A 55,792-nucleotide genomic window follows, 5' to 3' on the forward strand; every position below is an offset into this window, starting at 1 on the left:
CACATCGACATCCACGAGGACCCGCACATTCGCGGCGCCAAGGGCAGCGCGCCCTTCGACGACGAAGGCGTGGTCACTCGCGTGCGCGACGTGGTGACAGCCGGCGTGGTGCAGGGCTACTTCCTCTCCAGCTACTCGGCTCGCAAGCTCGGCATGCGCACCACGGGCCACGCCGGTGGCTCGCAGAACCTCACCTTCACGAGCCGCCTCACGCAGGCCGGCGACGACCTCGATGCAATGCTGAAGAAGCTTGACCGCGGCCTCTTCGTGATCGAGCTCATGGGCCAGGGCGTGAACTACGTCACCGGCGACTACTCGCGCGGTGCCGCGGGCTTCTGGGTGGAGAAGGGCCGCATCGCCTACCCGGTGCACGAGATCACCATCGCGGGCAACCTGCGCGACATGCTCAAGGGCATCGTGGCCGTGGGCGCCGACACCTACACGATGGGCACCAAGACCATCGGCTCGGTGCTGATCGACCGCATGAAGGTGGCCGGTTCCTGACGCTTTGCTGACGTGGCGCAGGCTCTGCGCTACGCGGTTTTGCTCACGGGTAAATCCGGGTCGGGGGCCTGGGGGCCGCTCCTAGAATTTGCCGCCACCGGCCCTGGGAGGGCCTACTAGGAGACTCTTCATGCAACGTCGTTCGTTCGTTCACGGCGCGGGACTGGCCGGCGTGTTGGCAGCGGGTGCAGCCCCGGCCATCGTTCATGCACAGGCCAGCCTGCGTTGGCGCCTGACCTCGAGCTTCCCCAAGTCGCTGGACACCATCTTCGGTGCCGCTGAAACCTTCGCGAAGAAGGTGCGCGAGATGACGGGCGGCAAGTTCGAGATCTCGGTGCACGCCGCTGGCGAGCTGATGCCTTCGCCGGCGCTGATCGATGGCGTGCAGAACGGCACCGTCGAGATGGGCCACACCGCGCCCTACTACTACTTCGGCAAGGACGAGACCTTCGCCCTCGGCTGCGCGATTCCCTTCGGCCTCAATTCCCGTCAGATGACGGCGTGGATGTACGAAGGCAACGGCTTGAAGCTGATGCGCGAGTTCTACGCCAAGTACAGCATGATCAACTTCCCGATGGGCAACACCGGGGCGCAGATGGGCGGCTGGTTCCGCAAGGAAATCAAGACCGTCGCCGACATGAAGGGCTTGAAGTTCCGCGTCGGCGGCTTCGCCGGCAAGGTCTGCGAGCGCCTCGGCTCGGTGCCGCAGAACATCCCCGGTGGCGAGATCTACCAGGCGCTGGAGAAGGGCACCATCGACGCGGCCGAGTGGGTGGGCCCGTATGACGACCAGAAGCTCGGCTTCAACAAGGTCGCGCAGTTCTATCACTACCCTGGCTGGTGGGAAGGTGGCCCGCAGCTCGACCTGCTGGTCAACCAGAAGGCCTACGACGGCCTCTCCGCCGAATACAAGGCCATCGTCGAAGCTGCCGCTGCGTTTGCGCACACCGAGATGCAGGCCAAGTACGACGTGAAGAACCCGGTGGCCCTGCGCCAGCTCGTGGCCAACAAGACCAAGCTCGTCGCCTTCCCGAAGCCGGTGATGGACGCGGCCTTCAAGGCCTCGATGGACCTCTACAGCGAGATCTCCGCCAAGAACCCGAGTTGGAAGAAGATCTACACCGACTACTCCAACTACCGCAAGGAAGCGAACCTGTGGTTCCGCTTCACCGAGGCCCGCTTCGACAGCTACATGCAGAGCGCCAAGCTCTGAGGTTGCGCGACACTCGTGCAAGCCCCGCCACGGCGGGGCTTTTTTCTTGGGCCACCCCTTTCACACGTTCACGCCACCCGATGCCATGACGCCCACCACCGTCCAACTCGTTGCCGCTGCGCTCTTTGCCGTGGCCCTGGTGCACACCTTCTCGACCAGCGTGTTCGCGCACCTGGCGCACCGTTATCCGCGGCACGAAGGCGTGTTCCACCTGCTGTCCGAAGTGGAGGTCGTGTTCGGCTTCTGGGCGCTGGTGCTGGCGCTCTTCCTCTTCGTGGCGCTCGGGCGTGACGGTGCGGTGGCCTACATCGACGGCCGCAACTTCACCGAGCCGCTCTTCGTCTTCGCCATCATGGTCGTGGCGGGCAGCAAGCCCATCCTGAAGCTCGCCGAGGTGCTGGTGAACGCGCTGGCGCGGGTGACGCCGCTGCCGCAGTCGATGGCGGTGTACTTCCTCGCGCTGTCGGTGCTGCCGCTGATGGGCTCGGCGCTCACCGAGCCGGCGGCCATGACGCTCGCCGCGCTGACCCTGCGCGACCGGGTGTTCAACGTCGAGTTGCCCGAGCGCGTGAAGTACGCGACGCTCGGCGTGCTCTTCGTCAACGTGTCGATCGGCGGCACGCTCACCTCGTTTGCAGCCCCGCCGGTGCTGATGGTGGCTGCGAAGTGGGGCTGGGATTCCACGTTCATGCTGAGCCACTTCGGCTGGAAGGCGGCGCTGGCGGTGGTGATCAACGCGTCGGTCGTGACGCTGATCTTCGCGCGCCACCTGCTGCGCCCCACGCCGGAAGCGGCGGGCATCCGCGACCGCAGCGGCCCGCCGCCCACGGCGATGATCGTGAGCGGGCTGTTCCTGCTGGGCGTGGTGATGTTCGCCCACCACCCGGCCGTCTTCATGGGGCTGCTGCTCTTCTTCATCGGCTACGCGCGGGCCTATCCGCGGCACCACGATGCGCTCATCCTGCGCGAAGCGCTGCTGGTGGCCTTCTTCCTCGCGGGGCTCGTGGTGCTGGGCGGGCAGCAGCAGTGGTGGCTGCAGGAGCTGCTGACGCGCCTAAGCGCGCAGCAGGTCTACTACGCCGCCACCGCTCTCACGGCGGTGACCGACAACGCCGCGCTCACCTACCTCGGCTCTCTGGTCGAAGGCTTGAGCGACGAGTTCAAGTACTCGCTGGTGGCCGGTGCCGTGACCGGAGGCGGCCTCACGGTGATCGCCAATGCGCCCAACCCGGCTGGCTATTCGATCTTGCGCGCCAGCTTCCGCGACGGTGCCATCAGCGCGGTGTGGCTCTTCGTCGCTGCCGCCGGCCCCACGCTGGTGGCGATTGCCGCGTTCCAGCTGTTGTGAGGCCGGGGTCAGCGGAGCTTCGCGCTCCGCTGGGGTGAGAACAACGGCTACTTCTTCTTTTCGTCGTCCTTGATCGCGTCTTCGATGGCCTTCATCGGGTCGTCGGCCTCGGTGCTGCTGTCGGCCTGAGGCTCGGACGCGGCAGGGTCGCCCGGCTGAGCTTCCGACGCGCCGGGATCGGCCGGCTCGGCGGTTAGGCCGGCTTCCTTGTCTTCCTGCATGCGCAGTTCCTGGAAGGCCTTGTCCGCGTCGATGGTCTCTTCCTTCGTGAGGCCGCTGGAGACGAGCCCCGGGAACGCGATGATCAGGCCGACCATGATGATCTGGATCACCACGAACGGCACTGCGCCCCAGTAGATCTGCCCGGTGGTCACCTTGGCCACGGGCTGGCCGGTGACCTTGTCGGTGTAGTCGTTGTGCGGTGCCACGCTGCGCAGGTAGAAGAGTGCGAAGCCGAACGGTGGGTGCATGAACGAGGTCTGCATGTTCACCGCCAGCAGCACGCCGAACCACACGAGGTCGATGCCCAACTTGTCGGCCACCGGGGCCAGCAGCGGCACCACGATGAACGACAGCTCGAAGAAGTCGAGGAAGAACGCGAGCACGAAGATCAGGATGTTGACCACGATCAGGAAGCCGAGCTGGCCCCCCGGCAGGCTGGTCAACAGGTGCTCGACCCACTTCGGCCCGTCCACTCCCTGGAACGACAGGCTGAACACCGTGGAGCCCACCAGGATGAAGAGCACGAAGCACGAGAGCTTCATGGTCGAGTCCATCGCCTGGCGAAGGAGCTTCATGTCGATGCGCTTGCGCGCCAGCGCCATGATGAGCGCGCCGGTGGCACCCATCGCGCCGCCTTCGGTGGGCGTGGCGATGCCGAGGAAGATGGTGCCGAGCACGAGGAAGATCAGCCCGAGCGGCGGGATCAGCACGAAGGTGACCCGCTCGGCCATGTTCGACAGCAGCTTCAGGCGCGCCACCTTGTTGATGACGGCGAGCAGGAAGGCCACGCCCACGCCCACGCACATCGAGACGACGATCATCTCGTCGGTCGGGGTGCCGGCCGGGCGCGTCTTGGCGAAGGCGATGGCACAGCCCGTCGACAGGATCGTCAGCACGAGCAGCGAGCGCAGGCCGGGCGAGCCGTCGGGCTCGCGGATCGTGCGGGCCTCGGGCGGCAGGGCGGGCACCCATTTCGGACGCGTGATCGCCACGCCGACGACGTAGAGCAGGTAGAGCGCGGTCAGCACGAAGCCGGGGATGAAGGCGCCCTTGTAGAGATCGCCCACGCTCTTGCCGAGCTGGTCGGCCATCACGATGAGCACGAGCGACGGCGGGATGATCTGCGCGAGCGTGCCCGAGGCGGCGATCACGCCACCGGCCAGGCGCCGGTCATAGCCGTAGCGCAGCATGATGGGCAGCGAGATCAGGCCCATCGAGATGACCGAGGCCGCCACCACGCCGGTGGTGGCCGCAAGCATCGCGCCCACCAGGATCACCGCGATGGCCAAGCCGCCGCGGATCGGGCCGAAGAGCTGGCCGACGGTATCGAGCAGGTCTTCGGCCATGCCCGACCGTTCGAGCACCAGCCCCATGAAGGTGAAGAACGGGATCGCCAGCAGCGTGTCGTTCTGCATGATCCCGAAGATGCGCAAGGGCAGCGCCTGCATCAGCGAGGCCATGCCGGGCACGCCCAGCTCAATGGCCACGAAGCCGAAGAAGAGGCCGCAGGCGGCGAGCGAGAACGCCACCGAATAGCCCATCAGCAGGAAGACGATCAGGCTGGCGAACATGATCGGAGCCATGTTCGCGGTGATGAACTCGATCATTTGTCGCCTCCCTTGACGAGGGCCTGCTCACGGGCGGCCACTTCTTTCTGCAGCAGGAACTCGGCGAGTTCTTCCTCGGCGCTCTTGGCGCCGGCCTTGAGCGTCGGGTCGGGGATCATCCCCTTGAGGAACGCCACACGCTTGATGAGCTCGGAGATCGCCTGGATGCCCAGCAGCAAGAGGCCCAGCGGCAAGAGCGCATAGACCGGCCAGCGGATCAGCCCGCCGGCATTGGGCGACACCTCGCCGCTGTGATAGGCGCTCAGCACCAGCGGCATCACCATGCTGAACACGACCACCACGAAGGGCAGCAAGAAGAACGCCAGGCCGACGATGTCGACCCAGATCTGCACGCGCTTGGAAAAGCGGCCCACGATCACGTCGATCTTCACGTGCTCCTGGCGCAGCAACGTGTACCCCGCTGCCAGCAGGAAGACCCCGGCGAAGAGGTACCACTGGATTTCGAGGAAGGCGTTGGAGCTGGTGTTGAACGCCTTGCGCACGACCGCGTTGGCCGCGCTGATCAGCACCGCGGCCAGCACGAGCCATGCGACCCAGCGGCCGATGAACTCGCTGAAGCGGTCGATCCACCTGGACAGTGAAAGTAGGGGGGACACGGGAGTCTCCGGAGGTTTTGAGAGATCGGATGCGGGGGCGCCTCGTGGGCGAACCGGCGGCAGGCTGGATCAGAACCGATTCGGCCCTGGTGCGCCACGGGTCTTTCCGCTAAGTGGTTTTACGTGCCTGGCGCGTGGTCGCGGCAGTGCTCGACCGCGTATTTGATGAGTTCGGCCTGGCCCTCCAGCCCGAGCTTGCGCTTGATGTTCTGGCGGTGGGTCTCGACGGTGCGCACGCTCAGGCCCAGTGCTTCTGCGATCTGGCGGCTGGCATGTCCGCGGGCCAGGCCGGCCAGGATCTCGCTCTCGCGCGGCGACAGCACCGGGCGCGGGGCCTGCGAACGTGACATCCGACCGGAGATGGCGGCGCTGAGATACGTGCGGCCGGCGTTGATGGCGGCGATGGCGTCGATGATCTCGTCCGACGGGGCGTCTTTCAGCACGTAGCCTCGGGCGCCGGCCCTCATCGCCCGGTTCACGTATTCAGGGTTGTCGTACATGCTCAGCATGAGCACGCGCAGGTGCGGGTGCTGGCGCAGCAACTGGGCGGTGAGGTCGATGCCGTTGGTGCCTTTCATGCCCACGTCCATCAGCACGAGTTCGGGGGCCTGGCGCTCGACCATGTCGAAGGCCTCGGCGGCATCGCCTGCTTCGCCGACGAGGGCGAGCGCGGGGTGGGCCGACAGGCGCAGCTTCAAGCCGTCTCGCACCAGGGGGTGGTCGTCGACGATGGCGATGCGGGTGGGGTTCATGCGGCCAGGCGCTCTGAAGGGGAAAGGCGCCGGAGCGAGGCCGCCGGCACATCGACCACGACTTCGGTGCGGCCCGGTCGCGAGCGCATCTGGAAGCGCCCGCCGATCGATTCCACCCGTTCGCGCATGTTGCGCAAGCCGATGCCGCGGCGCGGGTCGAGCGCCACCGCTTGTGCGTCGAAGCCGACGCCGTCGTCGGTGATGCGCAGGCGCACGCCGGTGACGCCGAAGACGAGGCGCACCTGCACCTCGCCGGCTTCGGCATGTTTTTCGATGTTGGTCAGGGCCTCTTGCGTGACGCGGAAGAGCACGGTGCTCACCGCGTCGGGCAAGGGCGAAGCCGCGCCGCCCACGCGCATGTCGAACGCCATCTCGCTGTGCTCGCTGAACTCGCGCCCCATCTGCTCGAGCGCGGCAGGCAGGCCCAGCACGTCGAGCTCGGCGGGGCGCAGGCGGTGCGAGATGTTGCGCACCTCGTGCAGCGCGTCGTTGAGGCGGGCCAGCGCCTTGGCGAGCGGCGCGCTGCCGTCGCGGTCGAGCTGGGCCTGCGCCGATTCGAGCAGCAGCTTGATCGAGACGAGCGTCTGGCTGGTGCCGTCGTGCAGCTCGCGCGAGAGGTGGGCGCGTTCGTCCTCCTGCGACTTCACCACCTGGCGTGCGAGCAGGCGCAGCTTGTGGTCGGCTTCACGCGATTCGCTGAGGTTGAAGGCGAGGCCGCAGGCGCCGAGCACTGCGATGCCGGCCAGCGCAATGCCGGCGATCCACCACATGGTGGTGCGCACGTTGTCGCTGACCTGCTGGTCGAGCTCGGCAAGCGTGGCGTGGATGTCGTCGAGGTACAGGCCGGTGCCGAGCATCCAGTTCCAGCGCGGCAGCGAGACCACGTAGCCGAGCTTCGGGGTGATCTGCTGGGTCGATGGTTTCTGCCAGACGTATTGCACGTAGCCGCCGCCCTCGCGGGCCTTGCCGATGAGCTGCTGGATGATGGGCTGGCCCTGGGCGTCGCGCATCTCCCAGAGGTTGCGGCCCATGAGTTCGGGCTGGCGCGGGTGCATGAGGTTGCGCCCGCTCATGTCGTAGAGGAAGAAGTAGCCGTCGGCGCCGTAGTCGAGGGCGGCCAGAAGGCGCATGGCCTCGGCCTTGGTGGCCTCGTCATCGCGGCCCGACTGGTACAGCGGTGCGATGACGCTCTGCGCCAGGTCCACGTAGTGGCGAAGCTCGGCTTCCTTGTTGGCCATGTAGGCCGACTCGACCAGCGCACGCTCGCGCTGAGAGAGGCTCTTCTCCTGCTGGCCGACGGCCCACGCGATGAGCGCGGCCGACGCCAGCAGCGGGATCACCGCCAGCAGGAAAACCTTGAGCTTCAGGCGCATGGCGGGCGCCACGGGGTCAGAGTGCGCTTGCGGCCTGGTAGAGCTTGCCCGAGCGGGCGCCCGAACGGCAGAACGCGAGCAGGGGCCGCGGCATCGTGCGAAGTAGCTCGGCGAAGCGTTCGATCTCTTCCGGCGACTGGTAGCCGCCGTTCACCGGCAGGAAGGCGTATTCGAGGCCGGCCGCGCGGGCCGCGGCTTCGATGGCGGCATTGGTGGGCTGGTCGGGGCCGCCTTCGAAATCGGGGCGGTTGTTGACCACGCTCTTGAAGCCGTTCTGCGCTGCCCAGGCCATCGCCGACGGGTCGAGCTGGGGGGCGACGCACACATCGGGCGCCACGGGCATCACATGGGGAGTCGTCATGGCGGAGACCTCAGCGTGCAAGCGCTTGTTTGACGGCGGCGGAGACCAGGCCCATGTCGGCCTTGCCGGCGAGTTGCGCCTTCACGGCGCCCATCACCTTGCCCATGTCGCCCGGGCCGCTGGCGCCGAGGCTCGCTACGATCTTGGCCACTTCGGTGGCGATCTCGTCGGCGCTCATGCGTTGCGGCAGGTAGGCCTCGAGCACCTTCAGCTCAGCCGTTTCCTTGTCGACCAGATCGGTGCGTCCGGCGGCGGCAAACTGGCTGATGGAGTCCTTGCGCTGCTTGATGAGCTTGTCGACGATGCCGATGATGGCCGCATCGTCGAGCGTCACGCGCTCGTCGACTTCCTTCTGCTTCATGGCCGCCATCAGCCCGCGGATGGTCAGCAGGCGATCGGCTTCCTTGGCCCGCATTGCGGTCTTCATGTCTTCGGTGATCTGGTCTTTCAGGCTCATCGCAGCTTCTCCGGGGGTAGAAACAACAAAGCCCGCCGAGAAATGACAAAGCCCGCTGTTAGCGGGCTTCGGGGGCTTTGCCGCGGATCCGTGTGGATCAGTACAGGCGCTTGGGCAGCTGCATGCTGCGGATGCGCTTGAAGTGACGCTTCACGGCGGCCGCCTTCTTGCGCTTGCGCTCGGCGGTGGGCTTTTCGTAGAACTCGCGGGCGCGCAGGTCGGTCAGCAGGCCCAGCTTTTCAATCGTGCGCTTGAAGCGGCGCAGGGCCACGTCGAACGGTTCGTTTTCTTTGACGCGAATAGAAGTCATGGATTCAGAAGTTGTGCGCTCGGTGTTCGCTCGGGGTGCCAGGTAGGAGGTTCCGGAATCCAGCCTGGTGTGCTGGGCGAATCGACACGCGGGTTTTGCCAGCAAAGACGGCGATTATAGCCAGGGAATTCCGGCTTGCAAGCGCAGGTTAGTGGCTGCTCTGAGAGGGATCTGCGAGGGCTTGGGCACAGGCCGCGGCGCTGGCCCAGGCCCACTGGAAGTTGTAACCCCCGAGCCAGCCGGTCACGTCGACCACCTCGCCGATGAAGAAGAGGCCCGGCGCAAGGCGGCTTTCCATCGTCTGGGAACTCAGTTCCCGGGTGTCGACCCCGCCGACCGTGACTTCGGCCTTGCGGTAGCCCTCGGTGCCGGAGGGCGTGATCTCCCACGCCTGCAGGCTCTGGGCAAGGGTCTGCAGGTCGCGGTCGCGCAGGTCGGCGAGCGGGCGGTCGGTGAGCGTCGGGTGGCGTGCGAGCCAGCCTTCGGCCAGGCGCTGGGGAAGGAGGGCGGCGAGTTCGGTCTGCAGCTTGCGCTTCGAGCCCGACTTGGCCTGGACGAGGTGGGTGGCAAGGTTGAGCTGGGGTGCAAGGTCGAGGCGCAGCGGCGTGCCGGGCTGCCAATAGCTCGAGATCTGCAACACGGCCGGCCCGCTCAAGCCGCGGTGGGTGAAGAGCAGGTCTTCGAGAAAGGCCATGCTGCCCTTGGCAGGGCCGGTACGGATCTCGACCGGCAGCGACAGCCCCGACAGCGCGGAAAAGGGCGCCCAGGTGGCCGCGTCAAAGGTCAGCGGGACGAGTGCCGGCCGTGTTTCGACGATGCGGTGGCCAAACTGCTTTGCGAGCCGATAGCCGAAGTCGCTGGCGCCGATCTTGGGAATGGAAAGCCCGCCGGTGGCCACGACAACCTTGCTGGCGCGCACGGGGCCTTCCGCGGTGTCGAGTTCGAAGCCGGCGGCGGTCGACCGCACGGCCTGCACCGCGCAGCCCTGCCAGCGTGTGACCCGGCCCTGCTCGCACTCGCGCAGGAGCATGCCGATGATGTCTTCCGACGATTCATCGCAGAAGAGCTGCCCCTTGTGCTTCTCGTGCCAGGGAATGCGGTGGCGCTGCACGAGTGCGATGAAGTCCTGCGGCGTGTAGCGGGCGAGTGCCGAGCGGCAGAAGTGCGGGTTGGCCGAGAGGAAGTTGGCCGGGCCTGCATCGCGGTTAGTGAAATTGCAGCGGCCTCCGCCCGAGATGCGGATCTTCTCGGCCACCTTCTCGCTGTGGTCGATCAGCAGCACCTTGGCGCCGAGCTGGCCCGCCATGCCGGCGCAGAACAGGCCTGCTGCGCCCCCACCGATCACGACTGCATCGAATCTCCCCATCGCACGATTATCCCGGCCGATTCCTAGAATCGCCGCCCCATGAACCTCGCCGTGCCCTTTCCTGACCTGACCCTGCTTCGCGCGACGATCGCTGTGCGCGCACAGTTCTTCATCGCCGGAGCGCTCTTTGCCACGTGGGGCATTCATGTGCCCACGGTCAAGCTGCACTACGGCCTTGGCGAACAGGCGCTCGCGATGGCGATGCTGGCGTCTGGTGTTGGCGCCGTGCTGACCTTGACCCAAGCCGGGCGGATCGTCGGCCGCCAGGGCGCGCGCCGCATGGCGATGCTGTCGGGCGCCTTGTGCGCAGGAAGCCTCGTCGCGCTGCTCGTGAGCCAGAGCTATGCCGTGCTGCTCGCGCTGATGGTGGTGTTCGGCATCGGCATGAGCCTGCTCGACGTGTCGATCAATGCGGCGGCGAGCGAGCTGGAAAGCCTGCGCAAGCGCAACCTCATGAGCGGCTTCCACGCCATGTTCAGCCTGGGCGGCATGGTGGGCGCGGGGTTTGGGAGTGCGCTGCTGTCGCGGGGTGTGGATGCAGAAACCCATCTCGTGGTGACGTCGATCACCTCTGGCGTCTTCGTCCTGCTGGCGGGCCTGGTGATGCTGCAGACCGTGGCCGGCTCGTCGCAGGAGGGCCACGGCTTCTCCTTGCCGCGCGGGGCGCTCGGGCTTCTGGGTGTGCTGGCGGCGCTTGGCCTGATCGCCGAAGGCGCGATGTACGACTGGAGCGTGCTCTACATGGCGCAGGAGCTGAAGAGCGCTCCGGATTTCGCGGCGCTGGCCTATGCGAGCTTCAGCGGTGCAATGGCGGCGGCTCGTTTCGGTGGCGACTGGGTGCGCGACCGTGTCGCGCCTGCGGTGTTGATGAGCAGCAGCGCCGCGCTCGCGGCAGTCTCGATGGCGGCGGTGCTCTTGATCGCGCACCCCGTTGCCACGCTGATCGGATTTGCGCTCGTCGGCCTCGGGTTCGCGAACGTGGTGCCGGTGCTGTTCGGCACTGCCGCGAAGCTCGATGCGAACCCGGCGCACGGCATTGCCGTGGTCGCCTCGGTCGGCTACTTCGGCATGATGGCCGGCCCGCCCCTGATCGGCGTGATCGCCGAGCATTCGTCTCTGTCGGTGGGCCTGGCCTCGGTGGCCGTCTTTGCCGCGATCCTGGCGCTGGCGGCGCCGAAGGCGCTCAGCCCTTCCAGGTGAACGGGAACTTGACCTGCTTCCAGAAGCCGTTGGGCACGTAGTCGCCGACCACGCCGTACTGGGCGGGCCATTCGCGGTCCGACTTCACCGCGGTGCCGAAGAGGTAGTCCAGGAACGCGAAGTGCGCGGCGTAGTTCTTGTCGATCGCCTCGTCGTCCTGCGAGTGGTGCCAGTGGTGGAAGTTGGGCGTGACGATCAGATAGCGCAGCGGCCCGAGCCGCACGCTCACGTTGGCGTGGTTGAACACCGCCTGGAAGCCCACCACGATGATGTAGGCATCGATCACCTGCTTGCTGAAGCCGAGCACGTAGATCGGCGCGAGCACCAGCGTGCGGGTGATCAGCAGCTCGAGGATGTGCTGGCGCGAGCCGGCCAGCCAGTCCATGCTTTTGACGCTGTGGTGCACCGCATGCAGGCGCCACAGCAGCGGCACCTCGTGGTAAGCGCGGTGCGTCCAGTACTGCACCAGGTCGGCCACGAGGATGATGAGGAAGAGCGCCACCCAGAAGTTGAGGCCCGCCACCCAGCCGCGGATGCCATCGTGCGCCGCCCAACCGAAGAGCTTGTGCACCAGCAGGTTGGTGGCCAGCAGGATGAAGCCCACCACCATGTGGTTCACGATGAAGTGGTGCATGTCGGTCTGCCACTCGGCGCGGAAGACGGGCTGATCCTTGCGCAGCGCCCACAGCTTCTCGATGAAGATGAAGATCAGCGTGGAGCCGAGCAGGTCGAGGATGAACCAGTCGAGGCCGATGTAGGGCGTGTGGTCGGGGAAATTCGGGTCGACTTCCACCTTGTGCCCGCCGAGCAGCAGCGTGAGCGCCACGAGGCCGAAGGTCCACAGCGCCAGCCAGCGGTTGCGGCCGCGGATGAGGTTGAACAGCGAGAGCCCGCCCGAGATGCCAATGGCCACCAGCATGATGGTGCGGATCACGTTGACGTCGTAGCTCTTGCGCAGCTCGGGCGTGGTGAGGTACTGCGGGAAGTGGAAGGCCAGCACGCCCAGGAAGCACAGCATGGCCAGCACCAGCGCGATCACGCCGGTCACCATGCCTTTGCCGCGGCGCAGCTCGCCGTGGGATTCGGTGAGCTGGTTGAGCTTGTCGAGTTCGAGCATCGGTCCCCTCCGTCCGTGAAACGCCGGGGATTATCGTGTCGGCGCGCCTCGTCAGGCCACGCGCGTCGCCCCTCTTTCGAGGGGCAGGGAAGCGAGGCCCTGAAGCACGTCGCCCACCACGATGATGGCCGGGCTGCCCAGGCCTTCGCGCTCGATCAGGCCGGCCAGATCGCCCAGCGTGCCGACGGCGTGGCGCTGGTGTGGCAGCGAAGCGTGCTGCACGACCGCGATGGGTGTCGAGCGGCCCAGGCCTTCGAGCAGGCCCTGTTGCAGGTGGCCCGCTTGCGCGACGCCCATGTAGATGACGAGCGTGAGGCCCTGCGCCGCGGCGGCGGCGAGCGTGGCCCAGTCGGGTGAACGGCCATGCTCCTTGGCGTGGCCGGTGACGAAGATGACGCCGTGCGCATGATCGCGATGTGTGAGCGGCACGTTGAGCGACGTGACGGCCGCCAATCCCGAGGTGATGCCGTTGACCACGGTCACCTCGATGCCGAGCTTGCGCAGGTGCTCGACCTCCTCGCCGCCACGGCCGAAGACGAACGGGTCACCGCCCTTCAGGCGCACCACTCGCTCGCCTTTCAACGCCTCGGCCGCCATCAGCTTCTCGATGAAGGCCTGCGGCGTGCTCGCGCATCCACCGCGCTTGCCCACACGCACGATGCGCGTGCTGCGGCGTGCATAGCGCAGCACACCCTCGCCCACCAGGTCGTCGACGAGCAGCACCGTGGCGGCGCGGATCGCGCGCACCGCCTTGACCGTCAGCAGCTCCGGGTCGCCCGGGCCAGCGCCCACCAGAGTGACGACGGGGCGGGTTACTGCTGCGGGGGTCATGCCAGTTTCTCCTGAGGATGGGCGTGGGCGAGGGCTTCGAGCGAGGCCTGCAGGCAGGCGACTTGTTGGGCGAGAGGCGCCGGGGCAGGCTTCTCGCCGCTGATCACCGACTGGATGTACATCGCGGTGGTGGCCGCATCGCAGGTGCGCGGCAGCACCGGCAGCTCGCGCAGCACGCCGTCGTGGGCGGCCACCGACAGATCACTGCGCAGCACGCCGTCGATGAAGACATCGAGCTTCGGCAGGCGGCGCGGGTCGGCCACCGGCTCGCCTTCGGTACCGCGCATCAGCATCGCGTTGGCCAGGGTGTGCTGCAGGAAGCCGGTCAGCATCTGGCCGTACTCGGGGTGGGTGTAGTTGACGACGCGCATCGCGCTGCCGGCGGGGCAGGGGTCGAGCAGCTTGGCCACCGTGTGGCCGGAGTTGCGCAGGCCGATGGTCCAGCGTGCGTCGAGCAGGCGCGCGAGCGGTGGGCACAGCACGTCGGTGCGGATGTAGACCGGCTCGTGCCGCGCCCAGGCGGCGGCCACGTCGCCGGCGTCGCGGGCGATGGGCAGGCCCAGGTCGTGAAAGATCTCGGCGGTGGTCACACGGCCCGGGTCTTCGGGCATGCCATGCACGAGCACCGGGATGTCTTCCTGCGCCAGCAGCAGCGCCAGCAAGGGCGTGAGGTTGGGCAGCTTGCGAGCGCCGTTGTACGAGGGCAGAACGACGGCCGGCCGGGGGGGGGTGATCGGCAGGCAGCGCTCGGTCGTCGCCTGCAGGAAGCCCGCGGTCTCGTCGATCGTCTCGCCTTTGATGCGCATGGCCAGCGCAAAGGCGCCGAGTTCGAGGTCGGTGACCTTGCCGTCGAGCACCTGACTCATCAGGTCGTGCGCCTGTTCACGCTTCAATGCGCGGGCGCCTTCCTTGCCGCGACCGATTTCCTTGATGTGGTGGCTGATGCTCATGTGCTTGTCGTCCCTGGAACTGCATTCGCAAGACCCGGGCCACCTTGGGCCCGGGAATGCGGATTTTCAGGCGGCGCTGAGCTGTGCGCGCACGAGACGCTTCAATTCAGGGATGCATGAGCCGCAATTCGTGCCGCACTTGAGCGAGCCTTGCAGCTGCGCGAGCTGCTGGTCCTGCGAGCCCTCGCAGCCTTGCAGCGTGCTGAGGATCTCGGGTTCGGTCACGTTGAAGCACGTGCAAACCTGCCGCCCGCGCGCCTGCACGGCCACCGGCGCACGGGCGCCGGGCAGGAGCAGCAGTCGGCCGTAGGCCTGTGCGGGCAACTCGTCCTGCAGCAGCGGCTTCACCCAGCTTTCGGCGCTGGTGTCGCCGGCGAGCACGAAGCCTTCGAGACGCGTCTGGTCACCAGCCTGGGCGAGCCGCATCGTGCGGCGCTGCCCACGGCGCTTGTCGGCGTAATGCAGCACCTCGGCGCCGCCCAGCCCCAGCATGCCCTCGATCTGGATCACGAGATCGTCCGGCGGTGCTTCGTACCCCGCGGCCCGGAAGAGCACGCCGCCGCGATTGCGGCCAAACGGGACGCAGCTCGCATAAGCAAAAGCACCCATCAGCGACTTGAGCTGCTCGCGTGCGGAGATGACCTTGTCGTCGGGCAGCCAAGCCATGCCGAGCAGGCGCCAGGGCAACTCGGCCTTCAGCACCTTCACGGCCGCATGCTTGAACTCGGGCTGCTTGGACTTCGGGCAGTACGCGGGCGTGGTGAGCGCGTTGACACCGTGGATGCGCGAGCCGGTGGCGCTGCTGCCGGAGACAAACTCCTCGCCCCAGTGCATGCCGATGAAGGCCTGCGTGCCGGCAACCTGATCGCTCGCGCGCACCGGCAGCACGACGCTGCCGCGACGCGAGGTCACGTGCACGAGGTCGCCCTCGCTAAGCCGCAGTCGGGCCAGATCCTGTGCGTTCATCTCGACCACCGGCTCCGGCACGTGGCCGAACAGGCGGCCGATGGTGCCGGTGCGGCTCATGCCGTGCCACTGGTCGCGCAGGCGGCCGGTGTTGAGCGAGAAGGGGTAGCGTGCATCGCGCGGCTCGGCCACGGGCGCGTAGCTCACGTCGGCAAAGCGTGCGCGGCCGTCGGCGGTGGGGAAGATGCCGTCTTCGTAGAGCCGCTCCTTGCCTTGTGTGTCGCCTTCCCGGAAGGGCCACTGAGCCGGCGATTGTTCCAGTCGTGCGTAGCTGAGCCCGGTGATGTCGAGGTCGCGGCCGCGGGTGCTTTCCCGGTGCTCGACCCACACCGACTCTGGCGTGTCGTAGGGGAAGAGTGTCGGCAGGCCAGGGCGCAGGTGCCGCTCCAGTCGGCGGGCGAAGTCGACCACGATGTCCCAATCGTGCCGTGTCTCGGCCGGCTTGGGTACCGCTGGGCGCACGCGGCTGATGCGGCGCTCGCTGTTGGTCACCGTGCCGTCTTTCTCGCCCCAGGTGGTGGCGGGCAGCAGCAGGTCGGCGTACCGGCAGGTGGCGGTGGTGGAGAAGGCCTCTTGCACCACCACGAACTCGGCGCGCTCCAGCGCGCGGTGCACGGCGGCCTGGTCGGGCATCGATTGCGCAGGGTTCGTGCAGGCGATCCACAAGGCCTTGATCTCGCCGTCGGCGGCGGCCTCGAACATCTCGACCGCCGTCTTCCCGGGCTTGGCCGGCACGTCGTCCACGCCCCACAGCCGCGCCACCTCGGCGCGGTGCTCGGCCTTGCCCATGTCGCGGTGCGCGCTCAGCAGGTTGGCGAGGCCACCCACTTCGCGCCCGCCCATCGCGTTGGGTTGGCCCGTCAGCGAAAAGGGGCCGGCGCCGGCCTTGCCGATCTGGCCGGTGGCCAGGTGCAGGTTGATGAGCGCGGCGTTCTTGTCGGTGCCGCTGCTGCTCTGGTTCAGGCCCTGGCAGTAGAGCGAGAGCGTGCGGCCCTTCGAGTCGGCGAACCAGCGCGCCGCCTGCAGCAGCGCGTCTTCGGTGATGCCGCAAAGCTTCGCCACTTCTTTGGGCGTGTAGTCGCGCACGCGGTTGCGCAGGGCCTCGAAGCCGTGGGTGTGGGCGTTGATGTAGGCGTGATCGACCAGGCCCTCCCACAGCATCACATGCAGCATGCCGTGGTACAGGGCGACGTCGGTGCCCGGGAGGATGGGCAGGTAGAGGTCGGCGAACTCTGCCGTCTCGGTGCGGCGCGGGTCGGCCACGATCACCTTCATGGCCGGGTTCGCCCGCTTCGCGTCTTCGATGCGGCGGAAGAGGATGGGGTGGGCGAAGGCGGTGTTCGAGCCGGTGATGAAGAGCGTGCTGGCGTGGTTGACGTCGTCGTAGCAGGCGGGCGGTGCATCGGCGCCGAGCGTGGCCTTGTAGCCGGCGACCGCGCTGCTCATGCACAGGCGCGAGTTGGTGTCGACGTTGTTGGTGCCGACGAGCCCCTTGGCCAGCTTGTTGAAGACGTAGTAATCCTCGGTCAGCAGCTGGCCCGAGATGTAGAAGCCCACCGCATCGGCCCCGTGCTCACGGATCGTCCGGCTGAAGCGCTCGGCGGCAAGCGTGAGCGCCGCATCCCAGCTCACTGGCTGCGGCGCACTCTGCCGCGAGAGGCGCTGCGCCGGGTGCAGCAGCCGCGCCTGCAGCGTGATGGGCCGGGTGGCCGTGTGGTGCAGCGTGGACCCTTTCGTGCAGAGCCGGCCGAAGTTGGCCGGGTGCTCCGGATCCCCGCGCACGCCGGTGATCTGCGCCCCGTCGCTTTCGACGATGACGCCGCAGCCGACGCCGCAGTAAGGGCAGGTCGTGCGGGTTTCGAGCATCGGGGCCTGTCCTCGCTCAGGCCGAGTGCGGGGTGTGCACCTCGATGACTTGGCCGCCGCCGATGGCTCCACGCGTGGCGCAGGGGCCCGCCACCGGCAGGGGGAGGTCGGTGCCCAGCGACTCGAGCTCGTTGGCGTCGAGGTAGATGGCGCCGCCTTCCACCTTGACCGCGAACTTGGGCACGCAGCCTTCGTCGGGCTCCTTGACGCGGCCGTCGTCGAGGCCGATGTTCATGTTGTGCAGCGGGCAGGCGACGCTCGTGCCGAAGACGATGCCCTGGCTGAGCGGGCCGCCCTTGTGCGGGCAGCGGTCGAGGATGGCGAAGATCTGATCGCCCTGGGCACGGAAGACGGCGACGGCGGCGCCCTTCGGGCGCGCCACGCGTCGCGAGCCCAGGGGGCTGATGTCGTCGACGCGGCAGATGAGGGTCCAGTTGGGCATGAGGTTCTCGAAAGGCAATGGAAGGTGATCAGACCGCCTGGACGGGCGTGAACTGGCGCGTGTCGACCTGCGCCTTGTCGAACTCGAACCACGGGTCGGGCTCGCCATCGAGCGCGTACTGCAGCTGCGCCCACAGCGCCTTGCGGCCCTCGTGGTCGTCGAGGATGCGCTTCTTGACGTAGTCGAGACCGACGCGGTTCACGTAGTGGACGGTGCGCTCCAAGTACCAGCCCTCTTGGCGATAGAGCTCGCAGAAGGCGCCGGTGTACTCCAGCACTTCTTCGGCCGTCTTGAGCTTGACGAGGAAGTGCGCCACCTCGGTCTTGATGCCGCCGTTGCCGGCGATGTACATCTCCCAGCCGGAATCGACGCCGATGATGCCCACGTCCTTGATGCCCGACTCTGCGCAGTTGCGCGGGCAGCCCGAGACGGCGAACTTCACCTTGTGCGGCGCGTACATGCGCCACATCGCACGCTCCAGATCCTTGCCCATCTGGGTGCTGTCTTGCGTGCCCATGCGGCACCACTCGCTGCCCACGCAGGTCTTCACCGTGCGCAGCGCCTTGGCGTAGGCGTGGCCCGAGGGCATGCCGATGTCTTTCCAGACGTTGACCAGGTCTTCCTTCTTCACGCCCAGGAGGTCGATGCGCTGACCGCCGGTGACCTTCACGGTCGGGATCTTGTACTTGTCGACCGCGTCGGCGATGCGGCGCAGCTCGGCGGCCGTGGTCTCGCCGCCCCACATGCGCGGCACCACCGAGTAGGTACCGTCCTTCTGGATGTTGGCGTGGCTGCGCTCGTTGATGAAGCGCGATTGCGGGTCGTCCTTGGCCTCCTTCGGCCAGGTGCTGATGAGGTAGTAGTTGATCGCCGGGCGGCAGCTGGAGCAGCCATTGGGCGTGCGCCAGTTGAGCGCCTTGTAGGTGTCGGCGATGGTGAGCAGCTTCTGCTCGCGGATGGCGTCGCGCACTTCCTGGTGGCTCGCGTCGGTGCAGCCGCACATCGCCTTCTTCTTCGGCGTGGCGGAGTAGTCGCCGCCGGCGGTGAACATCAGGATCTGCTCCACCAGGCCCGTGCACGAGCCGCAGGAGGCGGATGCCTTGGTGTGCTTTCGCACCTCGTCGAGCGTGAAGAGGCCCTTCTCCTTGATGGCCTTGCAGATGGCGCCCTTGTTGACGCCGTTGCAGCCGCAGACCTCGTCGCTGTCGGCCATCGCGGCCGCCTTGTTGTGGCCCTCGTGGCCGGTGTCGCCGATGTTGGACTCGCCGAACATCAGCTTGTCGCGGATGTCGGCGATCTTGCGGCCTTCGCGGAGAAGTTTGAAATACCAGGAGCCGTCGACCGTGTCGCCATACATGCAGGCGCCGATCAGCTTGTCGTCCTTGATGACGAGCTTCTTGTAGACGCCGCCGTAGGGGTCGCTCATCACGATCTCTTCGCAGCCTTCGCCCCCCATGAAGTCGCCGGCCGAGAAGAGGTCGATGCCGGTGACCTTGAGCTTGGTGCTGGTCTGCGAGCCGGTGTAGCGGCCGATGCCGAACTCGGCCAGGTGCGTGGCGCACACCTTGCCCTGCTCGAAGAGCGGCGCCACCAGGCCGTAGGCGATGCCGCGGTGCGCAGCGCACTCGCCGATGGAGTAGATGCGCGGGTCGGTGATGGTCTGCATCGTGTCGTTGACGACGATGCCGCGGTTGCAGTGCAGGCCGATCTTCTCGGCCAGCTCGGTGTTGGGGCGGATGCCCGCGGCCATCACCACCAGGTCGGCCGGCACTTCGGTGCCGTCCTTGAACTGCACGGCCATCACGCGGCCGGCCTTGCCGCCGTCCTGGTCGCCGATCAGTGCCTGCGTGCTGGCGCCGATCATGAACTTGAGGCCGCGCGATTCGAGCGACTTCTGCAGCAGCTTGCCGGCGGTGTCGTCGAGCTGGCGCTCCATCAGCCACGGCATGATGTGGACAACAGTGACCTGCATGCCGCGCAGCATCAGGCCGTTGGCGGCTTCGAGGCCGAGCAAACCACCGCCGATCACGACCGCGTGCTTGTACTTCTGCGCGGCCTCGATCATCGTGTTGGTGTCGGCGATGTCGCGGTAGGCGATCACGCCCTCGAGATCCTTGCCGGGCACCGGCAGGATGAAAGGGTTGGAGCCGGTGGCGATCAGCAGGCGGTCGTACGACTCTTCGGTGCCGTCGGCGGCCTTCACGATGCGGTTGCGGCGATCTACATCCACGACCTTCTTGCCGAGGTGCAGCTTGATGTTGTTCTCTTCGTACCAGCTCAGCGGGTTGAGCACGATCTCATCGAGCGTCTGCTCACCGGCCAGCACGGGCGAGAGCAGGATGCGGTTGTAGTTCGGGTGCGGCTCTGCGCCGAACACCGTGATGTCATAGAGGTCGGGCGCAATCTTCACCAGCTCTTCGAGGGTACGCACCCCTGCCATGCCATTGCCGACCATCACCAGCTTCATCTTCTTCATGCAGCACATCCTCAGTCGCGGTTCTGTATGGCGGCATAGTTAGCAAACACGGTGCCAGCGTGCACCACGCTCACGGCCGCAATCTGGTGCTGTGCGCACTCTTTGCGGGCAAGGCTCTTGCTTCGCAGGTGACGTGAATCAGAGGCGCCCCATGCGGGTGCAACAACATGAGCTTCGACATCGATGTGGGCTATGCGAGCGAGTGTGGCCCGAGGCAAGACAACGAGGATTTCGCCGGTGCGCGCAAGGCGGCGCCTCACGAGGAAGAAAAGGGCTTCATCGCCGCGATTGCCGATGGGGTCTCGATGGGTGGCGAGGGCCGCATGGCGGCGCAGACCAGCGTGCGCTCGGTGGTCGAAGACTATTTCGGTGCGCCGCCCACGTGGGACACCAGTGTGGTGCTCGATCGCATCATCAGCGCGCAGAACAGTTGGCTCGCCACCCACAACCGCCGCCACAACGGCGCCGCGATGAGCACCCTGACGGCCCTCGCGCTGCGCGGCCAGACCTGGACCGTGGCCCATGTTGGGGACACGCGGGCCTATCTGGTGCGTGACGGCGAATGCCGCCGCCTCACGCAGGACCACGCGCTCGACCACCCCGATCTCAAGAGCCAGCTCACCCGTGCGATGGGTCAGGACGACGCCATCCGTGTGGACTACCTGCAAGACGAGTTGCATCTCGGCGATGTGTTCGTGCTGGCGTCCGACGGCGTGCACGGCAAGGTGCCTCACTCGCAGATGCTCAATCTGCTCGGACAGGGCACAGCGCAGGAGGCGAGCGATGCCATCGCGCAGGCGGCGCTCGCCGCAGGCACGCAGGACAACGCCACGGTGCTTGTGGTGCGTGTGCTCGGGCTGGCCCGCTCGCGTCTCGAAGACGCCATCGTGCGCAGCCGCCAGTTGCCGGTGCCGCCGCGGCTCAAAGTCGGCGACGAACTCGACGGCCACGTGGTCACGGCGCTCGTGGCCGACACCGGCGTGCACCTGCTGTATCAGGTGCGCCATGTGCAGACGAAGGCGCTGCGGGCACTCAAGACGCTGCACCCCTCGCGTGCCAACGATCCGCAGGAGCGGGCGATGCTGGCGCACGAGGCGTGGCTCGGCACGCGCGTCAACGAACGTGGCAGCGCCGGGTTCGTGGCCTTGCACGAAGTGCAGGATGCAAGCGCCTTCTATCTGCTGTTCGACTGGCACACGGGGCAGACGCTCGAGCAGCACCTCACGGCGCGCCATGATGCTTTCGGCCTGCCCGTGGCCGACGTGGTGGCCTGGGCGCTGGCCGCCACGCGTGCGATCGGCAAGCTGCACCGGCTCGGGGTGGTTCACCGTGACATCAAGCCCGGCAACCTGCACCTGGGCGACGACGGGCAGCTGCGCCTGCTCGATCTGGGCGTTGCCATCTCGGGCAACGAGCCCGAGGAGCAGCGCAGCCTGCACGCCGGCACGCCCAGCTACATGAACCCGGAGTTGTGGGACGACGAGCCCGTCGACGCGCAGACCGATCTCTTCGCGCTCGGCGTGACGCTCTACCAGCTGCTCACCGGGCACCTGCCGTTCGGTGACATCGAGCCGTATCAGAAGCTGCGCTACCGCCGTCCGCCCAAGCCGCCGTCACGCCTGAGGCCCGACGTGCCGATCTGGCTCGATCACATCGTGCTGAAGGCCGTGGCCTTCGAGAAGAAGCAGCGCTTCGAAACCGCCGAGGAGCTGGAGCTGGCGCTGCAGCGCGGGGCCTCCCGGCCCCTCTCGGCCCAATCGCCCACACCGCTCCTGGCCCGCGACCCCACGCTGATGTGGAAGGTCGCGTTCGCGGTGTCGGCCCTGTTCAACGCATTGCTGGTGTACTGGTTGCTTTTCCTGCCGCGCTAGGCGAGGCGATGGGCGCGGGCCTGGCGCGGCCGCCTTTTTCGGCCCACGTGCGCGTCCAGCGGATCTGCACCCAGCGCAGCATCACGAGCATCGCAAGCGCCAGCACGGCAAACGACACGAAGCCCCAGAGGTAGGTGCCGGCGTACTGCTTGGACTGGCCCATCGCATTGGGCAGGAAGCCGCCACCGAGCGCGCCCACCTCGCCGATCATCGACCCCGCCACTGCCGTGGAGAGAGGCCAGCGCAGCGGCACCAGCTGGAACAGGGCACCGTTGCCCGCGCCGAGTGCCGCGAAGCACAACATGAAGAGCAGCGTGGTGATCGCGACCGAGTTGCCTGCGAGGCCGCACAGCACCAGCGTGCCGGCCACCAGCACCAGCACGCCGCTCAGCGTGTTGATGCCGCCGATGCGATCCGAGATGTAGCCCCCCACCACACGCACTGCGGAGCCCATCAGCGTGGCCAGCATGGTGAGTTGCCCCGCCTCGACCTTGGTGACCTTGAACTGGTCGTAGAAGTACGTCGGCAGGAAGCTCGCAAGCCCGATGAAGCCACCGAAGGTGACGATGTAGATCAGGCTGAAGGCCCAGCCGTCCTTCTCGAACAGGCAGGCGATGTGCTCGCGGAAGGTCTGGTGCTCGCGATCCGGCGGCTCCTTGGCGGCAAACCACATCACGGCCATCGGCAGCAGCATCGTGCAGGCCGCCAGCCCGTAGACGGCGGACCAGCCGAACTTGGTGGCGAGCGGAGGCGCGAACAGCACCGCGAGCACGGTGCCCGAATTGCCGGCACCGGCGATGCCCATTGCAAGACCCTTGTACTTGGGCGGGAACCAGCCCGAGCCGAGCGACAACGCCACACCGAAGCTCGCACCGGCAATGCCAAGCAGCACCCCCATCGCAAGCACGCTGTCGTAGCTGTTGACGAAGAAGTAGCCGAAGGCGAGTGCCAGCACGATGAGGGTCATCTCCACCATCGCGGCGTTCTTGCGGCCGATGTACTGCGCCAGCACGCCGAGCGGAAACCGCATCAGCGCGCCGGCGAGGATCGGCACCGACACCATGAAGCCCTTCTGCGCGGCCGTGAGCTGGAACGATTCGCTGATGAAGGGCGCCATCGCCCCGTTCAGCACCCAGATCGCGAAGCAGAAGTCGAAGTAGAGGAATGAGGCGAAGAGGGTGGGGGCATGCCCCGTCTTCAGGAAGCTCTTGAATCCAGACACGTTGATCCTCAGAAGGCGGCGCCCTTGTTTTGGGCAAGTTTTCAAACTGACCGCCTTGAAGCGATTCCTGTGCCAGATGCCGGTGCGCCATGGGCCACGCGAGGGCACGACGCTTGCCGGGCATCTGAAGCGTGGGTGGCGGTGTGCGCCGAGTCCGTGCCAAGGGCACGCCTTTTGTGCGGAATCTTCACGCCCTGCACATGAGGTGGGCGGTCTGCATGCCAGAACACCACCGCTATGATCGATCAACCTAGGGGTTTTCAAGGCGCCATGCCGGGTGCGCTAATCACCGGCAGGGCACTTCTGCCGCCGATGGCGGCCTGCGGGCACCGACGAGACAAGGAATGACCGACATCCACCAGCAGGCACTGTCTGCGCGTGCCGATCAGGCGCACGCCCTGACGACTGCGCTTGGCCTCGCCCCGCAAGCCTGGGGCGTGGTGGCCATGAGCCTGCTGGACCGTGCCGAGGCGATGTTCGCCATCAAGGAAGCGGCCACCGGCCGCTACGTGCACGCGAACCCACGCATGCAGGCCCTCTTCGGCCGCAGCGCTGACGGGCTCGTCGACGAGGAATGGGTCGACCCGCAAGCCTGCGCAGCGCTGCGCACCGCCGACCAGTCGGCGATGGTCGTGACCGTCCCGCAGGTCAGCGAGCATCGGCTGGAACTCGGCGGCGTTCGCCGGGAGTTCTCGGTCACTCGGCTGGCCTTGCCCTCGGCCGATGGTGGTGCCGCCAAATACCTCTGCTGCATCTGGCAGGACCTCACGCCCCAGCGGCAGGCCGAAACGCAGCTTCAACTGGCCCTGCGCCAGCTCGAAGAGCAGCAGCAGGCCAACGAGACCCTGCGCCGCGAGATGCAGGACCACGGCCTGCGCGACAGCGTCACCGGCCTCTACCAGCGTGGCCATTTCGACGACCAACTGCGCCGCGAGGTCGACCTGTCGTCACGCGAGCACCGCGAGTTCGCGCTCGTGTCGGTGGCGCTCGATCCTCTGGGCGAGGCGGCCCGCGCCTCGGGCAGCGAGGGGCGCAAGCGTGTGCTGGAAGCGCTCGGCCGCCTCCTGCGCAGCAACACCCGTGCGATGGATGCCTCGTGCCGGCTCAGTGAAGACCGTTTTGCGGTGCTGCTGTCAGGTGTGGGCCTGGCCACCGCGCATGCACGCATGGAAGGTCTGCGCCGCCAGTGCGCCACCCAGCTCGTGATGCTGAACGGCCAGGACCTCGGTTTCACGGTCTCGATGGGCGTGGCGAGCTTTCCGCACACCGCTCATACGCAGGAAGATTTGCTGCAGGCCGCCGACACCGCCCTGTCACAGGCGCAAAAGCGCGGCGGCAACCACGTCACGCTGGCCAGCATCAGGTTTGAGGCCTGAGCGGGCTCAGCCGAGCCGCTTCAACACAGCCTTCCACTCGGCCGCCGTCACCGGCGTGATCGAAAGGCGGTTGCCCTTCTTCAGGATGATCATGTCGGCCAGTTCAGGCGCTTCGCGCAACTCGGGCAGCGACAGCAGCCGCGTCTTGCGATCGAGCGTCACGTCGACCAGCATCCAGCGAGGTTCTTCGCGCGTGGACTTCTCGTCGTAGTAGTGGCTCTTCTTGTCGAACTGGGTTTCGTCGGGGTAAGCCGTGCTCGACACGGTGGCCAGGCCCACGATGCCCGGCTCCGGGCACGACGAGTGATAGAACAGCACGCCATCACCGACCTGCATCTGGTCGCGCATGTAGTTGCGCGCCTGGTAGTTGCGCACGCCGAACCAAGGCACAGTCTGCTTCTTGGCGGCGGCGAGATCGTCAATGGAGCATTCACTCGGCTCACTCTTCATGAGCCAGTATTGTTGTTTTGCCATGCGGATGAGCCGAGGGAAAGAAAAGGTGTCCGTCGCGAGCCGTGAGCCGCATTCCTGAACCCAGGCTGGTTCAGGTGGGCGAGGTCAGCGTGGCTTCGGGTTCATCTGACGCGAGACGATCACACCTGCCAGGCGATGTTCCAAGCCCTGGCGCTTACGCGCATCGGTTCAAGGAAATATAAGACTCACGCGAACGCAACGGACAGAGCGAATTTTACGCGCCGCCTCGCCGCGACACCATCGCTTCAGAGCAATTGACCGTCGGCGCCAAGGGCTTGGTCGAGGCGCTGGATGAGTGCGTCGATGTCCACGTTGGAGGTGGGTACGCTTGACGCACCGGCAGGCGCTTGTGCTACTGCGGCGGCGGGTGCCGGGCGCTCGGCCAGTGCATAGGCGAGGTTCAACGCGGCCAGCACGGCGATGCGCTCGCGTGCCTTGACGCGGCCGGCATCGCGGATGGCGCTCATTTCACGGTCGACACTGCCCACGGCTTCGAGCAGCGACACCTCACCGCCCTCGGGGCAGCCGAGGATGTAGCTCTGCCCCATGATGGTCACTTCCATCTGCTTCATGGTGCTCATGCGCGGCCACCTTCGTTGCGGCTGTCGTTGTGGGTGTCGCCCGCAGGCGCGTCGACCGGCAGGCGGTCGAGCAGGGCGTCGATGCGGCTGCGCGCCGCGTTCAGCCGCGAGCGCAGGTTGTCGCGCTCTTGCGTGAGTTGCGCCACCTGCTGTTCCAGCAACTCATTGGTGCGCTTGAGTTCCTCGTGCCGCAGCAGCAAGCGCTCGACGCGGTCTGCAAGGTCCTGGATCTTCGACATGGGGTGCCGGAAGGTTGCGTTGCGTCATTGTAGGGCGGCCTTTCTCGCTGCTTACAATCCGCGTGTTGGTGCCCGTGCCGGTTTTCACATCGGCACAGTTAAACGGGAAGCAGAGGTCGCAACGCCCCACGGGCCGAGCACCCACCTGCGCTGCCCCCGCAACGGTAAGCGGACGAAGGCCAGCCCTTCGCTCATGTGCAAACACCACTGGTGCCTCACGGCGCTGGGAAGGTCGCATGGGATGTCCGCCAGCCCGGATACCGGCCAACAGGGGGCTCGCGGCATGCCGCGGGCCATGAGGTGCGAGCTGGCGGGGAAGCCGGCTCGCACGATGTGTCCTTGTGAGTTTTCCATGATGAGTCCCGTTCTGCGCGCTTCGGCATTGGCTGCCGCTGCGCGGTTCGCTGCGCCCGGCTTTTCCCTGTCGGTATTTGCCCTTGCCTGCGCTGCATCACATGCGCAGGCGCCAACCCTGCCGCCCGTCACCGTGACGGCCACCCGCTTCCCGGAAGACGCGAGCCGCCTGTCTTTCAGCGTCAGTGTGCTGACGGCCGAACAGATCCGCGACAGCGGCGCCGTCACCGTCAACGATGCGTTGATGAAACTCCTTGGCGTGCCGGGCCGGCTGGACTTCTATGGCGGCGGCGACTACCAGCTCGACCTGCGCGGCTTCGGCACCACCGCCGACTCGAATCAGGTGGTGATCGTCGACGGCGTGCGGCTCAGCGAGGCCGACATGGGCGGCACGCGCCTCGCGGGCATCCCGATCGACTCGGTGGAGAGCATCGAGGTGGTTCGAGGCGGTACCGCTTCGGTGCTGTATGGCGAAGGTGGCACGGCAGGGGCGATCGTCATCACCACCAAGGCCGCGAGTGGCAAGCCACGCGTGGCCGGCGGCCAGGGGTATTTGGCCCTGGGCAGCCACTCGCTGCTCGAGGGCCGCAGCTCGGCCACCGTCGTGAAGGACGGCTTCTCGCTCGACGCCGCGATCGACGCGCGCAGCACCGACGGCCACCGCCGCAATTTCCATTCGTCGAACGAAGGTCGCAGCCTGGTCGCGCAGTGGCGCAATGACTGGCTGCGCATCGGTGCGCGCCACGCGCAGGACTCGCTGGAGACGGGGCTGCCCGGTGCGCTCTCGGCGGACGAGTACGCCGCCGACCCGACGCAAGCCCAACCGAATCACGAGACCGACCGTGCCCACGTCGACAACCAGCGCAACGGCATCTTCGCCGCCGCCACATTCGGCCCGTTCCAGATTTCGCTCGACGCCGGCCAGCGCAACAAGGCGCTGGAGAGCGTGACGAGCTTCACCTACGCCTACACCATCGAGGCACGCAACCGCAGCCTGCGGGTGCACCACCACGCGCCCCTCGGCGACTTCGTCAACACGCTCATCGCCGGTGTCGACGACGACAGCTGGACGCGCGTCGTGCCAGGCGCCTTCAGCTCGACGGCCGAACAGGACTCGCGCGGCTTCTATCTGAAGGATGACATCGCCATGCCCTGGGGCACGGTACTTTCGCTCGGCCTGCGCCGGCAGAGCGCCACCAAGACCAGCACCGATGCGCCGACCGCCACCGTCGACCGCCGCTTCAATGCATGGAACGTCGGCGCGGTGCAGGCCATCGGCCAGACCACTTCGCTTTACGGCAACGTGGGCCGCAGCTTCCGCTTCCCGAACGTCGACGAGATCGGCTTCACCGCCATCGGCGCCACGCTGGAGCCGCAGACCTCGCGCGATGCCGAACTGGGCGTTCGCATGGGGTGGGCCACGGGCCGTGGTGACGTGCGCGCCTACCGCAGCGCCTTGCGCCAGGAGATCGGCTACAACCCCACGGCGCCTGGCCCGTTTGGCCCCGGGGCCAACGTCAACCTCGACCCGACGGTGCGCCAGGGCGTCGAACTCGAAGTCCGCCAGCAATTCGCCGCGGCCTGGCTCGTGTGGGCGAACGCCGCGGCGCGTGAGGCCAGGTTCACCGCCGGCCCAAATGACGGCCGCCGCATCGCGCTCGCGCCGCGCCGCACCGCGTCCATCGGCGTCGACTGGAAGCTGAGTGAGGCCCACAAGCTCGGGGCGCTGGTGAACACCGTGTCGTCACAATCGCCGAACTTCGAGAACAGCTGCACCATGCCGGCCTACACGATTGGCAACCTGCGTTATGCCTTCAGCACCGAGAAGGTTGAACTCGGGCTGGGTGTCAACAACGTGACCGACCGGAGGTACTACACGCAGGCGTACGGCTGCAACTCAAGCGGTGCGCCCACCTCCATCTACCCGGAGGCCGGCCGCAACGTGGTGCTTTCGGTGCGCGTCTCGCTCTGACCACCGTGGTCTCGTCGGTCGAACTCATCCTCGGCGGGCAGCGCAGCGGCAAGTCGCGCTGCGCCGAAGAGCGCGCGCGAGCCTGGCTCGCACAGCCAGGGCACGAAGCCGTGCTGCTGGCCACGGCGCAGGCGCACGATGCCGAGATGCGCGAGCGCATCGCCCGACACCGTGTCGACCGGGCGGCGCGTGCCCCAGGGGTGTCGACCGAGGAGGTGCCCTGCGCGCTGCCCGAGGCGTTGCGCAGGCTTGGCGCGCCGCATCGGCTGCTCGTGGTGGACTGCCTGACCCTGTGGCTCACCAACCTCCTGATGCCCATGCATGGCGCACCGCTGGACGACGGCGCTTGGGAGGCACGGCTCCAGGCGCTGTGCGATGCGCTGAGCATCGCCCCCGGCCCCGTGGTGCTCGTGTCCAACGAAATCGGCCTCGGCGTGTCGCCGCTGTCGCCCGAGGCGCGGCGCTTCGTCGATGCGCTGGGGCAGTTGCACCAGGCGGTGGCCAGAATCGCGAGCCGGGTCACGCTCATGGTGGCGGGCCTGGAAGTGAACGTGAAGGGCCCGGCATGAGGCGCCTGCTGGTGGCGTGGCTTCTGCTCGCGGGGCTGTGCGGCCCTGCGCTGGCGGCGTTGACCTTGCGAGACGATCGCGGCGTCACGCACCGCTTCGAGCGCCACCCGCAGCGCATCGTCACGCTCTTGCCCTCGTTGACGGAGACGGTGTGCGCACTCGGCGGCTGCGGGCGGCTGGTGGGGGTGGACCGCTTTTCCAACTCGCCGCCGCAGGTGCGGTTGCTGCCAAACGTGGGCGGGCTGGAAGATGCGCAGGTCGAGCGCATCGCGGCCCTCAAGCCCGACGTGGTGCTGGCCGAACCCTCGGCTCGCGTGGTGGACCGGCTCGAAGCCCTGGGCCTGGCGGTCGTGATCGTCGATGCGAAGACGCATGCCGACGTGCGGCACGCGCTCGGCATGGTGGCCGTGCTGCTCGGCACACCCGGCGAAGCCGAGCGTGCATGGGCGCGCATCCAACGCGCCATCGACGAGGCCGCCGCGCGCGTGCCGGCGAGCGTGCGCGGGCAGAAGGTGTATTTCGAGGTCGACGCCGCGCCCTATGCCGCAGGCGCCGGCTCCTTCATCGGCGAGACGCTGCAGCGGCTGCACATGGGCAACGTGGTCGACCCGTCGCTCGGCGCCTTTCCGCGCCTCAACCCGGAATTCATCGTCAAGGCGCGGCCCGACATCGTCATGGCCGCGCAGCGCAACCTCGACGAGATGCCGCGCCGCCCCGGCTGGGCCAGCCTGCCGGCCTTGCAGCAGCGGCGCAGCTGCGGCTTCGGCCTCGAGCAGTACGAGGTGCTGGTGCGCCCCGGCCCCCGCATGGGCGAGGCGGCGCTGCACCTGGCCGACTGCCTGGCCGGTCTGGCCGGAAGGGGCCGTTGATGTCGCAGGAAGAGCGCCAGTCCCGCCTGCGCCTGGCCGTGGCCCTCTGGGCGCTGAGCCTGCTCTTCGTGGCGGCGGGCCTTGCGGCGGGCAGCGAGGGCTGGTCGCCTGCGCAGACCTGGGCCCTGCTGCAAGGGCCCGACGGCGGCTTGCTGATCGGCCAGATCCGCGCACCGCGCACGCTCGGCGCCTGGCTCACCGGGGCGCTGCTCGGCCTCGGCGGGGCGGTGGCCCAGGGGCTCTTCCGCAACCCGCTGGCCGACCCCTACCTGCTCGGCTCGGCGTCGGGCGCGGTGCTCGGGGTGGTGGTGGTGCTGGCGGCGTCGATGCTGGTCGGGCATGGGGTGAGCCTGGCCACCGCCGACGTCATGGCGCGCTTCGGCCTCGTCGGTGCCGCGTTCCTCGGCGCGCTGGTCGGTGTGATGCTCACGCTGAGCCTCGCGCGTGGGGCGCAACAGACGGCGCGGCTTCTCCTGGCGGGCGTGGTGGTGGGCGTGCTGCTCGGCGCGGTGAGCGACCTCGTCACCACCGCAGCGCCCGATGCGCTGCGCGGCAAGCAGGCCTTCCTGCTCGGCTCCACCGGCTTCCTGGGCTGGGGCAGTTGCGCGGTGATGGGCGCAGGGCTGCTCATCGTGCTGCCGCTCGGCTGGCGCCTCTCGCGTGCGCTCGATGCCCTGACTCTCGGCGAAGACAGCGCCCTGAGCCTCGGCATCGCATTGCCACGTGTGCGGTTAGCGATGGTGGTGGTGCTGGCACTGGCGACCGGCCTGGCCGTGTCGCAGGCCGGCTTGATCGCGTTCGTGGGCCTGGTGTCGCCGCACCTGGTGCGCCGTTTTGCGCTCGCCACGCATGGCTACCTCCTCGTCGCCAGCGCCGCGACCGGCGGGGTGCTGCTGCTCGCAGCCGACGTGCTCGCGCGCAGCCTCACCGCGCCGCAGGAGCAGCCGGTGGGGGTGCTGACGGCGGTGCTCGGCGGTGGCTACCTGATCTGGCTGCTGCACCGGCGGAGGGTGGTGGCATGAGTGGCTTGCACGCCGAACGGCTCACCGTCCAGCTCGGCAAGGCGACGGTGTTGCACGACGTGACGCTCGCCGTGCCCAGCGGCTGGACTGCCATCGTCGGCCCCAACGGTGCCGGCAAGTCGACGCTCCTGCGCTGCCTCGCCGGCCTGCTCACGCCACGGTCGGGCGAGGTGCGCCTTGACGGGCGGCCGCTCGCCCGCCATACGCCGCGAGAGCGTGCCCAGCGCATCGCCTGGCTCGCGCAGCAGGGCGAGGCCACCGGCGAGCTGAGCTCGCGCGAGGTGGTGCAGCTCGGCCGCCTGCCGCAGCTCGGACTCTTCGCCGAGCCGGGCCCGCGCGATCACGCAATCGTGCAGCAGGCGATGGCCGACGCCGAATGCGAAGCCTGGGCCGAGCGGCGCCTGCATGAACTCTCGGGGGGCGAACGGCAGCGGGTGCTGCTGGCGCGCGCCCTCGCGGTCGATGCGCCGTTCCTCCTGCTCGACGAGCCCACCACCCACCTCGACCCGCCGCACCAGGTGGCTCTGGTGCGGCTCTTCCAGCGGCTGGCGCGCGAGCGCACGGTGGTGAGCGTGCTGCACGACCTGTCGCTTGCATTGCAGGCCGACCACCTGGTGGTGATGCAGGCCGGGCGGGTGAGGGCGGTGGGCCCCGCGGGCGACGACGAAGTGCATGCAAGGCTGCAGGAGGTGTTCGGCCACGCGCTGCGCATCGAGCGCATCGGCGAGCGTTTTGTTGCGATCCCCTACCTCGATTGACGCGCATCGGCGCGCCGCTGACGCACAATCCCGCCGCACCGACCTCGACGATGCTGCCCGCCACACCTTCTGCACCGCTGTCTGCCGCTCTCGTCCTTGCCCTCGCGCTCGTCCTCGCCTGGGCCCTTGACGCCTTCTTTGGCGAACCCCGCAACCCCCTGCATCCCATCGCCTGGCTCGGCAAGCTGCTGTGGCCGCTCGGCTGCCGGCTGCGCGTGCTGCCGCAGGCGGCGGCGTTCTGGGGTGGGGCGCTCTCGTGGATCGTGCTGGCCGGCGGTGCGGCCGGGCTGGCGTGGTGGTTGCAGAAGCAACTGCTCGGCGCGGCGTGGTGGTGGTCGATCCCGGTGCTGGCGCTGCTGCTCAAGCCGATGTTCGCCTGGCGCATGCTGCGCGACGAGGTGATCGCCTTCGAAGACAGCCTGGCGCTCGGCCTGGAGCCGGCGCGTGAGCGCCTGTCGCAACTCGTCAGCCGCGACCTGAGCGACTTCGATGAAGACACGCTGCGCGAAACCGCCATCGAGACGCTCGCCGAGAACCTCAACGATTCGGTCATCGCGCCGCTCTTCTGGTTCGCGATCTTCGGCCTGCCCGGCGCGGTGCTCTACCGCGTGGCCAACACCATGGATGCGATGTGGGGCTACCGCGGCGTGTGGGAATGGGCGGGCAAGTGGTCGGCGCGGGCCGACGACGTGCTGTCGTGGCTGCCCGCGCGCCTTACCGCGCTGAGCCTCTACCCGGCGTGGCGGGCGGCCAGCTGGCGTTCGCTCAGGCGGCAGGCCGGGCGCACCCCGTCGCCCAACGGCGGCTGGGCCATGGGCGCGATGGCGCTGCGCCTTGGCGTGCGGCTGGCCAAGCCGGGGGTCTACGTGCTCAACGAGACCGGCGCCGCGCCGTCGTCGCGCAACATGGTGCAGGCGCTGGGCTTTGCCACCATGGCCGCCTGGGCGGCGATGGTGCTCACCGTGTTGTCGTGGGTAGCGAGGGCCGTGTGAGCGCGCGAGGCCGTGCCCGCGCGGTGATGGTGCTCGGTACCACCAGCGGTGCCGGCAAGAGCTGGCTCGCCACGGCGCTGTGCCGCTGGTACGCGCGCCAGGGCCTGAAGGTGGCGCCCTTCAAGGCGCAGAACATGAGCAATAACGCGCGCGTCGTGCCGGGGCCAGACGGTGCCCTCGGCGAGATCGGCAGCGCGCAGTACTTCCAGGCGCTGGCCGCGCGGCGGGTGCCCGAGGTGCGCATGAACCCGGTGCTGCTCAAGCCCGAGCACGACACGCGCAGCCAGGTGGTGGTGATGGGCGAGGTGCGGCCCGACCTGGCTGCGGTGCCCTGGCGCGAGCGCAGCGAGGTGCTCTGGCCCTTTGCACGCGAGGCTCTCCAGTCGCTTGCGGCCGAGAACGACTTGCTCGTGATCGAAGGCGCCGGCTCGCCGGCCGAGATCAACCTGCATGCGAGCGACTTCGTCAACATGCGCACGGCGCGCGAGGTCGACGCGGCCTGCCTGCTCGTCACCGACATCGACCGCGGCGGCGCCTTCGCCCACCTCTACGGCACGCACCAGCTGCTGCCCGAGGCCGAGCGCCGCCTGCTGCGCGGCTTCGTGCTCAACCGCTTCCGTGGCGATGCCGGCCTGCTCGCCCCGGGCCCGCAGCAGTTGCAAGACCTCACCGGCGTGCCCACGCTGGCCGTGTTGCCCATGTGGCGCGGCCACGGCCTGCCGGAGGAAGACGGCGTATTCGACGACACGCCCACCGGCCCAGCCGGCGGCACTCGCATCGCCATCGTGGCCTACCCGCGGATCAGCAACCTCGACGAATTCCAGCCGCTGCGCAACCTGCCCGGCGTGCGGGTGGGCTGGGCGCGCAGCGTGGCCGATCTCGCGTCGCTCGGCGAGGGCGACTGGATCGTGCTGCCTGGCTCCAAGCACACCAGCGGAGACCTGGCGTGGCTGCGCGCCCAAGGGCTCGAGGGCCCAATTCGCGCACACGCAGCACGCGGCGGCCGGGTGCTCGGCCTCTGCGGCGGCTTGCAGATGCTGGGCGAGGCGCTCCACGACCCGCACGGCGTGGACGGCGATGCGGCCGGCCTCGGGCTGCTGCCGCTCGTGACCCGCTTCGAGCCGCGCAAGCTGCTGTCGGCCACGCCGGTGCGCTTCTCGTCGCTGCAGGGTGCCTGGCAGGCCCTGTCGGGTGTGCAGGCCGAAGGCTACGAAATCCGCCACGGTCGCACCGAAGCCGCACCGGGCGCCAGCGCGCAATCCGCACTTTTCAACCCCCGAGGCGAGGCCATCGGCTGGCAACACCGCAACGTGCTCGGCCTGTACGCTCATGGGCTCTTCGAGTCGGCCTCGGTGATGCAGGCGCTGTTCGGCGCCGGCGTGCAGCCGCTGGAGTCCGTGTTCGACGGGCTCGCCGATTTTGTCGACACCCATTTCGAGGCCGGCGCCTTGATGCGCCTGGCAGACGCGCCGCCCCGACCATGAACCTGCCCGAGATCGCCGACCTCCACGACACCGCGCTGCGCCAGCGGCTGCAGCAGCGGCTGGACCGCAAGACCAAGCCGACGGGGTCGCTGGGGCGCATCGAGTCGCTGGCGTTGCAGGTCGGGCTGATCCAGCAGACCGAGGCGCCGAAATGGCGTTCACCCCAGCTGCTCGTGTTCGCCGGTGACCATGGCCTGGCGGCGCGTGGCGTTTCGGCCTACCCGAGCGACGTGACCTGGCAGATGGTCGAGAACTTCCTCGCCGGTGGCGCGGCGGTGAGCGTGCTCGCGCGCCAGCACGGGCTCGCGCTCAGCGTGGTCGACGCGGGCGTGAACCACACCTTCGCGCCGCGCCCCGGGCTCATCGACCGCAAGATCGGCTTCGGCACCGCCGACACGCTGGTGGGGCCGGCAATGAGCGAGGCGCAGTGCGTGCAGGCCATCGAGGCCGGTCGCGAACTCGTGCGCTCGCTGCCGGGCAATGTGGTGCTGCTGGGCGAGATGGGCATCGGCAACACGTCGAGCGCGGCCTTGCTGCTGGCGCGTCTGGGCGGTGAAGACCTCGAGCGCTGCACGGGCCGGGGCACCGGGCTCGACGATGCGGGCCTCGCGCGCAAGCTCAGCGTGCTGCGCTCGGTGCTCACGCGGCACCGCGAGGCGAGCACGCCGCTGGCCGTGCTGGCGGCAATGGGCGGTTTCGAGATCGCGATGCTCGCGGGCGCGGCGCTGGAGGCGGCGGCCGAGCGGCGCACGGTGGTGGTCGACGGGTTCATCGCCGGTGCGGGCGTGCTGGCGGCAGCGCGGTTCGTGCCGCGCGTGCTGGGCTATTGCGTGCTCGCGCACCGCTCGGCCGAGCCGGGGCATGCAGCGCTCATCAAGCACCTGGGGGCCGAGCCGCTGCTGGACTTGGGGCTGCGGCTGGGCGAAGCCTCGGGCGCGGCGCTCGCGTGGCCGCTGCTCGTGAGCGCGCTCACCTTGCTCGAACAGATGGCGAGCTTCGAGTCGGCGGGTGTGTCCGACCGCCGGGACAAGCGCGCTCCATGATTCGCCACGAGCTGCGGCTCATCGGCGTGGCGTTGCAGTTCCTGACGCGCGTGCCGGTGCGGGTGGGCTTCGACCCGCTGTGGCTGAACCAGAGCGCGCGTCACTTCCCGCTGGTCGGTGCGTTCGTCGGAGCCGTCGGGGCGCTTGTGCTGTGGGCGGCGGGACTGCTCTTTCCGCCCGTCGTGGCGGTGGGGCTGTCGATGATGGCGACGGTGCTGCTCACCGGCGCCTTCCACGAAGACGGCCTGGCCGACACCTGCGATGCCCTTGGCGGCGCGGTGAGCCGCGAGCGGGCGCTCGAGATCATGAAGGACTCGCGCATCGGCACCTACGGAGCGGTCGGCCTGCTGCTGGTGCTGGGCCTGAAGGCGGCCACACTCGCAGCGCTGCCCGTGGCCGGGGCCGTGGCGGCGCTGCTGCTGGCGCACACGGTGTCGCGCACGGCTGCGGTGGCCTTGATCCGCTTCCTGTCGTATGCCGGTGACGTGTCGCTGGCCAAGGCCAAGCCGCTGGCCGAGCGCATTTCCGGTAGCGGCTTCGTCGTGGCGCTTGCCTGGTCGCTGGTGGCCGGCGCCGCGTTGGTGGTGTGGCACCCCGCGTGGTGGCCGATGGTGGTGACGGCGTGGGCTTTGGCGCTGGCTGGGGCGTGGCTCTGCGGGCGCTGGTTCATGCGCCGGCTGGGCGGCGTCACCGGCGACACACTCGGTGCCACGCAGCAACTCACCGAACTCGCCGTGCTGCTGGGGTGGCTCGCATGGTGGCCCCGCTGATCGTCTGGCGCCACCCGCAGCCGGTGGGTGCGCAGGGGCGTTGCGTGGGCCGGGTCGACCTGCCGGTGGATCGGCGCAAGGCCAAGCGCCTCGCGCATCGCATCCGCCAGCGTGTACGGCGCGAAGCGTGGGCGAGGGTGGTCGTCACCTCGCCGCTTGCGCGCAGCGCCGAAGTGGGGCGATGGCTGGCGCGCTGGGGCTTCGAGCACCGCATCGACGCGCGTCTGTGCGAACTCGATTTCGGGCGCTGGGACGGGCGGTGCTGGGCCGACGTGGGCGCTGCAGAACTCGGGGCATGGACCAACGCCTTCGCCGACCACGCGCCGGGCGGTGGTGAATCGGTGCGCGAGCTGATGGCGCGCTGCCGCTCGTTCCTCGAAGAGCTGGGCGATGCGCCGCTGTGCGCGGTGGGCCATGCCGGGTGGATCAACGCGGCACGCTGGGTGGCGGCCGGCGAGTTGCACCCGCTCAGCGCTGCCGAATGGCCGGCCGCCGTGCCTTACGCCGCCGCCGTCAGCTTCTTCAGCAATTCGGGCGGCGCCGAGTCGCAATAGCGCAGCACCTGGCACTGCTCGCACAGCGGCCGCCGCGCCTGGCAGACATAGCGGCCATGCAGGATGAGCCAGTGGTGCGCATGGTGCAGGTACTCCGGCGGCACGCGCCTGAGCAAGCCCATCTCCACTTCGAGCGGGTTCTTGCCGGGTGCGAGGCCGGTGCGGTTGCTGACGCGGAAGATGTGCGTGTCGACCGCCATCGTCGGCTCGCCGAACACCACGTTGAGCACCACGTTGGCCGTCTTGCGGCCGACGCCCGGCAGCGCTTCGAGTGCCTCGCGGTCGTGCGGCACCTGGCCCCCGTGCTGCTCGACGAGGATGCGGCTCGTCTCGACCAGGTTCTTCGCCTTGTTGCGGAAGAGGCCGATGGTCTTGATGTGCTCGCTGACACCTTCGACGCCGAGCGCGACCATCTTGGCCGGCGTGTTGGCGACAGCGAAGAGCTTGCGGGTCGCCTTGTTGACGCCGGCATCCGTGGCTTGTGCCGATAGCAAGACGGCCGCCAGCAGCTCGAAGGCGTTGGTGTATTCCAGCTCGGTGACGGGGTGGGGGTTGGCAACCTTGAGGGTGGCGAAGAAGGGCTCGATCGACGACGTCTTCATGGACGCCGATTGTCTCAGCGGGTGAGGTCGTCGAGCGGTTGGGCCTTCAGGAGTTGTGCGACAGGCTTGGGTGGGTCACCCGGTCTTGGCGTCTTCTTGGGGTCGCATGCCAGCAGGGCGCCAAGGGCGGCTGCGAGCACGATCCACCACCCGGGCCGGTTCATGGGCCATGCGCTCAATAGCGCGATTGCAGCTCGCGGATCTGCTCGCGGGCCTCGCCTTGGCGGATGGCGAAGGTGCGTTGCGTCTTGCCCGTGGCGTGTTCGCGCACCTTTTCGCCCTGGTGTTCGTCTCCGAACAGGCGGCCCCAGCCTTTGCGAGCGTGGCCCTTGGTCTTCAGCTGGCCACCGATGCGATCTCGATTCATGTCGGCTCCCGTGAGTGACGGTAGGTTGCGGGCCCGAAGCTGAACCCGTGCGCACAGCGTAGGCGCCGCTTCTCGCGGTCTAAGTCAGCCCCGTGCAACGAGACCTGTCGGAACTGGCCGCGAGTGGGCGTAGGACGACGCCGACAGGCGCCCGGCGGTCAGGGGGTGCCGTTGCGCCGGCGGGCGCGCGCCAGGGCGGCGGCGATGCGGCTTTCCTTGGTCACCGGGGCTTGGGCGTCCGGGGCAGGAGTCGCGGTCTCCTGCAGCGCCTGTGCGCGCGCCGCCAGGCGGGCGCTGCGTTCGTCGGCGTCGCGCTGCAAGCGCAGGCGATGAAAGGCGTAGCGTGTTTTCGCCTCGTCGGCGTGGGGGGCGCTCCAGGCTTGCCAGCCCGTGGCCTCGCCGGTGACGTTGACGAGCGAGATGCAGTCGACCGGGCACACCGGGATGCACAGTTCACATCCGGTGCACAGCGGGTCGATCACCGTGTGCATGCGTTTGGCGCCGCCCACGATGGCATCGACCGGGCAGGCCTTGAGGCACAGGGTGCAGCCGATGCACCAGGCTTCGTCGATGACGGCCAGCTGGCGCGGGCCTTCGGCGCCGTTGTTCGGGTTAAGGGGGAGGGCCGGGCGGCCGGTGAGCTGCGACAGCCGCGCCACACCTTCGGCGCCGCCGGGCGGGCATTGGTTGATGCCGGCCTCGCCGCGGGCGATGGCCTCGGCGTAGGACCGGCAGTCGGGGTAGCCGCAGCGCGTGCACTGCGTCTGCGGCAAAGCGTCGTTCAGTGCGTCGGCGAGGGCGACAGCGGTGTGTGTCGGTGCAGTCACCCGCTGAGCTTAAGCGGCTCGCTTGCTGCGGGCCGGTGCTGCCTTGCGTGTCGTCTTGCGCGGGGCAGCGGCGGCCTTGCGAGGCGCCGAGGCCGAGGCCTGATGCGACGCGATGAAGTCGCGCAGTTCCGGGTAGACCTTCTCGCGCCAGCGGCGGCCCGAGAAGATGCCGTAGTGGCCCGCACCTTCCACGTCGTAGTGGAACTGGCGCGACTTCGGGATGCCGGTGCACAGCTCGTGTGCAGCCCTGGTCTGGCCGGCGCCGGAGATGTCGTCGAGCTCGCCTTCGATGGTGAGCAGGGCCGTGGTGGTGATGTCTTGCGGGCGCACGAGATTGCCGCCCACGTCCCAGGTGCCGTTCACGAGTGCGAAGTCCTGGAAGATGGTTTTGATGGTGTCGAGGTAGTACTCGGCCGGCATGTCGAGCACGGCGTTGTATTCGTCGTAGAAGGCACGGTGGAACTCGGCGCTTTCATCCTCGCCGCGCATCAGGTCCATGAAGTAGTCGTAGTGACTCTTCAGGTGGCGGTCGGGGTTCATCGCGATGAAGCCGCTGTGCTGAAGGAAGCCCGGGTACACGCGCCGGCCGTTGCCCGGGTAGTTGGTGGGCACACGGTAGATCACGTTGTTCTCGAACCACTCGTAGCTCTTGTTCATCGCCAGGTTGTTGACCGCGGTGGGCGATTTGCGAGCGTCGATGGGGCCGCCCATCATGGTCATGGTGCGCGGCGTGAATTCGCCGGCGCTGGCCATCAGCGAGATCGCGGCGAGCACAGGAACGGTGGGCTGGCACACCGAGATCACGTTCACCTCGGGGCCGATGTGGCGGATGAACTCCTGCACGTAGTAGATGTAGTCGTCGAGGTGGAAGGGGCCGGCTTCGGTCGGCACCATGCGCGCGTCGGTCCAGTCGGTGATGAAGACCTTGTGGTCGATCAACAGCATCTTCACCGTCTCGCGCAGCAGCGTGGAGTGGTGACCCGACAGAGGCGCCACCACGAGCACGGTGGGTTGCTCCTTCAGCTTGGCGAGCACGGTGGGGTTGTCGGTGAAGCGCTTGAAGCGCAGCAGGCGGCAGAAAGGCTTCTCGATCGCGACCTGCTCCTGCACGGCCACGTCGACCCCGCCCACCTTGACCGACGTGATGCCGAACTCAGGCTTCTCGTACTCCTTCGAGAGCCGGTGCATCAGGTCGAGGCCGGCCGAGACACGGTGGGCCAGCGGCGTGTGCGTGAACGGCGACAGCGGGTGGCTGTACAGCTTGGCCGAGGCGCTGGCGAATTCCGAGAACGGGCTCAGCAGCGCACGGTGGGTTTCATAGAGTTGATACAGCATCGGAGTTCCTCGTGAGCGTGGATTGCACGCCAGTGCACGCTTGTGCGTCGCAGCATTCTAGGCAGCTGCCCTGAATCGTGCAGATGACAGCGGCGGGTGGAAACCCCGAAAAGGCACCAGAAGAGGGCCTAGTGTGTTTTTGTGCGTGCGTTTGCCGCACAAGGGGTGTCCCAGGCGGGACACCCTGGGCTCGGATCAGCTCACCTTGGCGATGGCGCTGACCACCGCGTCGATGTTCTTCTTGTTGAGCGCGGCCACGCAGATGCGGCCGGAGTCGACGCCATAGATGCCGAACTCGCTGCGCAGGCGCTGCATCTGATCCTTGCTGAGGCCGGAGTAGCTGAACATGCCCTTCTGCGAGGTGATGAAGCTCATGTCCTGCTTGATGCCCGCGGCCTTGAGCTTCTCGACCAGCAGCGTGCGCATCTCCTTGATGCGAACGCGCATGCCGGCGAGTTCTTCTTCCCACAGCGTGCGCAGAGCCGGGGTGTTGAGCACGGTGGCCACCACCTGTGCACCGTGCGTCGGCGGGTTGGAGTAGTTGGTGCGGATCACGATCTTGAGCTGGCTCAGCACGCGGGCCGCTTCGTCCTTGCTCTCGCAGACCACGCTCAGCGCGCCCACCCGTTCGCCGTAGAGAGAGAAGCTCTTAGAGAACGAGGTGGATACGAAGAAGTCGAGACCGGCGGCCATGAACTGCTCGATGACGGCGCCGTCTTCCTTGATGCCTTCGCCAAAGCCCTGGTAGGCCATGTCGAGGAAGGGCACGAGTTTCGCGGCCTTGACCGCATCGACGACCTGCGCCCATTGCGCGGGCGTGATGTCGTAGCCGGTCGGGTTGTGGCAGCAGGCGTGCAGCACGACGACGGTGCCTGCCGGCGCGGCCTTCAGGCCGGCGAGCATGGCGTCGAAGTTGACGCCTTTCTTGGCGGCGTCGTAGTAAGGATAGGTGTCGACCGTGAAACCGGCGTTGGTGAAGAGCGCTCGGTGGTTTTCCCAACTGGGGTCGCTGATCAGCACCTTGGCGTTGGGATTCAGGCGCTTGAGGAAGTCGGCGCCGATCTTCAGGCCGCCGGTGCCGCCGATGCCCTGCACGGTAGCGACACGACCTTCCTTCACGGCGGCACTGTCGGCACCGAAGACGAGGCCTTGCACGGCCTTGTCATACGCCGCGATGCCGTCGATGGGCAGGTAGCCGCGCGCTGTGGGCGCCTCCATCATCTGCTTCTCGGCCTGGGCCACGCACTTGAGCAGCGGGAGCTTGCCGTTCTCGTCGAAGTACACGCCGACGCCGAGGTTCACCTTGTTCGGGTTGGTGTCGGCGTTGAACTGCTCGTTCAGGCCCAGGATGGGGTCGCGGGGGGCCATTTCAACGGCGGCAAACAACGAGGTCATGGGACAGTCCTTGTCAGTAGAGCGGGGGAATGATTTGGGCTAACCTGAACGATTGCCCTGCGTGCGCGGGGAAACCCGGAGATTTTATCTGCCATGGCCGAGATGTCTGAAGTGATCGAGCAGCCCGCGGCGGGCGAGTTCGTGAGCTTTCCCGATTCGCCGTTCCAGTTGTTCCAGCCGTACCCGCCGGCCGGGGATCAGCCCGCGGCGATCCAGCAACTGGTGGAGGGCGTGCGAGATGGTCTGAGCTTCCAGACGCTGCTGGGGGTGACCGGCTCCGGCAAGACCTTCACCATGGCCAACGTGATCGCCCGGCTCGGCCGCCCGGCGATCGTGTTCGCGCCCAACAAGACGCTGGCCGCGCAGCTGTACAGCGAGTTCCGCGAGTTCTTTCCGAAGAATGCGGTCGAGTACTTCGTCAGCTACTACGACTACTACCAGCCCGAGGCCTACGTGCCTCAGCGCGATCTCTTCATCGAGAAAGACAGCTCGATCAACGAGCACATCGAGCAGATGCGTCTCTCCGCGACGAAGAGTCTGCTGGAGCGGCGCGACGTGGTGATCGTGGCCACCGTCTCGGCGATCTACGGCATCGGCAATCCGAACGACTACCACCGCATGGTGATGACGCTCAGAAAGGGCGACAAGATGGGGCAGCGCGACGTGATCGCACAGCTCATCCGCATGCAGTACACACGCAACGAGCAGGATTTCTCGCGCGGCACGTTCCGCGTGCGTGGCGACACCATCGATGTGTTCCCGGCCGAGCATTCGGAGCTGGCGGTGCGCATCGAGCTCTTCGACGACGAGGTCGAGACGCTGCAGCTCTTCGACCCGCTCACCGGGCGTATCAAGCAGAAGATCGTGCGTTTCACGGTCTATCCGTCAAGCCACTACGTGACGCCGCGCGACCGCGTGCTGGCCGCCATCGACACCATCAAGCAGGAGTTGCGCGAGCGGCTCGACGAGTTGGTGAAAGCCGGCAAGCTCGTCGAAGCACAACGGCTGGAGCAGCGCACGCGCTTCGACCTTGAGATGTTGCAGGAGATCGGCCACTGCAAGGGCATCGAGAACTACACGCGGCATCTGTCGGGTTCGGCGCCCGGCGAGCCGCCGTCGACGCTCGTGGACTACCTGCCGAAGGATGCGCTGATGTTCCTCGACGAGTCGCACGTGCTGATCGGCCAGCTGGGCGGCATGTACAACGGCGACCGCGCGCGCAAGACGACGCTCGTCGAATACGGGTTCCGCCTGCCGAGCGCACTCGACAACCGGCCGCTGAAGTTCGAGGAGTTCGAGAAGAAGATGCGCCAGGTGATGTTCATCTCGGCGACACCCGCAGACTTCGAGAAGAAGAACTCAGGGCAGGTGGTCGAGCAGCTGGTGCGCCCCACCGGCCTCATCGACCCGGTGGTGGAAGTGCGCCCCGCCACGCGCCAGGTCGACGACGTGCTGCAGGAGATCCGCGAGCGCGTGAAGGTCAACGAGCGGGTGCTCATCACCACGCTGACCAAGCGCATGGCCGAGCAGCTCACCGACTACCTCAGCGACAACGGCGTGAAGGTGCGCTACCTGCACAGCGACATCGACACGGTGGAGCGCGTCGAGATCCTGCGCGACCTGCGCCTGGGCACCTTTGATGTACTGGTGGGCATCAACCTGCTGCGCGAGGGCCTGGACATTCCCGAGGTGTCCCTCGTGGCCATCCTCGATGCCGACAAGGAGGGCTTCCTGCGCTCGGAACGCTCGCTGATCCAGACCATCGGCCGCGCGGCGCGCAACCTGCACGGCAAGGCCATCCTCTACGCCGACAAGGTCACCGACTCGATGAAGCTTGCGCTGACCGAGACGGAGCGGCGGCGTGCCAAGCAAATGGCGCACAACCAGGCCGAAGGCATCACGCCGCGCAGCATCCAAAAGCAGGTGCGCGACCTGATTGATGGCGTCTATAGCGAAAAAACCAAGGATGCCCAAAGGGTCTTGGAGGCTGCGGCGGTCGAGGCCTTGTCCGAGAAAGACCTCGCAAAACGCATCAAACAGCTGGAAAAACAGATGCTCGAACACGCCCGCAACCTCGAATTCGAGAAGGCGGCGCGGGTGCGAGATCAGCTTGCGACCTTAAGAGAGCAAGCATTTGGGGCTGCGGGGACCGACAATGTGTCACCCGAACCGGCCGGGTCGAAGTAAGTGTCAGGGTGGAAAGGCAGGCCAATGAGCCTGCTCACCGAGGGGGAACTTCCTTAGCCAATGCCGACCGAATCAGTGGGTTTCATATATACTTGAGTAAACCTGTCGGATTAATCCGCGGGTTAACCCGCCCCATGAGGGCGGTGCTTGCGAGCGTGAAGCCACCATTGATCGCTTTCATTGACTAATCGTGCTGTCACCGGCACCAGGAGGATTTCATGCGACTGACCACCAAAGGCCGTTTTGCCGTTACCGCCATGATCGACCTCGCCCTGCGCGAGAACACCGGCCCCGTTGCGCTGGCTGCCATCAGCGCTCGCCAGCAGATTTCTCTGTCCTACCTCGAGCAACTGTTCGGCAAGCTGCGCCGCCATGAGCTGGTCGAGAGCACCCGTGGCCCCGGCGGCGGCTATTCGCTCGGCCGCAAGTCCGACGAGATCACCGTGGCCGACATCATCGTCGCCGTCGACGAGCCCATCGATGCCACCGGTTGCGGCGGCAAGGAAAACTGCATGGGCGATGACGCCGGCCGCTGCATGACGCACGACCTGTGGTCCAGCCTCAACGCCAAGATGATCGAGTACCTCGATTCCATCTCGCTGCGCAAGCTCGTGGAAGAGCAACTCGCCAAGGGCGTCTCGATCGAAGAGCACCCCGTCAAGCGCGCCATCTCCACGCAACCCGTGGTCAAGCCGATCAAGATCACCGCCCCGAATTCGGTCTTCGCGCTCGGCGGCGCCATGAGCAAATAAACGAACCGTCTCTCGCCTTTCGTCATGGACATGACCCAGCATTTCCCGATCTACATGGACTACGGCGCCACCACGCCGTGTGACCAGCGCGTGGTGGACGCGATGATTCCGTGGTTGCGCGAACATTTCGGCAACCCGGCATCGCGCAGCCATGCGTGGGGTTGGGAAGCCGAGGCTGCCGTGGAAAAGGCCCGCGAACAGGTGGCGGCGCTGATCGGTGCCGACCCCCGCGAGATCATCTGGACCTCGGGCGCCACCGAGTCCAACAACCTGGCCTTGAAGGGTGCCGCACAGTTCTACAAGACGCGCGGCAAGCACCTCATCACCGTCAAGACCGAGCACAAGGCGGTGCTCGACACCATGCGCGAGCTGGAGCGCCAGGGCTTCGAGGTGACCTACCTCGACGTGCAGGAAGACGGCTTGCTGGATCTGGACAAGCTCAAGGCCGCGATGCGCGCCGACACCATCCTCGTGTCGGTGATGTACGTGAACAACGAGATCGGCGTCATTCAAGACGTCGCCGCGATCGGCACGATGTGCCGTGAGCGCGGGATCATCTTCCACGTCGATGCGGCGCAGGCCACCGGCAAGGTCGAGATCGACCTCGCCAAGCTGCCCATCGACCTGATGAGCCTCGCCTCGCACAAGACCTATGGCCCCAAGGGCATTGGCGCGCTCTACGTGCGCCGCAAGCCCCGAGTGCGTATCGAGGCGCAGATGCACGGCGGTGGCCATGAGCGCGGCATGCGTTCGGGCACGCTGCCCACGCACCAGATCGTCGGCATGGGTGAAGCCTTCCGCATCGCCCGTGAAGAGATGGGCGTCGAGAGCGAGCGCATCCGCATGCTGCATGACCGGCTGATGAAGGGGCTCTCCGGCATCGAGCAGACCTTCCTCAACGGCCACCCGACGCAGCGTGTGCCGCACAACCTGAACATGTCGTTCAACTTCGTCGAGGGCGAGTCCTTGATCATGGGCATCAAGGGCATCGCGGTGTCGTCGGGCTCCGCCTGCACCTCGGCTAGCCTGGAGCCGAGCTACGTGCTACGTGCGCTCGGCCGCAGCGATGAACTCGCGCACTCGTCGCTGCGCATGACCATCGGTCGCTTCACGACCGTCGACGAAATCGACTACGTGATCAACACACTGAAGGACCGCGTGGCCAAGTTGCGCGAGTTGTCGCCGCTGTGGGAGATGCACAAGGACGGCATCGACCTGAGCACCATCCAATGGGCCGCTCACTGACCACCGGCGCACGAAGGATTCTGGAGTACTGACATGGCATACAGCGAAAAGGTCGTAGACCACTATGAGAACCCGCGCAACGTGGGTTCGTTCGAAAAGGGCGATGACAGCGTGGGCACCGGCATGGTCGGCGCGCCGGCCTGCGGCGACGTGATGAAGCTGCAGATCAAGGTGAACCCGGCAACGGGCCTGATCGAAGACGCGAAGTTCAAGACCTACGGATGCGGCTCGGCCATCGCCTCGAGTTCGCTCGTCACCGAATGGGTGAAGGGCAAGTCGCTCGACGAAGCGCTGACCATCAAGAACACGCACATCGCGGAAGAGCTGGCGCTGCCGCCGGTGAAGATCCACTGCTCGATCCTGGCTGAAGACGCGATCAAGGCAGCGGTGAACGACTACAAGGCGAAGAAGGCGCATTGATGATGGCGGTCACGCTGACGGAAGCGGCGGCACGCCATGTGACGCGCTATCTCACCAAACGCGGCAAGGGCGTCGGTGTGCGCCTCGGCGTCAAGACCACCGGCTGCTCGGGCTTGGCCTACAAGCTCGAATACGCCGATGACGTGGCACCGGAAGACATCGTCTTCGAAGGCCACGGCGTGAAGGTGCTGATCGATCCCAAGAGCCTGCCCTACCTCGACGGAACGGAGCTCGACTTCGTGCGCGAGGGACTCAACGAAGGCTTCAAGTTCCACAACCCGCGCGAGAAGGATCGCTGCGGTTGTGGCGAGTCGTTCCGGGTCTGAGCCCCGGTGGTGTGCAACGGGCGCGGCATGTGTCGCGCCCTTGTTTTGTCTGGTTCCTTTTCATTCGTGAATCGAGCGTGCCGTGAAGCTGGACGATGATGACTTCGCCCTGTTCGGCTTGCCGCGGCGCTACAAGCAGGAGCGCACCACGCTCGATGCACGTTGGCGTGAACTCCAGGCCCAGGTGCACCCCGACAAGTTCGCCGCCGAAGGCGCAGCGTCCAAGCGCGTGGCCATGCAGTGGGCCGTGCGCGTGAACGAGGCCTACCAGCGCCTTAAAGACCCGATCAAGCGCGCCGCCTACCTGTGCGAGCTGCACGGCGTGCCGGTGCACAGCGAGAGCAACACCTCGATGCCCTCGGGCTTTCTGATGCAGCAGATGGCCTGGCGCGAAGCTCTCGAAGAGGCCACGCTGCTGAGCGACGTGGAAGCGCTGGCCGACGAGGTCAACACCCATCGTCGCGAGGCGCTCGAGCAGCTTGCCAGCACCTGTGACGAGCAAGGTGATTTCAGCGCAGCCGCCGAGCAGGTCAGAGCCCTCATGTTCGTCGAGCGCTTTGCCGACGACATCGATCAGCGCCTGGAAGCGCTGGGACAATAACGACATGACCTTGCTTCAGATTTCAGAGCCGGGCGAAAGCCCGGACCCGCACCAGCGGCGCATCGCGGTCGGCATAGACCTCGGCACCACGCATTCGCTGGTGGCTGCCGTGCGGCACGGCGTGGCTGAGTGCCTGCCGGATGCGCAGGGTCGTGTGATCCTGCCGTCGGTCGTGCGCTATGTCGACAAGACCCGCCGCCAGATCGGCCACGAGGCGCAGGCCGAAGCCGCGGTCGACCCATCGAACACCATCGTCTCGGTCAAGCGCTTCATGGGCCGCGGCCTCGCCGACATCGCGCAGCGCGAGAAGCTGCCCTATGACTTCGTCGATGCGCCGGGCATGGTGCAGCTCAACACCGTTGCGGGCGTGAAGTCGCCGGTGGAAGTCTCGGCCGAGATCCTCGCCACGCTGCGCCAGCGCGCGGAAGACAGCTTCGACGACGAGATCTTCGGTGCGGTGATCACGGTGCCTGCGTACTTTGACGACGCACAACGCCAGGCCACGAAGGACGCAGCGCAACTCGCTGGCCTCAACGTGCTGCGCCTCATCAACGAGCCGACCGCCGCCGCGATCGCCTACGGGCTCGAGAACGGCAGCGAAGGGCTCTACGCCGTGTACGACCTGGGCGGTGGCACCTTCGATGTCTCGCTGCTGCGCCTGAGCCAGGGAGTGTTCGAGGTGGTGGCGACGGGTGGCGACTCCGCCCTCGGCGGTGACGACTTCGACCGCCTGCTCGCCGACTGGGCGCTCACGAAGAGCGGACTGCGCGCGACCACGCCGCAAGACAAGCGCGCCGTGATGGTCGCGGCCCGCGCCGCCAAGGAAAAGCTTTCCAGCACCGACCACGCCACGCTGGCCTGCCCGCTTTCCGAGGGCGAGTTGTCGGTGCGCGTGACGCGAGACGAATTCCACCAGCTCAGTGCGGAACTGGTCGGCCGGACCATGGGCGCCTTGCGCAAGGTGCTGCGCGACGCCAAAGCGGCCAAGGACGAGGTGCAGGGCGTCGTGATGGTCGGCGGCTCGACGCGCATGCCGCAGGTGCAGGCGGCCGTCGCCGAGTTTTTCGGCAAGGCCCCGCTGACGAACCTCAACCCCGATGAAGTGGTCGCACTCGGTGCTGCGATCCAGGCGAACGCATTGGCCGGCAACACTGGCGCCGACGAGCTGCTGCTGCTCGACGTGATCCCGCTCTCGCTGGGCCTGGAGACGATGGGCGGGCTGGTCGAGCGCATCATCCCGCGCAACAGCACCATTCCCACCGCCCGCGCGCAAGACTTCACCACCTTCAAGGACGGCCAGACCGCGATGGCCATCCACGTGGTGCAAGGTGAACGTGAGCTGGTGAGCGACTGCCGCTCGCTTGCACGCTTCGAGCTGCGCGGCATTCCGCCAATGGTGGCTGGTGCGGCGCGCATCCGTGTGAGCTTCCAGGTCGACGCCGATGGCCTCCTGGCCGTCAGCGCGCGTGAAGAAGGCTCGGGCGTGCAAGCCTCGATCAACGTCAAGCCCAGCTACGGCCTGACCGACGACGAAGTGGCGCGCATGCTGACCGAGAGCTTCACCACCGCCGAATCCGACATGAAGGCGCGCAGCCTGCGTGAATCGCGCGTCGAGGCCGAGCGCATGCTGCTGGCCACCGCCTCGGCGCTGCAAGCCGATGGCGACCTGCTCAGTGCTGAAAGCCGCGCCGAGATCGACGCGCTCATGCAGGCGCTCGACCAAACCCGTCAAGGCGACAACCACGCCGCCATCGACACCGCCGTGGAAGCACTCGCCAAAGGCACCGAAGCCTTCGCGGCCGAGCGCATGAACCGCGGCATCCGCCAGGCCCTTGCAGGCCGCAAGGTGGAAGAAGTCTGACCATGCCCGTTATCAAAATCCTGCCCCACCCCGAGTACTGCCCCAAGGGCGCCACGATCGAGGCGCCCACCGGCACGTCGATCTGCGAGGCCCTGCTCGACCATGACATCGAGATCGAGCACGCCTGCGACATGAGCTGCGCCTGCACCACCTGCCACGTGGTGGTGCGCGAGGGCTTCAATTCGCTGGGTGAGATGGACGAGGCCGAAGAAGACCTGCTCGACCGAGCCTGGGGCCTGGAGCCCAACTCGCGCCTGTCGTGCCAGGCGATCCTCGCCCAGCAGGACGTGACGATCGAGATCCCCAAGTACTCGATCAACCACGCCAAAGAGAAGCACTGAGAAAAGAACCCTCTGACCGCATGGGCCAGAGGGTTGGCAAAGGGCAAGGGCCCTACTGAGGAGACAGAAGGCAGGCGATGAGCACCTGCAGTCTCTCAGTCTGCAAGCGCCATGCCTGCTTTGCGCGTCATGCCGCTTCGGCGAGATCCACGCACACCACGCCCGGGTAGCGGTTCCAGCGGAACGTGATCACATAGGGATGCTGCCGCGTGCGCGTGCCGCCAGATGGTTTGCCGTGCACCACCTTGGGCACTGAAATCTCCAGATCCTTGCCCAACGTGCGTCGGGCATTGCCGGCCAGGGTGTTGGCGATCTCGCCCACCGCATCCAGCAGGCTGCTCTGCGACAGGTCGGTTTCCTTCTGGATCAGCAGCAACTCTTTCAGTGCCGCCGCCGGCAGCGACACCACCACCTGCCCGCGGTAGCGCCCCGAGAAGCTCACGATGCCGTTGAAGTCGTGCCCAGGCATCGCATCGACGCCCAGGTAGGCCGAGGTGATCTCGGGCTCGATGCGGCTCGTGACATCGAAATAGCGCCGCACCGAGTCGACGAAGAGCCGCAGGTCGGATTCTTTCAACGCGCTCATAGGTGATGCTCGAAAAGCCCCTTGAGGGCGAGTTGCAGGCCGTCGTCGGTGAAGGGCTTGGGCAGGAAGCCGTGTGCGCCCAGCCGCAGCGCGCGGATGGCGGTCGACTTGTCGTCGAGCGCGCTGATCACGAGGATGCGCGTGCGCGGGTGCATGGCGAGCAGCACCGGAATGCACTCCAGCCCGTCCATCTCGGGCATGGTGAGGTCCATCGTCACGACGTCGGGCGCGGCGGTGCGGGCCGCGCGCAGCGCTTCTTCGCCGTTGCGCGCCAGACCCAGCAGCGTCACCTCGCCAAGCGTGCCGCTCTGCACGACACGCGCGATGCGCGAGCGCACCATGTTCGAGTCATCGACCACCAGCAGCTTCATGCTGCTCACGTCGCCAGCCTCACACGGAAGGTCGTGCCTTCCTGGGCCCGACTCGACACGAGCAGCCGCGCTCCGAGGCGACGCACCTCATGGGCCACGATGTCCAGCCCCACACCGCGACCCGCATGTTCGCCGGTGACTTCGGCCGTGCTGAAGCCCGGCTTGAACACCTGCGCCACGATCTGAGACACGCTCATCTCGGCAAGCTGCGCCTCGTTGAACCAGCCGAGCGAGAGCAGGCGCTGCCGCACGCGCTCGGGGTTGAGGCCGCCGCCATCGTCGCGCACCAAGAGGTGCACCTGGTCGGTCTCGTCGCGGGCCACTTCGACGTCGATGCGAGCCCGCACCGGCTTGCCGCGTGCCTCGCGGGTGGCGGCGTCTTCCACGCCGTGCACGACGGCGTTGCGCACCAGCTGCACCGCGATCTGCGTCAGGGCATCGCGCACGCGGGTCGGCAGATCGGTGATGGCGTCGAGCTTCGCGTGCAGTCGCGCGGGCTTGTCGGTGTCTTCACCGATGCGCTCGACGAGCGCGCTGAGCTGGGCGCCGAGGCCGTCGACACCCGGTTGTGGCGCCACCTGCGGCAGGCGGTGCCGATCGCGCAGCACCGAGCGCTTGAGCGCCTGAAGGCGGGTCAGCAGCTCTTCGAGCGGCAGAGGCAGCGCGAGCAGTGCTTCGCCGCTCATCGAGGCCGCTTCGCGCAGCGGCTGCAGATGAGATTCGAATTCGTGCGCGGTGCTCGCCAAGAGCTCCAGCGAGAGCATCGCGGCTTCGCCCTTCACGGCGTGGACGTGGCGGTAGATGCGGTCGACGGTGCGGCGCAACTGCTTGGCATCGGAGCCGGCATCCACCTGGCGCAGCAGGTCGTTGACCTCGAGCAGGCTCCCCTCGGTGCGCTCGACGAAGGCGGCGAGTGCGGCCGGGTCGGCCTCGAAGGCCTGCACCAGCAGGTCGAACTCGCGCTGGGCGCGCTTCTGTTCGCCCTCGAGCTTGCGTTCGAGTTCGATGCGCGGCGTCACGTCTTGCACGGTCACGAGCAGGTGCTTGACGCTCTTGTCCTCCACCACCCGGCTGAACTGCATCGACAGGAAGCGCTGCCGTTTCTGGCCAAGGGTGTCGGTCTGCGTCAGCTCCACTTCGGTGAGCGGGTTGATGCTCTGCACCAGGTCTTCCTTCACGTGCGGCGTGAAGAGCAGCTCGATGTAGCCGCGGGCGTCTTCCAGCGTCTTGGCCGACACGAGCGGTGAGAGCAGCAGGATGAAGTTGTCGCCGGCCTGGGCCGGTCGACCGAACATGCCGCTCACCGAGTTCGAGATCTGCGTGCCGAGCGTCATCTCGGGTGTCAGCAGGAACAGGCCCTCGCGCACGACGGAAAGGATCTCCTGCGTCTCGCCGCTGGCCTGCTCGACGGCCGCGTCGGACTGGCGCAGGCGTCGGATGAACTTGAAGAGGATGAACAGGAAGTTGAGCAGCGCGAGCACGATGCCGCCTGTCTGCACCATGCGCAGCACCGAGGCGCGCTGCGAGGCGGCGCTTTCCAGGTCGGTGGTGAGCTCGTTCATCATGCCGAGCAGCGCGAGGTTGTTGGCACGGGCGTAGTCGGCGGCGGCCTTCACGTAGGCCGCGTGCGACGCGCTGCCCGACTCGCGCAGCAGGTCCATCTGGCGGCGCCACGGCTCCCAGAGGGCGAGCGCGCGGTTCAAGATGTCGGCGCTTTTCGGCCCCGAGGCTGCGGGCAGGAACACCTGACGGCCGTCGCCGCCGGTCACCTGTGCACCGTTGCGAAAGCCCTGCAGGGTGTTGTCGAAAAGGCGGCTCGCGTTGTGCAGCTCGTCGAGCAGGCTTTGCGGGATCGGCCCGCTGGCCGACGCCAGCTCGCTCGCATACAGCGCCTTCGACATGCGCTGCGACAGCATGCGCTGCCGGCCGGCGAGGTTGATGGAGACGGCATCTTCGGCGATCTGGAACGACACGTAGAAGTTCAAGACCAGCACGGCCAGGTCGAAGAGCAGGAAGAACGCGACCGCGATGATGATCTCGCGGTACTTGCCCAGGTTGAGCTGCACCTTGCGGCCGGCGCGCCGCAGCAGCGGTGGGGCGGATGGAAGGGCAGGGGAGATCGCAAGACCGGGCGCGCCGGGTGATGACATGGGTCCTCCTCAATCACGCGTCATGCGTGTGACTGTTATTCGCAAGCAAGCCGCAGGCCTTCCCGCCCGCGGCGCTTGCCCCAACGACTCGCGGCTCAGGCGGCCGCTTTTTCCACGTGACCGTGGCGTGTGTACAGGAAGTCGAGAACTTCCTTGCGGTAGTGGACGTAGCGCGTGTCTTCAGCGAGGTCCACGCGGTTGCGCGGGCGCGGCAGGTCGATCGCCAGGATCTCGCCGATGGTTGCGGCCGGGCCGTTGGTCATCATCACGATGCGGTCGGAGAGCAGCACAGCCTCGTCCACATCGTGCGTCACCATCACCACAGTGCTCTTGGTGCGGGCCACGATCTTCAGCAGCTCGTCCTGCAGGTGAGCGCGGGTGAGGGCGTCGAGCGCACCGAAGGGCTCGTCCATCAGCAGCACCTTGGGCTCCATGGCGAGCGCACGGGCGATGCCCACGCGCTGCTTCATGCCGCCCGAGATTTCATGCGGGCGCTTGCTGGCCGCATGGCCCATGTTGACAAGCTCGAGCGCTGCATTGGTGCGCTGCTTCAGTTGGGCTTTGCTCTCCTTGCCGCCGAAGACACGCTCTACCGCGAGGTGCACGTTTTCGAAGCAGGTGAGCCAGGGCAGCAGCGAGTGGTTCTGGAACACCACCGCACGCTCGGGGCCGGGGGATGCGATCTCGCGGTTGTCGCACAGCAGCGCGCCGCTCGTGGGCAGCGTGAGGCCGGCGATCAAATTGAGCAGCGTCGACTTGCCGCAGCCCGAGTGGCCAATCAGCGTGACGAATTCGCCCTGGGCCACGTCGAGGTTGATGTCGCGCAGCGCATGGAAGCGGCCCTTCTTGGTGTTGAACACCATCTCGGCCTGTTGCACTTGAATGAAGTTCTTCATGGTGTGAGCCTCCGGTCGATCAGGTTTCGGCGTAGGTGAACTTCTTGGCGACGGTGACGAGCAGCCACTCGAGCAGCAGGCCCACGATGCCGATCACGAAGATGGCGATGAGGATGTGCGTGACGTTGAGGTTGTTCCACTCGTCCCACACCCAGAAGCCGATGCCCACGCCGCCGGTCAGCATCTCGGCCGCGACGATCACGAGCCAGGCGGTGCCCACCGAGAGGCGCACGCCGGTGAGCATGTAGGGCAGCACGGCGGGGAAGAGGATCTGCGTGATCACCTTCCACTCGGAGAGGTTCAACACGCGCGCCACGTTGAGGTAGTCGCTCGGCACACGCTGCACACCCACCGCGGTGTTGATGATCATCGGCCAGATGGAGCAGATGAAGATCGTCCAGATCGCGGCCGGGTTCGCAGCCTTGAAGACCAGAAGGCCGATGGGCAGCCAGGCGAGCGGCGACACCGGGCGCAGCAGGCTGATGAGCGGCGACACCATGTTCGACAGGAAGGCGAAGCGCCCGATCATGAAGCCCATCGGGATGCCAACGAGTGCTGCGAGGCCGAAGCCCACCGCTACCCGCTGCAGCGAGAAGAGGATGTTCCAGCCGATGCCCTGGTCGTTGGGCCCCTTGCTGTAGAACGGGTCCGAGAAGACCTTGATGGCTTCGTCGAAGGTCGCGCCGGGCGTCGGGAAGTTGCCGCCCTTCATCGTCAGCAGGTGCCAGATGCCCACCAGCAATGCGATGCCGATGATGGGTGGCAGCACCTTGAGCCAGAGGGCCGACCAGTCGAACGGCATGGTGGCCGGCTTCGGTGACGGAGCGGCCACGGCCGCGGCCGGCTTGGTGGCATTGGCGGCTGCGCGGGCCGCACGCTCTTGCTTGGAGGCGTCGAGCGGAGAGTGGAAGACTGCACTGACCATGGCTTACTCCTGCTGTGATCGGGTGGGAAATCAGGCCTTGATGGCAAAACCGTCGGCGTACTTCTTCGGGTCCTTGCCGTCCCAGACCACGCCATCGATCAGCTTGCTCGTGCGCATCACGTCCTTGGGCACGCTGATCTTCATCGCCGAAGCCACCGACTTGTAGAGATCGATCTGGTTGATCTGCTTGGCGACGTTGAGGTAGTCGGGGTGTTCCTTGATCAGGCCCCAGCGCTTGTGTTGCGTGAGGAACCACATGCCATCGCTGAGGTACGGGAAGTTCACCGCACCGTCGTTGAAGAATTTCATGTGGTTGGGGTCGTCCCAGGTCTTGCCCAGGCCGTTCTGGTAGCGACCGAGGATGCGTTGGTTGATCGCGTCGACGCCGGTGTTGACGTAGCTCTTGTCGGCCACCGTCTCGGCCATCTTCATCTTGTTCTGCAGGCCGGCGTCGATCCAGCGGCCGGCTTCCAGGATCGCCATCATCACGGCGCGTGTGGTGTTGGGGTACTTCTTGACGAAGTCACCCGTGGTGCCGAGCACCTTCTCGGGGTGGTCCTTCCAGATATCTTGCGTGGTGACGGCGGTGATGCCGATGCCGTCCATGATGGCGCGGTGGCCCCAGGGCTCTCCCACGCAGAAGCCGTCCATGTTGCCCACGCGCATGTTGGCCACCATCTGCGGGGGCGGCACGGTGATGGCCTTGGCGTCCTTGAAGGGGTTGATGCCGGCGCTGGCGAGCCAGTAGTAGATCCACATCGCGTGGGTGCCGGTCGGGAAGGTCTGCGCGAAGGTGTATTCGCGCTTCTCGGCCGCCATCACCTTCGCGAGGCTCGGGCCGTCGACGGCGCCCTTGTCGGCGAGTTTTTTCGACAGCGTGATCGCCTGGCCGTTGTTGTTGAGGGTCATCAGCACGGCCATGTCTTTCTTGGGGCCGGCAATGCCGAGGTGCACGCCGTAGATCAGGCCGTAGAGCACGTGCGCCATGTCGAGCTCGCCGTTGACGAGCTTGTCGCGCACACCGGCCCACGAGGCTTCCTTCGTCGGGATGATCTTCACGCCGTACTTCTTGTCGAAGCCCAGCACTGAGGCCATCACGACGGAGGCGCAGTCGGTCAGCGGGATGAAGCCGATGCGGACTTCTTCTTTCTCGGGCTTGTCGGATCCTGCGGCGTAGACGGCGGTGTTGAGGCCGGGGACGAGGCCGGCGGCGCTTGTGGCAGCGGCGGCTTTGATGACGGTTCGGCGGCTCATGTGTGCCTTTCGATCAATGGTCATGGCGTGGTCTCGGTACGTGGATGAATGACGAAAGCGAAAAACAAAAAGGCGTCCGCACTTGCTGGGGGTTAGCCCAACGCGTGGGGACGCCGTCGTCCTGTCAGCAAGGCACCGTCATTGGTGCGTTGTCGATGTCTTCAGAAGATCGCCGTTGACCTTCTGCCCTTCAATTCGCAAGGCCCGTGCCAGGGCCGTTCATGAGGTTTGTGGTGTTGCATTGCACCAAGGCGGTGTGCAAATGCCGGCGCCGCACCTCAGCCGAGCAGGTCGCTCACATCAATGAGGCGCTGCGCCACATCAGCCAGCTTCAGGCGCTTCTCCATTGCGGTGCGTCGCAACCTCGCATACGCCTCTTCTTCGCTCAGGCCGTGGTGGCGGATGAGCAGTGCCTTGGCGCGGTCGATCAGTTTGCGGTCCGACAACTCGGTGCGTGCGTCGGCCAGCTCGCGGCGAAGCCCTTCTTCGTGCTGGAAGCGCGCCATGGCCACGTCGAGCACGGGCTTCACGCGTTCGGGCGCGAGGCCTGCCACCACATAGGCGGTCACGCCGGCCGCGATGGCCGCGCCCACGTGGGTCGTGTCGTCGTCGTTGGTGAAGAGCACGATGGGGCGGCGCTCCTCGCGCGTCGCCATCACCACGTGCTCCAGCGTATCGCGCGCCTGGCTCTCGGCGTCGACGATGATCATGTCGGGCGCGATCTGAGCGAGGCGGTCGGGCAGGAACACGTCGGCCGGCAGCACGGCCACGATGTTGTAGCCGTGCTCCAGCAGGCCGATGCGCAGCGCGCGCGAACGTTCCGCCTCGGTGCCGGCGTCAGGGTCGGACGCATCGGGCGCGAGGTCTGGCGCCACGATGACGATGCGCAAGGTGGTCGACGGAATGGCAGGGCGCAGGGGCGCTTTCATGGTGCATGAGTGAGCAACATCCACGCCAGAAAGCAAAAAGCCCGCGGGAGGCGGGCTTCGTGAAGGAGTTGGCAGAACTCAGCGGTTGTCGGCCGAGGCGTTGAGCGCCTTGCGGATCCAGCCGCCCAGCGGGCGCAACGAGCCGAAGACGGAGTCGTTGGCGAAGAGTTCGCGGTCGATGAGCAGGTCGCGGGCCTCGAGCATGTCGAGGAACTCGCGCACCTCCTGGCGCTTGAGGCCACTGGCCGACACGAGCTGGGCGTGCGTCATGTAGCGGTGCGACAGGTCGGTCAG

56 protein-coding genes and 1 riboswitch (2 of these 57 cut by a window edge) are annotated in these 55,792 nt (G+C 67.1%); of the genes, 24 read left to right on the plus strand and 32 right to left on the minus strand.

From position 1 onward, the window contains the following. The 3 genes from pmbA to RXV79_RS09940 all read left to right on the plus strand — a co-directional run. A protein-coding gene (gene pmbA / locus RXV79_RS09930; RefSeq protein ID WP_316703269.1) for a metalloprotease PmbA crosses the window boundary here: on the plus strand, positions 1-504 show its final stretch. Its footprint begins 885 nt before the window's first position; only the last 504 of its 1,389 coding nucleotides appear in the window; its start codon lies beyond the left edge, outside the window; it ends in the stop codon at positions 502-504. A gap of 130 nt (positions 505-634) precedes the next feature. Then, positions 635-1,717, plus strand: a complete 1,083-nt coding sequence (locus tag RXV79_RS09935) for a TRAP transporter substrate-binding protein (protein WP_316703270.1) — start codon at positions 635-637, stop codon at positions 1,715-1,717. Between the two features lie 85 nt (positions 1,718-1,802). Beyond that, positions 1,803-3,065: a putative Na+/H+ antiporter gene (locus RXV79_RS09940; RefSeq protein WP_316703271.1), complete on the plus strand. Its 1,263-nt coding sequence runs from the start codon at positions 1,803-1,805 to the stop codon at positions 3,063-3,065. Positions 3,066-3,112: 47 nt separating this feature from the next. On the opposite strand, the gene RXV79_RS09945 is transcribed toward RXV79_RS09940, so the two are convergent. The 8 genes from RXV79_RS09945 to RXV79_RS09980 all read right to left on the minus strand — a co-directional run bounded on the left by RXV79_RS09945 (position 3,113) and on the right by RXV79_RS09980 (position 10,130). After that, positions 3,113-4,894, minus strand: a complete 1,782-nt coding sequence (locus RXV79_RS09945) for a TRAP transporter large permease (protein ID WP_316703272.1) — start codon at positions 4,892-4,894, stop codon at positions 3,113-3,115. Next, entirely contained in the window at positions 4,891-5,511 is a 621-nt protein-coding gene (locus tag RXV79_RS09950) for a TRAP transporter small permease subunit (protein WP_316703273.1), read from the minus strand. Before RXV79_RS09950 ends, RXV79_RS09945 begins: the two co-directional genes overlap by 4 nt. A gap of 119 nt (positions 5,512-5,630) precedes the next feature. Next, positions 5,631-6,263 (minus strand): response regulator, encoded by a 633-nt coding sequence (locus RXV79_RS09955; RefSeq protein WP_316703274.1) that lies wholly within the window; start codon positions 6,261-6,263, stop codon positions 5,631-5,633. Continuing rightward, positions 6,260-7,636 (minus strand): cache domain-containing protein, encoded by a 1,377-nt coding sequence (locus RXV79_RS09960; RefSeq protein WP_316703275.1) that lies wholly within the window; start codon positions 7,634-7,636, stop codon positions 6,260-6,262. Before RXV79_RS09960 ends, RXV79_RS09955 begins: the two co-directional genes overlap by 4 nt. Positions 7,637-7,652: 16 nt before the next feature. Continuing rightward, entirely contained in the window at positions 7,653-7,997 is a 345-nt protein-coding gene (locus RXV79_RS09965) for a protein tyrosine phosphatase family protein (protein WP_316703276.1), read from the minus strand. 10 nt (positions 7,998-8,007) lie between these two features. Beyond that, positions 8,008-8,454, minus strand: coding sequence for a GatB/YqeY domain-containing protein (locus tag RXV79_RS09970; RefSeq protein ID WP_316703277.1), 447 nt, complete (start codon positions 8,452-8,454; stop codon positions 8,008-8,010). A gap of 97 nt (positions 8,455-8,551) precedes the next feature. Further along, positions 8,552-8,764, minus strand: a complete 213-nt coding sequence (gene rpsU / locus RXV79_RS09975) for a 30S ribosomal protein S21 (protein ID WP_047503026.1) — start codon at positions 8,762-8,764, stop codon at positions 8,552-8,554. 148 nt (positions 8,765-8,912) lie between these two features. Next, positions 8,913-10,130 (minus strand): BaiN/RdsA family NAD(P)/FAD-dependent oxidoreductase, encoded by a 1,218-nt coding sequence (locus RXV79_RS09980; protein ID WP_316703279.1) that lies wholly within the window; start codon positions 10,128-10,130, stop codon positions 8,913-8,915. 39 nt (positions 10,131-10,169) lie between these two features. Here RXV79_RS09980 and RXV79_RS09985 point away from each other — a divergent pair, with 39 nt between their 5' ends. Continuing rightward, positions 10,170-11,330 (plus strand): MFS transporter, encoded by a 1,161-nt coding sequence (locus RXV79_RS09985; RefSeq protein ID WP_316703280.1) that lies wholly within the window; start codon positions 10,170-10,172, stop codon positions 11,328-11,330. Here the strand turns inward: RXV79_RS09985 and RXV79_RS09990 are convergent. From RXV79_RS09990 to nirB, 6 genes are all read right to left on the minus strand, one after another. After that, entirely contained in the window at positions 11,314-12,447 is a 1,134-nt protein-coding gene (locus RXV79_RS09990) for a sterol desaturase family protein (protein ID WP_316703281.1), read from the minus strand. The genes RXV79_RS09985 and RXV79_RS09990 overlap by 17 nt on opposite strands. Positions 12,448-12,498: 51 nt before the next feature. Beyond that, positions 12,499-13,278, minus strand: coding sequence for a uroporphyrinogen-III C-methyltransferase (gene cobA, locus RXV79_RS09995; RefSeq protein ID WP_316703282.1), 780 nt, complete (start codon positions 13,276-13,278; stop codon positions 12,499-12,501). Next, complete coding sequence (gene ybiB, locus RXV79_RS10000; protein WP_316703283.1) at positions 13,275-14,228, minus strand: DNA-binding protein YbiB; 954 nt, start codon at positions 14,226-14,228, stop codon at positions 13,275-13,277. Before ybiB ends, cobA begins: the two co-directional genes overlap by 4 nt. 66 nt (positions 14,229-14,294) lie before the next feature. Beyond that, the gene (locus RXV79_RS10005) at positions 14,295-17,060 is read right to left on the minus strand and encodes a nitrate reductase (protein WP_316703284.1); all 2,766 of its coding nucleotides are present in this window, start codon (positions 17,058-17,060) and stop codon (positions 14,295-14,297) included. Between the two features lie 16 nt (positions 17,061-17,076). Further along, a complete protein-coding gene (gene nirD / locus RXV79_RS10010; protein ID WP_316703285.1) occupies positions 17,077-17,502 on the minus strand; it encodes a nitrite reductase small subunit NirD in 426 nt (141 codons plus the stop codon). 28 nt (positions 17,503-17,530) lie between these two features. Continuing rightward, positions 17,531-19,978 (minus strand): nitrite reductase large subunit NirB, encoded by a 2,448-nt coding sequence (gene nirB / locus RXV79_RS10015; protein ID WP_316703286.1) that lies wholly within the window; start codon positions 19,976-19,978, stop codon positions 17,531-17,533. Positions 19,979-20,145: 167 nt separating this feature from the next. On the opposite strand from nirB, the gene RXV79_RS10020 reads away from it, so the two are divergent. Next, the gene (locus tag RXV79_RS10020; RefSeq protein WP_316703288.1) at positions 20,146-21,849 is read left to right on the plus strand and encodes a bifunctional protein-serine/threonine kinase/phosphatase; all 1,704 of its coding nucleotides are present in this window, start codon (positions 20,146-20,148) and stop codon (positions 21,847-21,849) included. Here the strand turns inward: RXV79_RS10020 and RXV79_RS10025 are convergent. Then, positions 21,806-23,071 carry an MFS transporter gene (locus RXV79_RS10025; protein WP_316703289.1) on the minus strand — a complete coding sequence of 422 codons (1,266 nt, stop codon included), beginning with the start codon at positions 23,069-23,071 and terminating at the stop codon, positions 21,806-21,808. The two genes, RXV79_RS10020 and RXV79_RS10025, sit on opposite strands and share 44 nt — an antisense overlap. A 344-nt stretch (positions 23,072-23,415) precedes the next feature. Here RXV79_RS10025 and RXV79_RS10030 point away from each other — a divergent pair, with 344 nt between their 5' ends. Beyond that, positions 23,416-24,447, plus strand: coding sequence for a sensor domain-containing diguanylate cyclase (locus RXV79_RS10030; RefSeq protein ID WP_316703291.1), 1,032 nt, complete (start codon positions 23,416-23,418; stop codon positions 24,445-24,447). Positions 24,448-24,453: 6 nt separating this feature from the next. On the opposite strand, the gene RXV79_RS10035 is transcribed toward RXV79_RS10030, so the two are convergent. From RXV79_RS10035 to RXV79_RS10045, 3 genes are all read right to left on the minus strand, one after another. Beyond that, positions 24,454-24,921, minus strand: a complete 468-nt coding sequence (locus RXV79_RS10035; protein WP_316703292.1) for an EVE domain-containing protein — start codon at positions 24,919-24,921, stop codon at positions 24,454-24,456. A gap of 245 nt (positions 24,922-25,166) precedes the next feature. Beyond that, entirely contained in the window at positions 25,167-25,493 is a 327-nt protein-coding gene (locus RXV79_RS10040; protein WP_316704062.1) for a cell division protein ZapA, read from the minus strand. Positions 25,494-25,498: 5 nt separating this feature from the next. Further along, the gene (locus RXV79_RS10045) at positions 25,499-25,741 is read right to left on the minus strand and encodes a cell division protein ZapB (protein WP_316703293.1); all 243 of its coding nucleotides are present in this window, start codon (positions 25,739-25,741) and stop codon (positions 25,499-25,501) included. Between the two features lie 49 nt (positions 25,742-25,790). Continuing rightward, a riboswitch (cobalamin riboswitch) is annotated at positions 25,791-26,025 on the plus strand. A gap of 68 nt (positions 26,026-26,093) precedes the next feature. Here RXV79_RS10045 and RXV79_RS10050 point away from each other — a divergent pair. The 10 genes from RXV79_RS10050 to RXV79_RS10095 are packed head-to-tail and all read left to right on the plus strand — an operon-like array spanning position 26,094 to position 36,128. Further along, positions 26,094-28,067, plus strand: a complete 1,974-nt coding sequence (locus RXV79_RS10050) for a TonB-dependent receptor (protein ID WP_316703294.1) — start codon at positions 26,094-26,096, stop codon at positions 28,065-28,067. Continuing rightward, positions 28,064-28,636, plus strand: coding sequence for a bifunctional adenosylcobinamide kinase/adenosylcobinamide-phosphate guanylyltransferase (locus RXV79_RS10055; RefSeq protein ID WP_413816694.1), 573 nt, complete (start codon positions 28,064-28,066; stop codon positions 28,634-28,636). Before RXV79_RS10050 ends, RXV79_RS10055 begins: the two co-directional genes overlap by 4 nt. Further along, positions 28,633-29,505, plus strand: a complete 873-nt coding sequence (locus tag RXV79_RS10060; protein ID WP_316703296.1) for an ABC transporter substrate-binding protein — start codon at positions 28,633-28,635, stop codon at positions 29,503-29,505. Before RXV79_RS10055 ends, RXV79_RS10060 begins: the two co-directional genes overlap by 4 nt. Beyond that, positions 29,505-30,527, plus strand: coding sequence for a FecCD family ABC transporter permease (locus RXV79_RS10065; protein WP_316703297.1), 1,023 nt, complete (start codon positions 29,505-29,507; stop codon positions 30,525-30,527). Before RXV79_RS10060 ends, RXV79_RS10065 begins: the two co-directional genes overlap by 1 nt. Then, positions 30,524-31,285 carry an ABC transporter ATP-binding protein gene (locus tag RXV79_RS10070; protein ID WP_316703298.1) on the plus strand — a complete coding sequence of 254 codons (762 nt, stop codon included), beginning with the start codon at positions 30,524-30,526 and terminating at the stop codon, positions 31,283-31,285. The genes RXV79_RS10065 and RXV79_RS10070 overlap by 4 nt, the downstream gene beginning before the upstream one ends. Continuing rightward, complete coding sequence (gene cbiB / locus RXV79_RS10075; protein WP_316703299.1) at positions 31,282-32,277, plus strand: adenosylcobinamide-phosphate synthase CbiB; 996 nt, start codon at positions 31,282-31,284, stop codon at positions 32,275-32,277. Before RXV79_RS10070 ends, cbiB begins: the two co-directional genes overlap by 4 nt. A 26-nt stretch (positions 32,278-32,303) precedes the next feature. Next, a complete protein-coding gene (locus tag RXV79_RS10080) occupies positions 32,304-33,761 on the plus strand; it encodes a cobyric acid synthase (protein ID WP_316704064.1) in 1,458 nt (485 codons plus the stop codon). Further along, the gene (cobT, locus tag RXV79_RS10085) at positions 33,758-34,804 is read left to right on the plus strand and encodes a nicotinate-nucleotide--dimethylbenzimidazole phosphoribosyltransferase (protein WP_316703301.1); all 1,047 of its coding nucleotides are present in this window, start codon (positions 33,758-33,760) and stop codon (positions 34,802-34,804) included. The genes RXV79_RS10080 and cobT overlap by 4 nt, the downstream gene beginning before the upstream one ends. Continuing rightward, entirely contained in the window at positions 34,801-35,574 is a 774-nt protein-coding gene (cobS, locus tag RXV79_RS10090; protein WP_316703302.1) for an adenosylcobinamide-GDP ribazoletransferase, read from the plus strand. Before cobT ends, cobS begins: the two co-directional genes overlap by 4 nt. After that, positions 35,559-36,128 carry a histidine phosphatase family protein gene (locus RXV79_RS10095; RefSeq protein WP_316703303.1) on the plus strand — a complete coding sequence of 190 codons (570 nt, stop codon included), beginning with the start codon at positions 35,559-35,561 and terminating at the stop codon, positions 36,126-36,128. Before cobS ends, RXV79_RS10095 begins: the two co-directional genes overlap by 16 nt. On the opposite strand, the gene nth is transcribed toward RXV79_RS10095, so the two are convergent. From nth to RXV79_RS10125, 6 genes are all read right to left on the minus strand, one after another. Continuing rightward, positions 36,074-36,730 (minus strand): endonuclease III, encoded by a 657-nt coding sequence (gene nth, locus RXV79_RS10100; protein ID WP_316703304.1) that lies wholly within the window; start codon positions 36,728-36,730, stop codon positions 36,074-36,076. The two genes, RXV79_RS10095 and nth, sit on opposite strands and share 55 nt — an antisense overlap. A gap of 14 nt (positions 36,731-36,744) precedes the next feature. Next, a complete protein-coding gene (locus tag RXV79_RS10105) occupies positions 36,745-36,894 on the minus strand; it encodes a hypothetical protein (protein ID WP_316703305.1) in 150 nt (49 codons plus the stop codon). 11 nt (positions 36,895-36,905) lie between these two features. After that, the gene (locus RXV79_RS10110) at positions 36,906-37,097 is read right to left on the minus strand and encodes a CsbD family protein (RefSeq protein WP_296720396.1); all 192 of its coding nucleotides are present in this window, start codon (positions 37,095-37,097) and stop codon (positions 36,906-36,908) included. Positions 37,098-37,255: 158 nt separating this feature from the next. Next, positions 37,256-37,924 carry an electron transport complex subunit RsxB gene (gene rsxB / locus RXV79_RS10115; protein ID WP_316703306.1) on the minus strand — a complete coding sequence of 223 codons (669 nt, stop codon included), beginning with the start codon at positions 37,922-37,924 and terminating at the stop codon, positions 37,256-37,258. A gap of 9 nt (positions 37,925-37,933) precedes the next feature. Beyond that, positions 37,934-39,259, minus strand: a complete 1,326-nt coding sequence (locus RXV79_RS10120; RefSeq protein ID WP_316703307.1) for a polyhydroxyalkanoate depolymerase — start codon at positions 39,257-39,259, stop codon at positions 37,934-37,936. A 195-nt stretch (positions 39,260-39,454) separates the two neighbouring features. Then, positions 39,455-40,654 (minus strand): amino acid aminotransferase, encoded by a 1,200-nt coding sequence (locus tag RXV79_RS10125; protein WP_316703308.1) that lies wholly within the window; start codon positions 40,652-40,654, stop codon positions 39,455-39,457. A 93-nt stretch (positions 40,655-40,747) separates the two neighbouring features. Between RXV79_RS10125 and uvrB the strand changes: the two genes are divergently transcribed. From uvrB to fdx, 8 genes are all read left to right on the plus strand, one after another. Next, the gene (uvrB, locus tag RXV79_RS10130; RefSeq protein WP_316703309.1) at positions 40,748-42,841 is read left to right on the plus strand and encodes an excinuclease ABC subunit UvrB; all 2,094 of its coding nucleotides are present in this window, start codon (positions 40,748-40,750) and stop codon (positions 42,839-42,841) included. 218 nt (positions 42,842-43,059) lie between these two features. Beyond that, positions 43,060-43,593, plus strand: a complete 534-nt coding sequence (locus RXV79_RS10135) for a Fe-S cluster assembly transcription factor (RefSeq protein ID WP_316703310.1) — start codon at positions 43,060-43,062, stop codon at positions 43,591-43,593. A 30-nt stretch (positions 43,594-43,623) separates the two neighbouring features. Beyond that, positions 43,624-44,838: an IscS subfamily cysteine desulfurase gene (locus RXV79_RS10140; RefSeq protein ID WP_316704066.1), complete on the plus strand. Its 1,215-nt coding sequence runs from the start codon at positions 43,624-43,626 to the stop codon at positions 44,836-44,838. Positions 44,839-44,871: 33 nt separating this feature from the next. Continuing rightward, entirely contained in the window at positions 44,872-45,258 is a 387-nt protein-coding gene (gene iscU, locus RXV79_RS10145) for a Fe-S cluster assembly scaffold IscU (RefSeq protein WP_201804206.1), read from the plus strand. 2 nt (positions 45,259-45,260) lie between these two features. Beyond that, complete coding sequence (iscA, locus tag RXV79_RS10150) at positions 45,261-45,584, plus strand: iron-sulfur cluster assembly protein IscA (RefSeq protein WP_201812334.1); 324 nt, start codon at positions 45,261-45,263, stop codon at positions 45,582-45,584. A gap of 82 nt (positions 45,585-45,666) precedes the next feature. Then, a complete protein-coding gene (gene hscB / locus RXV79_RS10155) occupies positions 45,667-46,185 on the plus strand; it encodes a Fe-S protein assembly co-chaperone HscB (protein ID WP_316703311.1) in 519 nt (172 codons plus the stop codon). Positions 46,186-46,189: 4 nt separating this feature from the next. Further along, the gene (gene hscA, locus RXV79_RS10160; RefSeq protein ID WP_316703312.1) at positions 46,190-48,046 is read left to right on the plus strand and encodes a Fe-S protein assembly chaperone HscA; all 1,857 of its coding nucleotides are present in this window, start codon (positions 46,190-46,192) and stop codon (positions 48,044-48,046) included. A 2-nt stretch (positions 48,047-48,048) separates the two neighbouring features. After that, positions 48,049-48,387, plus strand: a complete 339-nt coding sequence (gene fdx / locus RXV79_RS10165) for an ISC system 2Fe-2S type ferredoxin (RefSeq protein ID WP_316703313.1) — start codon at positions 48,049-48,051, stop codon at positions 48,385-48,387. A gap of 127 nt (positions 48,388-48,514) precedes the next feature. On the opposite strand, the gene RXV79_RS10170 is transcribed toward fdx, so the two are convergent. From RXV79_RS10170 to RXV79_RS10205, 8 genes are all read right to left on the minus strand, one after another. Beyond that, positions 48,515-48,973: a chemotaxis protein CheX gene (locus RXV79_RS10170; RefSeq protein WP_316703314.1), complete on the minus strand. Its 459-nt coding sequence runs from the start codon at positions 48,971-48,973 to the stop codon at positions 48,515-48,517. Further along, positions 48,970-49,344, minus strand: a complete 375-nt coding sequence (locus RXV79_RS10175) for a response regulator transcription factor (RefSeq protein WP_316704070.1) — start codon at positions 49,342-49,344, stop codon at positions 48,970-48,972. Before RXV79_RS10175 ends, RXV79_RS10170 begins: the two co-directional genes overlap by 4 nt. Before the next feature lie 5 nt (positions 49,345-49,349). Beyond that, a complete protein-coding gene (locus RXV79_RS10180; RefSeq protein WP_316703315.1) occupies positions 49,350-51,494 on the minus strand; it encodes an ATP-binding protein in 2,145 nt (714 codons plus the stop codon). Positions 51,495-51,589: 95 nt separating this feature from the next. Beyond that, positions 51,590-52,390: an ABC transporter ATP-binding protein gene (locus RXV79_RS10185; RefSeq protein WP_316703316.1), complete on the minus strand. Its 801-nt coding sequence runs from the start codon at positions 52,388-52,390 to the stop codon at positions 51,590-51,592. Between the two features lie 19 nt (positions 52,391-52,409). Further along, positions 52,410-53,315 (minus strand): nitrate ABC transporter permease, encoded by a 906-nt coding sequence (ntrB, locus tag RXV79_RS10190; protein WP_316703317.1) that lies wholly within the window; start codon positions 53,313-53,315, stop codon positions 52,410-52,412. A gap of 30 nt (positions 53,316-53,345) precedes the next feature. Next, entirely contained in the window at positions 53,346-54,593 is a 1,248-nt protein-coding gene (locus RXV79_RS10195; RefSeq protein ID WP_316703318.1) for a CmpA/NrtA family ABC transporter substrate-binding protein, read from the minus strand. Between the two features lie 254 nt (positions 54,594-54,847). After that, entirely contained in the window at positions 54,848-55,498 is a 651-nt protein-coding gene (locus tag RXV79_RS10200) for an ANTAR domain-containing response regulator (protein WP_316703319.1), read from the minus strand. Between the two features lie 78 nt (positions 55,499-55,576). Next, on the minus strand, positions 55,577-55,792 hold the 3' portion of the coding sequence (locus RXV79_RS10205) for a hypothetical protein (RefSeq protein ID WP_316703320.1). Its footprint extends 72 nt past the window's final position; the window shows 216 of its 288 coding nt (coding positions 73-288); its start codon lies off the right edge, out of view; it ends in the stop codon at positions 55,577-55,579.

Origin of the sequence: Piscinibacter gummiphilus (assembly GCF_032681285.1) — a bacterium.
Taxonomy (GTDB): domain Bacteria; phylum Pseudomonadota; class Gammaproteobacteria; order Burkholderiales; family Burkholderiaceae_C; genus Rhizobacter; species Rhizobacter gummiphilus_A.

Coding starts and splice junctions, on each gene's coding strand:
- RXV79_RS10035 (WP_316703292.1), bottom strand. CDS start 24,921: ATGGCAAAACAACAATACTGGCTCATGAAGAGTGAGCCGAGTGAATGC.
- RXV79_RS10200 (WP_316703319.1), bottom strand. CDS start 55,498: ATGAAAGCGCCCCTGCGCCCTGCCATTCCGTCGACCACCTTGCGCATC.
- RXV79_RS10110 (WP_296720396.1), bottom strand. CDS start 37,097: ATGAATCGAGATCGCATCGGTGGCCAGCTGAAGACCAAGGGCCACGCT.
- iscA (WP_201812334.1), top strand. CDS start 45,261: ATGGCGGTCACGCTGACGGAAGCGGCGGCACGCCATGTGACGCGCTAT.
- RXV79_RS10120 (WP_316703307.1), bottom strand. CDS start 39,259: ATGCTGTATCAACTCTATGAAACCCACCGTGCGCTGCTGAGCCCGTTC.
- RXV79_RS10180 (WP_316703315.1), bottom strand. CDS start 51,494: ATGTCATCACCCGGCGCGCCCGGTCTTGCGATCTCCCCTGCCCTTCCA.
- RXV79_RS10095 (WP_316703303.1), top strand. CDS start 35,559: ATGGTGGCCCCGCTGATCGTCTGGCGCCACCCGCAGCCGGTGGGTGCG.
- ntrB (WP_316703317.1), bottom strand. CDS start 53,315: ATGGTCAGTGCAGTCTTCCACTCTCCGCTCGACGCCTCCAAGCAAGAG.
- cobT (WP_316703301.1), top strand. CDS start 33,758: ATGAACCTGCCCGAGATCGCCGACCTCCACGACACCGCGCTGCGCCAG.
- RXV79_RS10195 (WP_316703318.1), bottom strand. CDS start 54,593: ATGACCATTGATCGAAAGGCACACATGAGCCGCCGAACCGTCATCAAA.
- RXV79_RS10040 (WP_316704062.1), bottom strand. CDS start 25,493: ATGAAGCAGATGGAAGTGACCATCATGGGGCAGAGCTACATCCTCGGC.
- RXV79_RS10125 (WP_316703308.1), bottom strand. CDS start 40,654: ATGACCTCGTTGTTTGCCGCCGTTGAAATGGCCCCCCGCGACCCCATC.
- RXV79_RS10080 (WP_316704064.1), top strand. CDS start 32,304: ATGGTGCTCGGTACCACCAGCGGTGCCGGCAAGAGCTGGCTCGCCACG.
- iscU (WP_201804206.1), top strand. CDS start 44,872: ATGGCATACAGCGAAAAGGTCGTAGACCACTATGAGAACCCGCGCAAC.
- uvrB (WP_316703309.1), top strand. CDS start 40,748: ATGGCCGAGATGTCTGAAGTGATCGAGCAGCCCGCGGCGGGCGAGTTC.
- RXV79_RS09940 (WP_316703271.1), top strand. CDS start 1,803: ATGACGCCCACCACCGTCCAACTCGTTGCCGCTGCGCTCTTTGCCGTG.
- nirB (WP_316703286.1), bottom strand. CDS start 19,978: ATGAAGAAGATGAAGCTGGTGATGGTCGGCAATGGCATGGCAGGGGTG.
- RXV79_RS10060 (WP_316703296.1), top strand. CDS start 28,633: ATGAGGCGCCTGCTGGTGGCGTGGCTTCTGCTCGCGGGGCTGTGCGGC.
- RXV79_RS10030 (WP_316703291.1), top strand. CDS start 23,416: ATGACCGACATCCACCAGCAGGCACTGTCTGCGCGTGCCGATCAGGCG.
- RXV79_RS09955 (WP_316703274.1), bottom strand. CDS start 6,263: ATGAACCCCACCCGCATCGCCATCGTCGACGACCACCCCCTGGTGCGA.
- ybiB (WP_316703283.1), bottom strand. CDS start 14,228: ATGAGCATCAGCCACCACATCAAGGAAATCGGTCGCGGCAAGGAAGGC.
- fdx (WP_316703313.1), top strand. CDS start 48,049: ATGCCCGTTATCAAAATCCTGCCCCACCCCGAGTACTGCCCCAAGGGC.
- RXV79_RS10175 (WP_316704070.1), bottom strand. CDS start 49,344: ATGAAGCTGCTGGTGGTCGATGACTCGAACATGGTGCGCTCGCGCATC.
- RXV79_RS10135 (WP_316703310.1), top strand. CDS start 43,060: ATGCGACTGACCACCAAAGGCCGTTTTGCCGTTACCGCCATGATCGAC.
- RXV79_RS09970 (WP_316703277.1), bottom strand. CDS start 8,454: ATGAGCCTGAAAGACCAGATCACCGAAGACATGAAGACCGCAATGCGG.
- RXV79_RS09945 (WP_316703272.1), bottom strand. CDS start 4,894: ATGATCGAGTTCATCACCGCGAACATGGCTCCGATCATGTTCGCCAGC.
- RXV79_RS09990 (WP_316703281.1), bottom strand. CDS start 12,447: ATGCTCGAACTCGACAAGCTCAACCAGCTCACCGAATCCCACGGCGAG.
- RXV79_RS10170 (WP_316703314.1), bottom strand. CDS start 48,973: ATGAGCGCGTTGAAAGAATCCGACCTGCGGCTCTTCGTCGACTCGGTG.
- RXV79_RS10070 (WP_316703298.1), top strand. CDS start 30,524: ATGAGTGGCTTGCACGCCGAACGGCTCACCGTCCAGCTCGGCAAGGCG.
- RXV79_RS09960 (WP_316703275.1), bottom strand. CDS start 7,636: ATGCGCCTGAAGCTCAAGGTTTTCCTGCTGGCGGTGATCCCGCTGCTG.
- cobS (WP_316703302.1), top strand. CDS start 34,801: ATGATTCGCCACGAGCTGCGGCTCATCGGCGTGGCGTTGCAGTTCCTG.
- RXV79_RS10020 (WP_316703288.1), top strand. CDS start 20,146: ATGAGCTTCGACATCGATGTGGGCTATGCGAGCGAGTGTGGCCCGAGG.
- cobA (WP_316703282.1), bottom strand. CDS start 13,278: ATGACCCCCGCAGCAGTAACCCGCCCCGTCGTCACTCTGGTGGGCGCT.
- RXV79_RS10050 (WP_316703294.1), top strand. CDS start 26,094: ATGATGAGTCCCGTTCTGCGCGCTTCGGCATTGGCTGCCGCTGCGCGG.
- hscA (WP_316703312.1), top strand. CDS start 46,190: ATGACCTTGCTTCAGATTTCAGAGCCGGGCGAAAGCCCGGACCCGCAC.
- RXV79_RS10140 (WP_316704066.1), top strand. CDS start 43,624: ATGACCCAGCATTTCCCGATCTACATGGACTACGGCGCCACCACGCCG.
- rpsU (WP_047503026.1), bottom strand. CDS start 8,764: ATGACTTCTATTCGCGTCAAAGAAAACGAACCGTTCGACGTGGCCCTG.
- RXV79_RS10005 (WP_316703284.1), bottom strand. CDS start 17,060: ATGCTCGAAACCCGCACGACCTGCCCTTACTGCGGCGTCGGCTGCGGC.
- RXV79_RS09965 (WP_316703276.1), bottom strand. CDS start 7,997: ATGACGACTCCCCATGTGATGCCCGTGGCGCCCGATGTGTGCGTCGCC.
- RXV79_RS10045 (WP_316703293.1), bottom strand. CDS start 25,741: ATGTCGAAGATCCAGGACCTTGCAGACCGCGTCGAGCGCTTGCTGCTG.
- nirD (WP_316703285.1), bottom strand. CDS start 17,502: ATGCCCAACTGGACCCTCATCTGCCGCGTCGACGACATCAGCCCCCTG.
- RXV79_RS10065 (WP_316703297.1), top strand. CDS start 29,505: ATGTCGCAGGAAGAGCGCCAGTCCCGCCTGCGCCTGGCCGTGGCCCTC.
- RXV79_RS09985 (WP_316703280.1), top strand. CDS start 10,170: ATGAACCTCGCCGTGCCCTTTCCTGACCTGACCCTGCTTCGCGCGACG.
- RXV79_RS09935 (WP_316703270.1), top strand. CDS start 635: ATGCAACGTCGTTCGTTCGTTCACGGCGCGGGACTGGCCGGCGTGTTG.
- RXV79_RS09980 (WP_316703279.1), bottom strand. CDS start 10,130: ATGGGGAGATTCGATGCAGTCGTGATCGGTGGGGGCGCAGCAGGCCTG.
- nth (WP_316703304.1), bottom strand. CDS start 36,730: ATGAAGACGTCGTCGATCGAGCCCTTCTTCGCCACCCTCAAGGTTGCC.
- RXV79_RS10185 (WP_316703316.1), bottom strand. CDS start 52,390: ATGAAGAACTTCATTCAAGTGCAACAGGCCGAGATGGTGTTCAACACC.
- RXV79_RS10105 (WP_316703305.1), bottom strand. CDS start 36,894: ATGAACCGGCCCGGGTGGTGGATCGTGCTCGCAGCCGCCCTTGGCGCC.